This window comes from [Phormidium] sp. LEGE 05292 (assembly GCF_015207735.1).
Taxonomy (GTDB): Bacteria; Cyanobacteriota; Cyanobacteriia; order Cyanobacteriales; family Aerosakkonemataceae; genus Floridanema.
Window position 1 is genome coordinate 1 of sequence record NZ_JADEWG010000052.1, and the last position, 41,388, is coordinate 41,388.

Annotated in this window: 40 protein-coding genes; 15 read left to right on the top strand and 25 right to left on the bottom strand. The window is 39.7% G+C overall.

Annotated features, from left to right (window positions below; genetic code table 11):
- Positions 1-200 precede the first annotated feature (200 nt).
- Positions 201-569 carry a response regulator transcription factor gene (locus IQ264_RS15880; RefSeq protein WP_193981771.1) on the top strand — a complete coding sequence of 123 codons (369 nt, stop codon included), beginning with the start codon at positions 201-203 and terminating at the stop codon, positions 567-569.
- Between the two features lie 28 nt (positions 570-597).
- Here IQ264_RS15880 and mnmE read toward each other — a convergent pair whose 3' ends face one another.
- Entirely contained in the window at positions 598-1,992 is a 1,395-nt protein-coding gene (mnmE, locus tag IQ264_RS15885; RefSeq protein WP_193981772.1) for a tRNA uridine-5-carboxymethylaminomethyl(34) synthesis GTPase MnmE, read from the bottom strand.
- A complete protein-coding gene (locus tag IQ264_RS15890; protein WP_193981773.1) occupies positions 1,992-2,342 on the bottom strand; it encodes a helix-turn-helix domain-containing protein in 351 nt (116 codons plus the stop codon). The genes mnmE and IQ264_RS15890 overlap by 1 nt, the downstream gene beginning before the upstream one ends.
- 141 nt (positions 2,343-2,483) lie before the next feature.
- Between IQ264_RS15890 and IQ264_RS15895 the strand changes: the two genes are divergently transcribed.
- Positions 2,484-2,918, top strand: a complete 435-nt coding sequence (locus tag IQ264_RS15895) for a hypothetical protein (protein ID WP_193981774.1) — start codon at positions 2,484-2,486, stop codon at positions 2,916-2,918.
- 22 nt (positions 2,919-2,940) lie between these two features.
- On the opposite strand, the gene IQ264_RS15900 is transcribed toward IQ264_RS15895, so the two are convergent.
- Both IQ264_RS15900 and IQ264_RS15905 read right to left on the bottom strand, forming a co-directional pair.
- On the bottom strand, positions 2,941-4,332 hold the full coding sequence (locus IQ264_RS15900; RefSeq protein WP_193981775.1) for a serine/threonine-protein kinase: 1,392 nt from the start codon (positions 4,330-4,332) through the stop codon (positions 2,941-2,943).
- Positions 4,333-4,406: 74 nt separating this feature from the next.
- Positions 4,407-4,820 (bottom strand): globin family protein, encoded by a 414-nt coding sequence (locus IQ264_RS15905; protein ID WP_193981776.1) that lies wholly within the window; start codon positions 4,818-4,820, stop codon positions 4,407-4,409.
- A 227-nt stretch (positions 4,821-5,047) separates the two neighbouring features.
- On the opposite strand from IQ264_RS15905, the gene IQ264_RS15910 reads away from it, so the two are divergent.
- On the top strand, positions 5,048-5,254 hold the full coding sequence (locus tag IQ264_RS15910) for a hypothetical protein (RefSeq protein ID WP_193981777.1): 207 nt from the start codon (positions 5,048-5,050) through the stop codon (positions 5,252-5,254).
- A gap of 218 nt (positions 5,255-5,472) precedes the next feature.
- On the opposite strand, the gene IQ264_RS15915 is transcribed toward IQ264_RS15910, so the two are convergent.
- The 3 genes from IQ264_RS15915 to IQ264_RS15925 all read right to left on the bottom strand — a co-directional run bounded on the left by IQ264_RS15915 (position 5,473) and on the right by IQ264_RS15925 (position 6,461).
- Positions 5,473-5,727 (bottom strand): hypothetical protein, encoded by a 255-nt coding sequence (locus IQ264_RS15915; RefSeq protein WP_193981778.1) that lies wholly within the window; start codon positions 5,725-5,727, stop codon positions 5,473-5,475.
- On the bottom strand, positions 5,724-5,924 hold the full coding sequence (locus tag IQ264_RS15920; RefSeq protein ID WP_193981779.1) for a hypothetical protein: 201 nt from the start codon (positions 5,922-5,924) through the stop codon (positions 5,724-5,726). Before IQ264_RS15920 ends, IQ264_RS15915 begins: the two co-directional genes overlap by 4 nt.
- 306 nt (positions 5,925-6,230) lie before the next feature.
- Positions 6,231-6,461: a hypothetical protein gene (locus IQ264_RS15925; protein WP_228061578.1), complete on the bottom strand. Its 231-nt coding sequence runs from the start codon at positions 6,459-6,461 to the stop codon at positions 6,231-6,233.
- Between the two features lie 119 nt (positions 6,462-6,580).
- Here IQ264_RS15925 and ispG point away from each other — a divergent pair, with 119 nt between their 5' ends.
- The 5 genes from ispG to IQ264_RS15950 all read left to right on the top strand — a co-directional run bounded on the left by ispG (position 6,581) and on the right by IQ264_RS15950 (position 13,403).
- Positions 6,581-7,795: a (E)-4-hydroxy-3-methylbut-2-enyl-diphosphate synthase gene (gene ispG, locus IQ264_RS15930; protein WP_193981780.1), complete on the top strand. Its 1,215-nt coding sequence runs from the start codon at positions 6,581-6,583 to the stop codon at positions 7,793-7,795.
- A 129-nt stretch (positions 7,796-7,924) separates the two neighbouring features.
- On the top strand, positions 7,925-9,223 hold the full coding sequence (gene ctpC, locus IQ264_RS15935) for a carboxyl-terminal processing protease CtpC (RefSeq protein ID WP_193981781.1): 1,299 nt from the start codon (positions 7,925-7,927) through the stop codon (positions 9,221-9,223).
- Positions 9,224-9,581: 358 nt separating this feature from the next.
- Positions 9,582-11,630: an elongation factor G gene (locus IQ264_RS15940; RefSeq protein WP_193981782.1), complete on the top strand. Its 2,049-nt coding sequence runs from the start codon at positions 9,582-9,584 to the stop codon at positions 11,628-11,630.
- A 235-nt stretch (positions 11,631-11,865) separates the two neighbouring features.
- On the top strand, positions 11,866-13,251 hold the full coding sequence (locus tag IQ264_RS15945) for a DNA cytosine methyltransferase (RefSeq protein ID WP_193981783.1): 1,386 nt from the start codon (positions 11,866-11,868) through the stop codon (positions 13,249-13,251).
- The gene (locus IQ264_RS15950) at positions 13,248-13,403 is read left to right on the top strand and encodes a hypothetical protein (RefSeq protein WP_193981784.1); all 156 of its coding nucleotides are present in this window, start codon (positions 13,248-13,250) and stop codon (positions 13,401-13,403) included. Before IQ264_RS15945 ends, IQ264_RS15950 begins: the two co-directional genes overlap by 4 nt.
- Before the next feature lie 129 nt (positions 13,404-13,532).
- Here IQ264_RS15950 and IQ264_RS15955 read toward each other — a convergent pair whose 3' ends face one another.
- Positions 13,533-15,122, bottom strand: coding sequence for a mucoidy inhibitor MuiA family protein (locus tag IQ264_RS15955; RefSeq protein WP_193981785.1), 1,590 nt, complete (start codon positions 15,120-15,122; stop codon positions 13,533-13,535).
- Positions 15,123-15,217: 95 nt separating this feature from the next.
- Positions 15,218-16,186, bottom strand: coding sequence for a M48 family metallopeptidase (locus tag IQ264_RS15960; RefSeq protein WP_193981786.1), 969 nt, complete (start codon positions 16,184-16,186; stop codon positions 15,218-15,220).
- Positions 16,187-16,380: 194 nt separating this feature from the next.
- On the opposite strand from IQ264_RS15960, the gene IQ264_RS15965 reads away from it, so the two are divergent.
- Positions 16,381-16,671: a hypothetical protein gene (locus tag IQ264_RS15965; protein WP_193981787.1), complete on the top strand. Its 291-nt coding sequence runs from the start codon at positions 16,381-16,383 to the stop codon at positions 16,669-16,671.
- Positions 16,668-17,087 carry a type II toxin-antitoxin system VapC family toxin gene (locus IQ264_RS15970; RefSeq protein WP_193981788.1) on the top strand — a complete coding sequence of 140 codons (420 nt, stop codon included), beginning with the start codon at positions 16,668-16,670 and terminating at the stop codon, positions 17,085-17,087. Before IQ264_RS15965 ends, IQ264_RS15970 begins: the two co-directional genes overlap by 4 nt.
- Before the next feature lie 28 nt (positions 17,088-17,115).
- Here the strand turns inward: IQ264_RS15970 and IQ264_RS15975 are convergent, their stop codons facing one another.
- Complete coding sequence (locus tag IQ264_RS15975; RefSeq protein ID WP_193981789.1) at positions 17,116-18,228, bottom strand: hypothetical protein; 1,113 nt, start codon at positions 18,226-18,228, stop codon at positions 17,116-17,118.
- Here IQ264_RS15975 and IQ264_RS15980 point away from each other — a divergent pair.
- On the top strand, positions 18,227-19,438 hold the full coding sequence (locus tag IQ264_RS15980; protein ID WP_193981790.1) for a hypothetical protein: 1,212 nt from the start codon (positions 18,227-18,229) through the stop codon (positions 19,436-19,438). The two genes, IQ264_RS15975 and IQ264_RS15980, sit on opposite strands and share 2 nt — an antisense overlap.
- 219 nt (positions 19,439-19,657) lie before the next feature.
- Here the strand turns inward: IQ264_RS15980 and IQ264_RS15985 are convergent, their stop codons facing one another.
- From IQ264_RS15985 to IQ264_RS16020, 8 genes are all read right to left on the bottom strand, one after another.
- Positions 19,658-20,236, bottom strand: a complete 579-nt coding sequence (locus tag IQ264_RS15985; RefSeq protein WP_193981791.1) for a Uma2 family endonuclease — start codon at positions 20,234-20,236, stop codon at positions 19,658-19,660.
- A gap of 82 nt (positions 20,237-20,318) precedes the next feature.
- Complete coding sequence (locus tag IQ264_RS15990; RefSeq protein ID WP_193981792.1) at positions 20,319-21,248, bottom strand: LysR family transcriptional regulator; 930 nt, start codon at positions 21,246-21,248, stop codon at positions 20,319-20,321.
- Positions 21,249-21,513: 265 nt separating this feature from the next.
- Positions 21,514-22,260 carry a carbon dioxide-concentrating mechanism protein gene (locus IQ264_RS15995; RefSeq protein ID WP_228061579.1) on the bottom strand — a complete coding sequence of 249 codons (747 nt, stop codon included), beginning with the start codon at positions 22,258-22,260 and terminating at the stop codon, positions 21,514-21,516.
- A gap of 76 nt (positions 22,261-22,336) precedes the next feature.
- Entirely contained in the window at positions 22,337-23,029 is a 693-nt protein-coding gene (locus tag IQ264_RS16000; RefSeq protein ID WP_193981793.1) for a hypothetical protein, read from the bottom strand.
- A gap of 257 nt (positions 23,030-23,286) precedes the next feature.
- Positions 23,287-24,927 carry a ribulose bisphosphate carboxylase small subunit gene (locus IQ264_RS16005; RefSeq protein ID WP_193981794.1) on the bottom strand — a complete coding sequence of 547 codons (1,641 nt, stop codon included), beginning with the start codon at positions 24,925-24,927 and terminating at the stop codon, positions 23,287-23,289.
- Positions 24,928-25,058: 131 nt separating this feature from the next.
- Positions 25,059-25,361: a EutN/CcmL family microcompartment protein gene (locus IQ264_RS16010; RefSeq protein WP_193981795.1), complete on the bottom strand. Its 303-nt coding sequence runs from the start codon at positions 25,359-25,361 to the stop codon at positions 25,059-25,061.
- 3 nt (positions 25,362-25,364) lie between these two features.
- Positions 25,365-25,706 (bottom strand): carbon dioxide-concentrating mechanism protein CcmK, encoded by a 342-nt coding sequence (locus IQ264_RS16015; protein ID WP_073591590.1) that lies wholly within the window; start codon positions 25,704-25,706, stop codon positions 25,365-25,367.
- A gap of 207 nt (positions 25,707-25,913) precedes the next feature.
- Positions 25,914-26,222, bottom strand: coding sequence for a carbon dioxide-concentrating mechanism protein CcmK (locus IQ264_RS16020; protein WP_073591589.1), 309 nt, complete (start codon positions 26,220-26,222; stop codon positions 25,914-25,916).
- 468 nt (positions 26,223-26,690) lie between these two features.
- Between IQ264_RS16020 and IQ264_RS16025 the strand changes: the two genes are divergently transcribed.
- From IQ264_RS16025 to IQ264_RS16035, 3 genes are all read left to right on the top strand, one after another.
- Positions 26,691-28,577 carry an NAD(P)H-quinone oxidoreductase subunit F gene (locus tag IQ264_RS16025; protein ID WP_193981796.1) on the top strand — a complete coding sequence of 629 codons (1,887 nt, stop codon included), beginning with the start codon at positions 26,691-26,693 and terminating at the stop codon, positions 28,575-28,577.
- A 68-nt stretch (positions 28,578-28,645) separates the two neighbouring features.
- Positions 28,646-30,157 carry an NADH-quinone oxidoreductase subunit M gene (locus tag IQ264_RS16030; protein ID WP_193981797.1) on the top strand — a complete coding sequence of 504 codons (1,512 nt, stop codon included), beginning with the start codon at positions 28,646-28,648 and terminating at the stop codon, positions 30,155-30,157.
- Positions 30,158-30,253: 96 nt separating this feature from the next.
- Positions 30,254-31,426 (top strand): CO2 hydration protein, encoded by a 1,173-nt coding sequence (locus IQ264_RS16035; RefSeq protein ID WP_193981798.1) that lies wholly within the window; start codon positions 30,254-30,256, stop codon positions 31,424-31,426.
- A 45-nt stretch (positions 31,427-31,471) separates the two neighbouring features.
- Here IQ264_RS16035 and nagB read toward each other — a convergent pair whose 3' ends face one another.
- The 7 genes from nagB to iscB form a co-directional block, all read right to left on the bottom strand.
- Positions 31,472-32,272, bottom strand: a complete 801-nt coding sequence (gene nagB, locus IQ264_RS16040) for a glucosamine-6-phosphate deaminase (protein ID WP_193981799.1) — start codon at positions 32,270-32,272, stop codon at positions 31,472-31,474.
- Positions 32,273-32,325: 53 nt separating this feature from the next.
- Positions 32,326-33,705: an N-acetylglucosamine-specific PTS transporter subunit IIBC gene (gene nagE / locus IQ264_RS16045; protein WP_193981800.1), complete on the bottom strand. Its 1,380-nt coding sequence runs from the start codon at positions 33,703-33,705 to the stop codon at positions 32,326-32,328.
- 202 nt (positions 33,706-33,907) lie between these two features.
- Complete coding sequence (locus IQ264_RS16050; protein ID WP_193981801.1) at positions 33,908-34,891, bottom strand: hypothetical protein; 984 nt, start codon at positions 34,889-34,891, stop codon at positions 33,908-33,910.
- A gap of 35 nt (positions 34,892-34,926) precedes the next feature.
- Positions 34,927-36,534, bottom strand: coding sequence for a GldG family protein (locus tag IQ264_RS16055; protein ID WP_193981802.1), 1,608 nt, complete (start codon positions 36,532-36,534; stop codon positions 34,927-34,929).
- A gap of 46 nt (positions 36,535-36,580) precedes the next feature.
- Positions 36,581-37,390 (bottom strand): ABC transporter permease, encoded by an 810-nt coding sequence (locus tag IQ264_RS16060; protein ID WP_193981803.1) that lies wholly within the window; start codon positions 37,388-37,390, stop codon positions 36,581-36,583.
- On the bottom strand, positions 37,391-38,692 hold the full coding sequence (locus IQ264_RS16065; protein WP_193981804.1) for an ABC transporter ATP-binding protein: 1,302 nt from the start codon (positions 38,690-38,692) through the stop codon (positions 37,391-37,393).
- Between the two features lie 77 nt (positions 38,693-38,769).
- A complete protein-coding gene (gene iscB / locus IQ264_RS16070) occupies positions 38,770-40,056 on the bottom strand; it encodes an RNA-guided endonuclease IscB (RefSeq protein WP_193981805.1) in 1,287 nt (428 codons plus the stop codon).
- Positions 40,057-40,617: 561 nt separating this feature from the next.
- Here iscB and IQ264_RS16075 point away from each other — a divergent pair.
- The gene (locus IQ264_RS16075; RefSeq protein WP_193981806.1) at positions 40,618-41,358 is read left to right on the top strand and encodes a hypothetical protein; all 741 of its coding nucleotides are present in this window, start codon (positions 40,618-40,620) and stop codon (positions 41,356-41,358) included.
- The last annotated feature ends 30 nt before the right edge of the window (positions 41,359-41,388 follow it).

Consider the following 41,388-nt stretch of genomic DNA (forward strand, 5'->3'; position numbering starts at 1 on the left):
CATCTCCCCATCCCCCCATCTCTCTATCGAACTATCGAACTATCAGCTATCTGTCAACTGGAAATTTGCTTAGTTTGGTTGAAGTGTGATAATAGAGGTATCAGGAGTGGTTGATTTTTTATTAAAAGAGTAATGTTACGCTAGATACACAACCCTCTTATCTTGTACGTGCCTGAACTAAACAATTTAGGTAACAATCTATGGCTACAGTTCTAGTTGTGGAAGACAATAAAGCTCAACGGGAAATGATCTCTGACTTACTTATCGGGATGGGGCTAAAAGTTAGAGTGGCTAGTGATGGAGTCGAAGCGCTGGAACAAATCGATGGAAATCCACCTGATTTAGTAGTTTTGGACATCATTATGCCGAACATGAATGGTTACGAAGTTTGCCGTCGGCTCAAAAGTAATACGAAAACGCAGAATTTAGTGGTGGTGATGTGTTCGGCAAAGAAGGAGGAATTCGATCGCTATTGGGGAATGAAGCAAGGCGCAGATGCCTACATCGCTAAACCTTTCCATCCGCAAGAGTTGGTAGGAACGGTGAAACAATTATTACGACCTTCTTAATTTGGTAGTTTGTAATGGGATGAAATTACTATTTACCAATACAAAAGCGGCTGAAAATGCGATCGAGTACTGATTCTGTTACTTCCTCGCCTGTAATTTCTCCTAATGCTTGGATTGCTCCGCGCAAGTCAATTGTCCAAAAATCTAAGGGTAATTGTTCAGCAATAGTGGTTAATACTTGTTCTAAGGAAGTTTTTGTTTTTGTCAGGGCTGCTGCTTGTCTTTGGTTAACTGCTAAATCTAGATCGGCGGCTTGTACTTTACCTCCATGAATCACTGCTAAAATAGCTGTTTCTAATTCTTCAATTCCTTGGTTATGTGCTGCGGCAGTGTAAACTTGAAATTCAAACTGGGGAATTTTAGCTAAGAGATTTTGCTTTTGATTTTCTGTTATTAAATCGATTTTATTAATGACTAAAATTACTGGACGAGTTTTGACTTGTTGGTAAATTTCTGCTTCTTCTACTGTCCAACTACTTTGAGCATCTATAGTTAGTAAAATTAAATCAGCGGCTTCGGCTGCACGGCGCGATCGCTCTACACCAATTTTCTCTACAATATCGCTAGTTTCTCGAATTCCTGCTGTGTCTAAAACTTGTACAGGAATACCACCAACAACTAATTGAGATTCGACAACATCTCTGGTAGTTCCTGGTAGTTCGGTGACAATGGCGCGATCGCTTCTACTCCAAGCATTCAACAAACTAGATTTTCCCACATTGGGACGACCAACAATTGCTACTTTAATCCCAGTTCGCAACAATTCTCCGCGATCGGCAGTTGCTAAAATTTGTTGCACTTTGGCCGTAACTTCGGCAATTTGTGCTGCAATATTTTCCTCATTTAATGGTGGTAAATCTTCCTCAAAATCGATTCTGGCTTCAATTTCTGCCAAAATATCTAAACAAGTAATTCGTAATTGCTGAATTGGTTCTCTTAACTTTCCTTGTAACCCAGCTAAAGCCGTTTGTGCAGCTTGCGGCGATTTTGCACCCACTAAATCTGCAATACTTTCTGCTTGGGTTAAATCAATTCTGCCATTTAAAAAAGCTCGTAGAGTAAATTCTCCCGGTTGCGCTAATCTAGCACCTTGTTCAATACACAATTGTAATACTTGTTGTACTGCCATAATTCCCCCGTGACAGTGGAATTCGACAACATCTTCTCGCGTGAAAGAACGAGGCGCTTGCATAATTAAAAGCAACGCTTCATCAATTAATTGTTGTGTTTGGGGATGGCGAATATAACCATAAAGGATACGATGAGTTTCCCATTTTTGCTTACCGGGTGCATGAAAAAGATGTTGCGCGATCGCGATCGCTTCCGTTCCCGAAACTCGCACAATTCCCACGCTACCTTGTTGAGGAACAATAGCTGTCGCAATGGCTGCGATCGTACCACTCGTTGCTAATGTCTGTGACATCAGTTTTGTTTTTTTCCTTTCGCACTACCAGAAATTTCTTCCCTCACCAGCATTAACTCATACAACTCGCCAAGAGTATAAGTCTTTCCCGTAGTAGGATTTTCCGGTTCTAAAGCTACCCGTAACGTTTCTAGGGTATCAGCTTGAATTTTTGTGACAAATCCATTTTCAATGCCATTAGCTGTGCTAGCTGGTAAGCCGCAAAAAGCCTGTAAATCTTGCAAACTCCAGCCTTTTGCTTCTCTAGCACTGCGAAGGATTTCCCCCACACGCACCACTCCTTCAGAGTTGAATCGATATCTACCTAAAGTTTGCGCCACTCGACTTTTGCCCACAGTTAATCGCTGCAAAATTACATTATTAATTGCAATTGTAAATCACTGTTATTCTTGATTTTATACGGTATGTCGTATACTATAAAAAATATGGAGAATTTACCTTACTACGAATTAGTCGAATATTTTTGGTGAAAAAACCAGGGGGAAGGCATCATGTTTCATTACCGTAGTCACCATAGTAAACAATACAATCTAAAAGGTCAAAGTTTAATTGTTGCGGGTAAAATCAACCCACTGAAATGGTTAATTTCCAAAACAGAAGCGGAGAAAGCGTTAAAAGAGTTTGGTGTTCCGATTCAAGAAGTGAAAAAAATTCGTTGTCTCCGGCATCAAATATGTATATCTTATTGGAATATAAACGGAAAAATTTGCTGTTCATTTTTCAGTTATCGGATATTTCAACGTTGGTTAAACGCAGTAGAAAACCTGATACATGACTGTAAAAACCTTGCAGAGTGGGAGACTGTAGGCGATCGCATCGAATACGAACTGAGCAAATTTTTCTATCCTCGAACAATGGCAAATCAAATTTGGCACAGTTTAAGGACTCATTGGTATCAATTGCAATCTACTTTAAGAATTGCCTAATAAATTGTCAAGGTTAGATCAATCAAATAGACTTTTCCCTTTCTAATTTATCTAATAAATCTTCCGCAAGATCGCACCACCGTTGACGATATTTAGCATCCTCTGGTTTTTCAGTTAAAGCGCGTCCTTTTAGTTCTGGATATTTGGTGTAAAATAGGCGATCGACTTGAGTATAAAAATTCCCCACTCCTAAAGCCTTACTGCGCCGCATAATTTCCGTTTGACGGTCTATTTCAGCTTTAGTTAAGCTAGCAGAATTAGGTATATTAGGTAAATTAGGAAAAGATATTTTTGTCGGCAATTTCAATAATCCAGCTTGAGCAAAATTCCAAGCACCAACTCCCACCACTACAACTGTACCAACTTTCAAACTATTGACTAAAAACTTTACTCCAAATAGCTTTTTAACAGGTAATTTAACAAGCGTTTTTCCTACATTAGCAATAACTTGAGTAATATTTGTTCCCCAGCGACGACCAACAAAATTAAGAGTTGGAATCTGAGAAATACTCGGATTACCCGCAGTAACAGGTTGAGGATTAGGATGAACAACAGGCTGAGAATTAGGGTTAGTAACTGTTGGCAAAAGCTGCAAAACTTCTCTAGCTGAATGATAACGATCGCTAGCGCGATAAGCCAAACATTTATCTAAAATAATCCCTAATTCTGGACTTACACTAATGTATTGCCGCCAGCACCAAACAGCTTTAGAATTATCATAAAGTTCCTTTGGTTGTTTCCCAGATAGTAACACCAAAACCGTCACCGCCAAAGCATATAAATCGCTGCTAGGAAAAGCTTTTCCCTGGCGTATTTGTTCTGGTGGTGCATAACCTTCCTTACCCAACAAAGTTACCAAAGGTTGTCCAGTCGCCTTAGAAACAGCAGTTGTTGCCGCTTGTTTCACCCCACCAAAATCAATTAAAACTGGCATTTGATCTGCACTACGCTGCATCAAATTTTCTGGCGAAATATCCCGATGCACCACACCTTGAGAGTGAATGTATTCTAACACTGGCAAAATTTGCCGCAGTAATTCAACTACTTCCGCTTCACTCAAACAACGCTGTTTTAAAAGTTGCGCGTAACTCTCACCTTCGATATAATCTTGAACTAAAAACAGTGATTGTTTGCTGTTTAAGTGCGATCGCAAAAACTCCCGAAAATTCGGAATTTGGGAATGTTGCAATTTATAGAGAACACTTGCTTCTCGTTCAAATAACTCTTCAGCTTTCTTTAACTCATGAGCACCTTGAATTTGGGGAGCGAATTCTTTCAAAACACAAGCTTCTTGGTAACGATTAATATCCCTGGCTAAGTAAGTACGTCCAAAGCCGCCTTGTCCCAACTCGCGGACAATTTCATACCGATTTTCTAGCTTCGAGCCAACAGTCAAAGGTGAAGAGTTAGACATTCTTACGAGTCAAGAAACACAACAGGGAAGTTTAAGAAATTTTAACTCATCAATTGGTAAAAAACACCAATCAGTCAAGCGATTTTCTCTGCACCTTCTAACATTATTTGAGATATCGCGGCAAAAGCTTCTACCCAAGCTTGTTTTACCTCTGCTGTCCAATTTTCTCCCAAGTATAATTCAAAAGTTTTCAATAAAGCAGCACAGAACTCAGGATAATATTCTTTCAACGCACCATATTGTACATGACGCGCACCCAGTTGTGTTAAAGCATCATTTACCGTTTCGGCATCCCGAATATTTTCTATAGTTAACATTAAAGCGCGGACTAAGTGCTTGTGTTGTTCCGTCATATTTGTCCGTGCAAACAAAGGCTGAATCTGAGGATAATCATGAAATAAATTTTCATAGAAACTGATGGCGAACTCATCGGTATTTTCTTTAATCTGTTGGAAAGTTTCTTGTAAAACTTCTACTTGCAAAGCCATCGTTGCTCCTACCTGTCAATTAGCTAAAAAATGGCTGGTACTGCTCAATCATAATCAGCAAGTTTGCCAAATACCAGGTATTAGCCCTGAGTATGTCTGAAGTTTAACCATTTTTTGAGTGTGATGCCAATCATTAAGCTTATGTATTACAATTTGTAAAAGAAATTTTCATTTAATCACAGCCTTGTATCGTGGTTGGTGAAAAATAGAACTCAAGGAAAGAGAACATGGAAGCTACAACAATAAACTGTGAGGAAGCCTGCGTTAATGGCTGTGTTTTGGGTGATAAATGCCCCAAAAAGGAATATGTTACCTCGGCATCCAAGTTTATCAACGAAGTTTCGTTAGATAGAATGCACGAAATTGCCCAAGCTGCTTTAAGAAAAAAAATGTCCCAGCCACCCCAATGGGTAATTCCTGATTTTCCCGAATAAAATTAGTTGACAATTTTTGGCGATCGCATTTTACTATTTTACATTTTGGTGGGGGAGTTTTGGGGAAGATGGTGCGATCGTCAATTCAATTTTAGATTTTAGATTTACCTTAATATTTTCCTGATTGCATTAATTATTTAATCAACTCATTAGTAAACATTGAATCATAGTTAATTTGGCTCATCAGCGAACTCTCAACTTGGCGTAATTTGAAATAGTCACCTCAAAAGTTTGTCATACTCAGCGTGCGATCCGATCCAGAACCAAACAATATCGTTATCATCTTCTAATGCTACTGCTCGATAGTGTAAGCCTACCCGTACTGACCAAAAGCGTCCCACTTTTTTAAAATGTAATGATGGATAATAAGAGTCCTGCTTCAGCAACTCGTAACATTGATCCGCGAGTTCCTGAATATCTGGAGGTAACTGTCGATAGTGATACCAAAAATCGGGAGTTGCACGGTATCTCACAAATCGGTGCAGCTTCCTTCTCGTAAATGTTTTAATGCTTTCTCCGCAAGTGCATCAAGCTTACCTGCTGCTACGTCGGCTTCAAACTGTCGATCCCAGACTTCCGCATCAAATTCCGCAAACCAGTCACGAAAAGCCGCTAGTTCCTCTGGGGAAAGTTGTCTAACAGCCTGTTCAATATCTTCTAGGTTATTCATGTGTCAGAACAACTAAGTCTTTCATTGCATTTATCCATTTTACATTTTTGTCTGGTTCCAAGCGATCGCTTGCCTCAATTTAGCGATCGCTCTTCACTATGTTGCAAAACTTAACACAGTCTCGCTTTCTTTTGTCCGACTACTTAATGTAGTTATTGTTTCTAAGTTTTATTCGCCCTATTTACTTGGAAATCTTCTTTTATCAAAAACTCGCATTTAGTGACACAAAACTACAAGATACTACAACAATCACCCTTCACAAATTTTAAATTTATTTTTTCACAAATTTTACATATCACGCATTCCTTATTCAGCAAATAATTCATCTTCTTCAGCAAATTCGTCATCAAGTGCTGTCAGTTTACTTCCGTTTTTCCCTAAGCCAGTGCGTTGAGAACGGAATTTTAGGAAAGCGATAAAATCTGCAACTTCTATAAGTTGGTTCTCGTTTAATGTTTCTAAATTTTGAGTGATTAATTCTTTAATTTCTGCGTTTTGTAACTCTTCTATATCTGACTCATCCATTGAATTTACCATCTCAAACCATAATGTTTTAGGGTAAAGACTAATCTACTCTAACGCTGATCATTAACAAAATTGTCCCCTTCTGTGGCAACCTGAAGAACAGAGAGGAACAGCAAAGTAAAGAACAGGTTATGCAAACACTGCCCAATCCCGCTACTACCAGTCAACCGGAATTTGATACCGTAATTAAACGGCGCAAAACTCGTCCTGTGAAAGTCGCTAACGTTACTATTGGCGGTGGCTACCCAGTGGTAGTACAGTCGATGATTAACGAAGACACGATGGATATTGATGGCTCAGTTGCCGCAATTCGTCGCTTGCATGAGATTGGCTGCGAAATTGTGCGCGTTACTGTTCCTAGTGTTGGTCATGCTAAAGCAGTTGGCGAAATTAAGCGAAAACTCCAGGAAACTTATCAAGATGTCCCTTTAGTGGCTGACGTTCACCACAATGGGATGAAAATTGCTTTGGAAGTTGCTAAATATGTGGACAAAGTGCGGATTAATCCGGGATTATATGTGTTTGAGAAACCTAGACCGGATAGAACGGAATTTACGCAAGCTGAAATTGATGAAATTGGGGAGAAAATCCGGGAAACTTTAGAACCTTTGGTGGTTTCTTTGCGCGATCAAGGTAAGGCGATGCGAATCGGGGTTAATCATGGTTCGCTGGCGGAAAGAATGCTGTTTACTTACGGTGACACGCCGGAGGGGATGGTAGAATCTGCGATCGAATTTATTCGCATTTGTGAATCCCTGGACTTTCGCAACTTAGTCATTTCTATGAAAGCTTCCCGCGTACCCGTGATGATTGCAGCTTATCGCCTGATGGCAAAGCGGATGGATGAACTAGGAATGGACTATCCTCTACATTTGGGAGTCACGGAAGCCGGGGATGGGGAATACGGCAGAATCAAGTCTACGGCGGGAATTGCTAGCTTATTAGCAGATGGGATTGGTGACACAATTCGGGTTTCCCTTACCGAAGCGCCGGAAAAAGAGATTCCGGTCTGCTATAGTATTCTTCAGGCTTTGGGACTCAGGAAAACGATGGTCGAATATGTCGCCTGTCCTTCCTGTGGTCGTACTTTATTCAACCTGGAAGAAGTGTTGCATAAAGTGCGAGAAGCCACCAAACACCTGACTGGTTTGGACATAGCAGTAATGGGTTGTATTGTCAATGGCCCAGGAGAAATGGCAGATGCCGATTACGGTTATGTTGGAAAACAGCCCGGTTATATTTCTCTGTATCGTGGCAGAGAAGAAATTAAAAAAGTCCCAGAGTCTCAAGGTGTGGAGGAGCTAATTAACTTAATAAAGGCAGACGGTCGTTGGGTTGATCCTTAAATACCGTATGACTTGTCAATATGCCATTAGCAAAATAGTCATAAGCACTGAACTTTTACTTAAAAAGCCTGTGCTAAATTGGGCGTAATTTGCAGAACAGTTTTTTCCCTCCGGCTCAGTAAGAACAGTATGACAATAACTAGAAAAGGTCTCTTTTTAGGTGCGACAGCTGCGGTATTAACGACTGTTGCTGTCACAGGCGCTGGTATTCATCTCTCCAGTCAAGCTTTTTTCAGAGAAAGTCCCAAAGAACTTGTTGATGAAGTTTGGCAGATTGTCGATCGCAATTATGTGGATGGCACTTTTAACCAAGTAGATTGGCAAGCTATTCGCAACGAATACTTGGGCCGGACTTACGCTACACCAGAAGATGCCTACAAAGCAATCCGGGAAATGCTGAAAAAGCTGGACGATCCCTACACCCGGTTTATGGACCCCCAAGAGTTTAAAAGTATGCAAATCGATACTTCTGGGGAATTGACAGGTGTAGGTATCCAGTTAACTCAGGATGAACAAACTAAGAAAATAGTCGTAATTTCTCCCATAGAAGGTACACCAGCTGCGAAAGCTGGGGTGCTTGCCAAAGATGAAATCGTCAAGATTGATGGCAAGAGTACTGCCGGGATGAGCGTTAATGATGTGGTTAACTTGATTCGAGGTCCGGTAGGTTCAGACGTTAATCTGACTATTAAGCGGAAGACTCAAGAACAAACCTTTAAACTCAAACGGGAACGGATCGAAATTCACCCAGTACGTTTCAACGCTCGTAAAGATGTTCCAGGTGGAATCGGTTATATTCGGTTAAACCAGTTTAGCGCCAACTCTGCGCCCGAAATGCGTGCAGCAATTCAGGCTTTAGAAAAACAAGGCGTTGCTGGTTATGTTTTGGATTTACGTTCTAACCCAGGTGGGTTACTCTATTCCAGTATTGATATTGCCCGGATGTGGTTGAAAGAAGGCTCGATCGTCTCAACAGTCGATCGTCAAGGCGAAAGCGAACGCCAAAAAGCTAACCATCGTCAATTAACAGATAAACCATTGGTAATTTTGGTTGATGGTGGATCTGCTAGTGCCAGCGAAATTCTCTCAGGCGCACTGCAAGATAATAATCGCGCCGTTTTGGTAGGGACAAAAACCTTTGGTAAAGGTTTAGTACAATCGGTCAGACCTTTGGGAGATGGTTCGGGACTAGCTGTAACTATTGCCAAGTACTTCACCCCCAGCGGTAGAGACATTAATCACGCGGGAATTGCTCCCAATGTCGTCGTTGAACTTTCCGACGCGCAAAAGCAACAATTGGTGAAGAACCGCGATGAAATAGGCACTCTGCAAGATCCCCAATATGCGAAAGCAGTGGAAATTTTGCAACAACAAATCGCCAAACGTAACGGAGGCGCTCGTCCAACGAACACTTCTTCGCAGCAATAAGTGTTTGCAGAAATTAAAGAAGCCTTGTAGAGACGTTGTATACAACGTCTCTACTTTTTTGCAGAAATTATTGTAAATACAGAGAAAAATTTTCAAATATTCATATTTGTTAAACGTAAATATAAAGCAAAACTAGCTTTTTGTGACAGTGTGTTAAATAGGGGTTAACCTCAGATGAAATCCGAGGTAACTTCACAGATAGGTGATTTAATTTCAGGACAACACAGCAAAAAAAATTTTAGATTTTCTTTGGATTTTAGTTAAAACTAAAACCTAAAACTCAACAGAACAATTGCAAACATTAGTAGACACGACTGCTATAGGGATCGAGTAAAAAGGCAGTCGTAAAGGAGGATTTATGAGCGAAAAAGTTGTTTCTAACTGCCGGAATGTCGCGATCGTAGGCCCTTATTTAAGCGGTAAAACTAGCTTGCTAGAAAGTTTATTATTCGTTACAGGTGCGATTTCGCGCAAAGGCAGTATTAAAGATAAAAACACAGTGGGAGATAGTTCTGCTGAAGCACGCGATCGCCAAATGAGCGTCGAAGTATCAGTAGCAAATACCCAATACGAAGGCATCAATTTCACATTTTTAGATTGTCCGGGTTCCGTAGAATTTGCCCAAGAAACCTGTAACGCCTTAATTGGTGTAGACGCAGCAGTTGTGGTTTGTGAACCAGTAAGCGATCGAGTCCTCACCCTTGCCCCCCTCTTCAAATTCCTCGACGACTGGGAAATTCCCCACCTAGTATTCATTAACAAAATGGATCGGGCGAATAACAACTTCATGGACGTACTGCACGCCCTGAAAGCTGTTTCCAGCCGCCCCTTAGTTCCGCATCAATATCCTATAGGTCAAGGAGAAGACCTGATCGGTTTCATTGACCTCGTAACAGAACAAGCTTATCACTACCATCCTGGTGCCCCAGCTGACCCCGTACCCTTCCCGGAAGAACTCAAAGAACAGGAACACGCTGCCAGGGCAGAAATGCTAGAAGAGTTAGCTAACTTTGACGATCACCTACTTGAAGAACTCCTCGAAGAAATTGAACCGCCCCAAGAAGAAATAGTCGCCGACCTGAAAATGGAATTAGGCGCAGACTTAATTGTGCCAGTATTCTTAGGTGTTGCCGAAAAAGACTTTGGTGTGCGACCCTTACTAGAAGCCCTGTTGCGCGAAGCCCCAGAACCAGACACCATCAAAGAACGGCGCGGTATTTCCCTCAAAGGCGAAACACCCTTAGCCCAAGTATTGAAAACTTACTTCACTCCCCAAGGTGGCAAACTTTCCTTAGTCAGAGTTTGGCAAGGCACTATTACTGATGGTGCAACCCTCAACGGCGTGCGTGCAGGTGGTTTATATCGCCTCACAGGTCAACAACAAACTAGCGTACAAGAGGCTAAAGCTGGCGAAATTGTTGCTATTGGTAGGTTAGAGGGCATAAAAACTGGCGATACCCTCTCAAGCATCAGCGGACAACCGGAGTCAGAGTTACCCAAAGCGGAACAATTGACTCCGGTTTATGCTTTAGCCGTAACTGCGGAAAAACGCAACGATGAAGTAAAAATCAGCACTGCCTTTGCCAAATTAACTGAAGAAGACCCTTCTTTAGGTTGGGAACAACATGGCGACACTCGCGAAGTCATCCTCTGGGGACAAGGTGATATTCACCTACAAATAGCTTTAGACCGTCTGCGTCGCAAGTATAACTTGCCAATGGCGACACATTTACCGCAAGTTCCCTACAAAGAAACTATCCGCAAACCTGCCTCTTCCGTACATGGACGCTACAAACACCAAAGTGGCGGACATGGACAATTTGGCGATGTTTACTTGAATATTAAACCTTTAAATCGTGGTGAAGGTTTCAACTTTGATGAGAAAATTGTCGGTGGAGTAGTTCCCCGTCAATATATTCCAGGTGTGGAAACAGGTGTGCGCGAATATTTGGCACATGGGCCATTAGGTTTCCCAGTAGTTGATCTAGCGGTGACGCTAATTAATGGTTCTTATCACACTGTAGATAGTTCGGAACAAGCCTTTAAGCAAGCTGCACGTTTAGCAATGCAAGAAGGACTACCTCAATGTCAACCAGTTCTGTTAGAACCTATTACCGCAATTGAAATTTCCACACCCAAAGATTTTACTTCCAAAGCTATGCAATTGCTCACCGGACGACGGGGACAAGTGTTAGGTTATGAAGCAAAAGATGGTTGGAAAGGTTGGGATAAAATTTCTGCTTATTTGCCACAAGCGGAAATGCGTGACTTTATTATTGAGTTACGCAGTCTCACAATGGGCGTAGGTTTCTTTGATTGGAAATACGACCATTTGCAAGAAGTACCAGAAAAACTTGCCGAAAAAGTTGTAGCAAGTAATGCTAATGGTAACGGTAACGGTAAATAATTTCTGGCAAAGTCCGATATTCATCTGCGTTCATCTGCGTTTTTCAAATTAGAAATATCGGGCTTTACCAAAAATTTTCATGATTATACCCCTGGAAACTGCGATCGGTTTTCAGGGGTTTGTTCTCAAAAGCGATCGCTAACCTAATTTTCATTTGTCCAAATTACGGTAATTGACAATTATCAAATTTTTAGTAAAATATATATTAAATTTGTCTAAATTTCTTTAGCTGAAAATGAAAAGTATTACTAAGGAAGTTTGTTATGTTAAACAATTAGAACTGTTTCATCCCTTTAAATACACTTATGAAAAATTTGACTTTACCTTTATAGATTTATTTGCTGGCATAGGAGGTTTTAGAATTGCCTTAGAAGAACTAGGAGGTAAATGTTTAGGCTATTCAGAAGTTGATAAAGAAGCTATAAAAGTTTACGAAAATAATTTTAAGAGTTTGCCAGAAGCAAGTTTAGGAGATATTCGTAACATAAACGAATTGCCCTTTGAAGTTGATATAGTGGTTGGTGGTGTTCCTTGCCAACCTTGGTCTGTAGCAGGTAAACTTAAAGGCTTTGAAGATCCTAGAGGTAAACTTTGGTTTGATACTATCAGAGTTGTGGAAATAAATAAGCCGAAAGTTTTTATCTTTGAAAATGTCAAAGGCTTAATAGAACCAATCAATAGAAAAAGTTTTGAATATATAGTTAATTCCTTAACAAAAATAGGTTATTCTGTTAAATCTCAATTACTAAATTCTTATGACTTTGGAGTTCCACAGAATAGGGAAAGAGTTTTTATAGTAGGAATAAGAAATGATTTAGAAAACCATGAAAACTTTTCTTTTCCAGAAGCTTTAGAAATTAAACCTAAATTATATAGCTTTATTGAAGGAGTAAAGCATTGCAGTAAATTTAGCAAAAGCAAATTAGCCGCAGAAATTTTGTTTGGTGAAAAGATACCGCGTTCCAGAAATCGTTTTCAAAAAAATGATGAACTGAATGATTTTTTTATTTTTTGTGATACAAGAGATGGGCACACTACTATTCATTCATGGGATATCATTAGGACTAGCGAAAGAGAAAAGTTGCTCTGCTATACAATCCTAAAAAATAGAAGAAAAAAGCAATATGGTGCAAAAGATGGAAATCCTTTATCCTTTGAAGTTTTAGCACAATTAATCCCAAAGCTCAAACAAGAAGAACTAAATAAGCTTATAAAAAAAAATATTTTTCGTTATATCGAAAATGAAGGATACGAATTTGTCAATTCTAAAAACTCTACAGGAATCAATGGTGTTTATAGAGTATTTCTACCTCATTCCGATATCATCCCTACTTTGACAGCTACAGGTAATAAAGATTATATAGCCAAGATTTCTATACAAAGATGTGAAAATCCTGAAGAGTATAAAAGTAAATTTATTAAAGAGATTTACAAAAAAAAGAAATTTAAGCCTATTTCTGCTAAAGACGCTGGTAAATTGCAAGGGTTTCCCGACTGGTTTATCATAGCTGAGAATGAAGATATCGCCAAAAAACAATTTGGAAATGCAGTTCCGGTTCCAGTAGTTTATCACTTAATGAAATCATTATTAACCCAAGTTAAATTTGGCCAAAAATTATGATTCCAGAAAATGAACGCATTGACATTTTAGATAAACTTAAAGCTTTTTTTATAGATGAAATTATCAATAATCATAGAAAAAATACTTTAAAGCTCAAAAGTCTTCAAGAATTTAAAATAAATCCTTTTTTATGGTTTTATTTAGCTAAATAGTTGATATGCCATCAATTGTCGAAGAAGTTATAGAAGATTTAAGTAAAGAAATAGAATTAAAAATCAGTGAATACGAATAAGTACACTTTATTTACATAACTGAACACATCATTAAGAAAAATACAATGACTAAATATCTAAATTTTCCACCGTAATTTCAGTAGAATGCTCAATACTAAACTGATAATAAACTTCCAGTTTAAATTGCCGCTTTCCTTTTGCTCTTAAATTAAGTAACCATTCTAATTGTCCCATTTCTCCCAAATGAATTTCTGGATTTGCGCTAATCAACCTAACTTTTACTTTTTCGTCGCGACTAACTGGCAATTGTACAATCAATTTCAGCTTAATTTTTTTTGCTTTTAAATTAAGCACTGTTATTTTATATCCATAAGTAGTGCGACGATAATTACCAATAATCTCGATATTTCGTTCTACTAAATCCTGCTCAATTTTTAAAGTTCGATCGATCCCAAAATTTAATTTAAAGTCTTGTCCTGGTGTAATGTTTTCTAATTCAGTAGTTCCAATCAAAGCATTATCAAAGAAGATATTAGCTTTTCCTGGTAAAAAAGTTAAACCATTTGTGTTGTTAGTAACTGTCGCTTCTAAGAAAGCAAAACTCATTTGTCGAGGTATAGCAACATATTCTATAAAACAAGGTAAATTTTTATTGAAAACAGTAACTTTATGAGGTGTACCATCAGAGAGAATAGTATAATTTTTGTCAAGTTTAAATGTGACTACACCTGCCAATTTAGTTGTTCGATCGACTAGTTTTTGTACCCGCAATAATTCTTGTTGTTTGTCAGTATCATTTTCTTCTGCTAACAAAGCTTCTAACTCAGCAAAATCATCGGTTTGAGCATATTTCTGGGAACAGGCTGAAACTTTAGTACTAGTAATATACCAGGTTTCTAATTTTGGTGTTTGAGTAGCTAAAGTTGGTTTAGCAGTGGAAAGTGTAACATTAACCTCTTTCCAATCTTCTCCCGTTCTTTGCCTAATTTCTGCTAAACAAGTAAGATTTATTCGCTTACTTGTACTAGTATTTCTTAAGTCATAAAATGGTGTCCAATTAACCTGACTGACTAGATAACTAATTTCTAATTCACAATCTCCTGGGAAAGCCGTTTCTAAGGTAATGACAATGCTAACGCTGCTGTGAATTTGTTTAGAAACTGGTTGCTGTAATTGTTTGAGTTGCTGATGTAATGCTTCTAAACGTTTGTCTATTTCTATTATTTGTTTTTCATTTTCACTAATGCTTTGGGCATAATTTTGGTAAGTTTGTCCCAGAAAATTAAGCAATTCTTGAATTTCGCTGAAGTTAAGTGGTTCGGCAGTTAAATTACTAGTGAATCTATCTACAGATTTTTCACTAAAACTTTGAATGAAATCTTGTTGCAATTGTACTGAACTTATTTGATCTTCTAAATGACGTTTTTGGTCGCATAACTGGCGAATTTTTCCTAAAATTTGATGATTTTTTTGCTGCAATGATTCATTAGCAAAAATCCGTTCTGTACGCACTGCTAATAATTGTACTTCTGCGTTACCCAAACATCTGGCAGTTACAGAATCAGTATGAACTGTTAGGGGTAGATTGGCGATCGCAATTTCCTGTTGTCCACCTTCTAACCTAATCTTACCCCGCCGAGTAACTAAAGCTTGGTTATGATAAACAGTTACTTCACAAATTTTACAGTCATTTGTCATAAGTCATTGTCATTTGTTATTAGTTGTAGATAGTTTGTAGATAGTTGGTAATTAGCATTTTTCCAACTACCAACTACCCATTACCTATTACCTAATTATTGTGGTTTCTTTTTAATGCGATCGATCTCTTTCTGCAACTCCTCTATTTGACGGCGCAAAATCTCCTCTTGACTTGGCGGTGTTTCTGCTTTCACATCAACTGCACCTTCGGCGGCAGATTTTTGATAATTACCGTTACGAATTTGGCGATATTGATCGGAACCAGACCATTGTTGTAAGTGACTAATCCGTTCTACTAAAAAAGGATGGCTGAGAAATACACCTTGAGCTAGGTTATTATAAAGCAAGAATTTATAAACCTGATTCAATCCATCTTCATCTAAATTTTGATATCTTTGGGATTGCTGAATAAATTCTGGCAAACTGCATTCATTGCCATATTTGAGACTACCGCCAGCTAATTTCATCATTGACATTAAAACTGGATTAAGTTCATCACTTAATAACAAAGCTGCGCGATCGGCTGACAATTCCGATCGCCTTTTCCACTCATAAAAAGCATAAATCAAACCACCACTAATCAAATTACCCAAACCAAAAGTCATTTCCCCTATAAAAGAAGCTGTGCTAATCGCCCAAAGTGCCATTTGATTTAAGATAGTGTGACCACATTTAATATGTCCTAATTCATGAGCAATTACTGACTTAATTTCAGCGTCACTCATCAAATCTAAAAGTGCGGAATTTAGTACAATTGAAGGATGTTCTTGCCCTAAAGCATAGGCATTAGCTAAAGGATATTGACTAATAAATATAGCGGGTTCCGGGTAAATATCTAAATCTTTTACACATTCCCGAAACATTTGATAAATGGTAGAATATTGCCTTGGCCCCACTTGAATGCTGTTACCCAGATGATAAACAAATTGGGGGCGTTCGTAGAGAAATTCGACAAATTTGCTGGCGATCAGATCGAAACCGGGTAAACTGCGGAGAGTTTGTTCAGCTTCGCGATCGAGCGGATGGCGAAACGCTTCGCTGGAGATTCCTTTATAAGTTGGCATACTAACCTAACAGTTTTGATTTTCTTGGGTAATAGCTATTTATATTATGGTGTGTTTGAACAATTATTGCTGCTTTAGAACTAGAAACAGAGGAAGAAGATGGCTCAAAATTAGGGGATCGTAATATTTGATAAATTAACTTACTCACAAATATTTTTTAAGCTAATCTATTAGTAGAGCGATCGGAGAGTACTATGCAAGCTTACAAACTCAAAGGAAAAGTTGATAATGCAGGTAACTTAACAGTTACGGAATCTCTTAAAATTCCCCCTGGCGATGTGGAAATCATCGTTTTACAAACGGTGGCGAAAATTGATAATGCTACAGAGGCAAAACTCGAAGTGGAAGCTGAATTACCTAAAAAGAAGGTAGAATACAGAACTAAAGCATTCAGAGACTTGCTAGAAAATGCTCCCCCTGTCCCTGCTGATTTTGATCCAGAACAAGCTAAATGGGAATATTTGAAGGAGAAACATAACCTTTGAAACTTTTACTAGATACTAATGTAATTGTGGATATAGCTTTTGAGCGACAGCCTTTCTATGACGACAGCGATCGCATTTTTTCATTCATTGAAGCTGGACAACTAGAAGGCTATGTTTCAGCGTCAACTTTTAGCGACCTTTATTATATTATCCGTAAACAAAGAGGTCGAGCTTGGACACTTTCTTTTTTAGATAGATTGGCTTCCGTTTGTCAAGTTGCTACTGTGGATCGAGATGTAATTTCAATGGCTCTAAGTGCCAATTTTAGAGATTTTGAAGATGCAATTCAATATAGTGTTGCTAGGGTGAATCAACTTGATGCGATCGTAACACGCGATCGCTCAGATTTCCCAGTCACCTCTCCCCAAATTATCACCCCTACAGAGTTGATTCAGGAATTAACAAACTCTCTTTAAACCTCACAAAAACTTATTTCACTGCAAGCTAATTACTAAACGGGTTTAAAATCTCTTCAAGTCCCTGTTTAACTCGCTGAAGTTCTTCTCGTTGTTGCTTAATCCAAACTTTTTCAGTTTCTTTTTGTTCTGGTGTTTCTTGCTGATATCGTTCTTGTTTGGCTAGAAAGTCGCTGTAAAATGCGATCGCCTCATCAATAGCGTGTGTAGCCAACTTAACTTGTTCATCAAAGTATAAACTAATATCATTTTCAATTGTTGACCAAACTTTCTTCTTGAAACCTACTAATTCATTCCAAGGAATGTCTCCCCATTTCTCCCAATTTACTAGATGAGATCTAACGCTATCCTTAAATCCTGGAATAATTTTGTTTGTATTATTTTCTGAATTTCCCAATTTTGCTTCAATTTCACTTACAATTAACTCAAGCTTTTTACTTAAGCTTGTCTGTAATTTCCAATCTAAAAGCTTTAGACATTCCAAAATTAACTCTAATCTTATCAGGTTAATTTCTTGATGAATCGGTATTAAGCTATTCGCAGTTATTGTACTAAGTTCAGGAAGTGGAAAATGGGCATAATGTACTTCAGGTCGAATATCCTTAATAAAACCATCCTTATCACCCCAGCCAATTTTTTCCTTCATTTGGCTGTTCTTGTCAATAAACCATTTTTTCTTCAGTGTTTCAACTTTGTCCTCCCAATATCTTTTCGCTTCTTTAAGCGCTTCTTCTTTGCATTGTCGGCTTAATTTTTGAATTCTGAAATGTCGTCCACTTAATTCTCCAATATGTTCCCATATTTCTGCTTTCGGTGCAGCGGCAATTCTCGGCTTACTATCCCAAACTGCATCAGCATAATCTAACTCTTCAAAACTTTTCTGAAGATAGGATTTAAGTCGAGTAGCTGATTCTTGAAGTTCTTTATAGAACGGTTGCAATGATTTATTAAGCTCTGTTGCAGCTTGTTTAATTTCTAAGGATTTAGAATCATTCGTTAGTAGTTGCGTCGAAGATTGATTAATTTTTTGAAAAGCTTTTAAATACTCGTTCATTTTTCGCCTGACCTTGTATAGTTTTTCATCACTAATTGGGAATCCTAAAATATAGTATAGTTCGCTGCTATCCAAAGAGATAAACATGACTATTTCCCCTGACCACGTATTATTTATGATTAGTGCAGCTAATACTATAGCTGGCTTTACCCCTGCATCTGTGATTCTCTGCCCCATACTCAGCGTTGCAGGACAGATGTACGGAGGCTATATAGGAATGCAAGCTGAAGAAGCCAACTCTCGATGGCAACACAGTGTCGATAATAATTTAATAAGTATTAATAATAACTTGGCGGTTTTAGAATCAACGACAGCCTTGATTGGACTCGGAACTGGAGCAGGTGCAACTATATCAGCCGTGAACCTCTACCAGACAATAAAACTGAGGCAAGAAGTCAAGGAACTAAAGCTGAGAATTCATGCTGGCTTTATTGATTTGAAAAAAGCTCTAAAAGACCAGGGTGAAGAAGTAATGAGACAGATTGATAAAGTTGCTGATGACGTTGAATATATACATCATCTAACAATTTTAGCGCGGGCTTACGGTAAATTTATTCACGCAGTTAATTGGCTTCGAGATACAGTAAAGTTAACTGATGTAAATGCTATAACTGCTGCTTTTGTTGGTATACAGGGAAAACTGGTTGACGCTCTTGCAGATTATACTAATCCTGAAATTTACAAACATAATAGTGTTCCTGGAAGACTGCGTAGAATGGAGTGTGCTTGGGCAATTGAACAAACAATTACAATGGTATTTCAATTGCAAGGTGCGCCTGATGTAGTAAGTCAGCGTCTTTCTAGTCTCCACTCCAAAATTCGCAAAGAACTTGTCCATTTAATTAACCTTTGCGAATCTCAAGAAGAGTTAGATTTTATATTTCCAGAAATCGCCCGAATTCATAATCATGATTTAGCAGCTTTAAAACTTTGGCAAGAGCAAGTTGATTTGATGCGAAGCTTGTCCCCAGAAGATTTAAAAGAATTAGAAAACGCTTGCTCTGAAAAATTACTAACTGGTAACAAACAAAAACAAGAAGTAACAGCTTTAGCAGAACCTCCCGAACAATTACTCTACAATGAATTACGGGAAAAATCGCATTTCTTATCTCTACGCGATCAACTCCGCTTCGTAATTCAACCAGAATCAAGAAAAGAGCATGAATCTTACATTAGCCAACAAGCTAACAACTCTAATTATCCCGGTTTAGCTCCTTCAAATTGGCAGGAAATAACAGATTTAACTGTTGCTAATCTCTACTGGTACTTCAAAAAACCTAAACCATCTTTTACGTAAAAATTTCCCTATTATATTAGGTTTGGTCGATCGCTCATAATATCTTTATTGAAAAACCCTGTAGAGACGTTATATATAACGTCTCTACATTATGGTTAATCTTGCCGGAAATGATACCACTCATCCTAAATCTACAATTCTTTTTCCAATCGGATAAATCCGACTTTAGCTATTAGCCTGTGAATTGATTTCCAGGCGAGTTTTTAACAACTTTCCGTCTCACCCCCAAACAACAGCCAAATTCAACACAAAACCAGGCAAAACATCTTCCCCAGACAAACTAACAGGAATATCCAAAACTTCCTTCTCTCTAACCCTACGATAAATCTCAACTTGTCGTTCTTTCCGATCGATTAACCACCCCAATTTTGTACCATTTTCTATATACTCTTGCATCTTATCTCGCAAAGGTTGTAAAGCATCACTCGGAGAACGTAATTCAACTACAAAATCAGGTGCAAATGGTAAAAATTTCTCCTGTTCTTCGGTTGTTAAACTGTTCCATTTTTCTAAAGTAATCCAGGCAGCATCAGGCGATCGATCTGCCCCATTAGGCAACTTAAACCCCGTTGAAGAATCAAACACTTCACCAAGCTTTGTTTCTTGATTCCAAAACCAAAGTTGAGCATTGATTCCTGAATTACCTTTTCCCGTTCCTCCACCAGTCGGGGGCATAATAATTAAATCTCCGATCGCACTCCGTTCAAACCTAAAATCTCGATTCGCCTGACAAATTTGATAAAATTGTTCATCAGTTAGCTTCGCTACTGGCGGAATATTCAAAATTACAGCATTCATTAGCTAATAATCCTTTAATTGCTAATTGCTAAACTTTATTCATTTTTTTACCTTCTGCCTCGCACCTCACCTCCAAAACCCTCTAAGGAATCTCCTTTAACGCCGAAGTTTCCTCCAAAATCTGCTTACCTTCATTAACTAAATACTCAAAAAATGTCCGTGCCAAAACTGACAATTGTTTTCCCGATGGATACACTACATACCAATGTCTTTCTATGGGAAAACCTTGTACATTTAAAATAGTTAATTGGCTAGTTGCGCCTTCTAAAGCTAAAGTATGACTCGATAAAACCGATATTCCCAAACCACCAGCAATTGCTTGTTTAATCGCCTCATTACTCCCTAGTTCTAACTTAACTTTTAAACCCAAACCTTCCTTTTCAAACATTTTTTGTACAGCTTGGCGCGTACCAGATCCAGGTTCTCGCATAATAAAAGGTTCATTTGCGATCGCCGCCAAAGGAATATCTTTCTGATTAGCTAAATGATGATTACTTGGTGCCAAAACTACCAAAGGATTTTCCAGAAACGGCTGAACATTCATATCCACATTTTCTGGTGTTTGGCTCAGAATATACAAATCATCTTGATTTTGGGAAAACCGATCCATGAGAATTTCATGATTAGTCACCTGAAGTGACACATCAATCCCCGGATAACGTTGACAAAAAGGCCCTAATAGACGTGGTACCACATATTTTGCTGTTGTCACAACTGCCAATCGTAACAGACCTTGTTTTACACCCTTTAAGTCTGCCACCGTCATTTCAAACTGGGCGATGCGATCGAAAATTTCCCGACAAGTTGCCAGTAACTCTCTTCCCGCCTCAGTCAAATACAAACGCTTACCCACCTGTTCAAATAGCGGTAAACCAACTGATTTAGACAGTTGTTTTACCTGCATGGAAACAGTGGGTTGAGTTAAAAACAACTCTTCAGCGGCGCGAGTAAAACTTCCATGACGAGCCGCTGCTTCAAATACTTTTAGCTGATGAAGTGTGGTATGCTTCAACGACCACTCTCCTAAAAAAGGCAAACTATAGATTATAGTCTATCATAATTATCAATAACAATGGCTTTTCATTATGAAAACTTCCAGTTATGATGAGTTCACCGGCAAGAGCGTAAGACATCTTCCACAAGGCGTTGCACAACATGGACATGAAATTTTGCGGGCTGCCTGAACTTATAATCCCAAGTGCTTGGCTAAGACTAAACACTGGTAAGTCTTCCCAAAAGAATCATGCCTTTGAAGTGCAGCGCTTTTATTTCCTGCCTCATTCGACTTCTTCCTGGATAGGAATAGGTAATTTAGCTAAATCAGGTAATTGAACCAACTCTTTCTCTGTCTCTCTTATGGCTACGGGTAACATTACAGCTTGAGGTTGTTCGATCCAGCAGCTGGCTACAGGCAAAGTTTGTTCCAAATCATCCAGAGGTCGCGGAATTACCATCACAGCGTTTAAATCTCCGATGCGTTCCGCCTCGTACATTCCAGCTTCCACAGCCATAGCGACGTTAGCTACTGTACCCCGGATAATTGCCGTACAAAGCCCAGCACCTATTTTCTCATAAGATGCCAGTTGAACGTCAGCAGCTTTCAACATTGCATCACAAGCACCTACCATTGCTGGAAAACCCCTAGTTTCTAGCAATCCAATCGCTTGATTGCTTAAACGGCTGTGACCGTTAGATTGCGATAATTGGGACAAGCGATGACCGATCGGCAAAACCACTTCTAAATTAGGTAAAGGTCGAGGAATCACTAATTTAGAAATTAACTGACCAAACTTTTCCGCAGTCTCAGCCCCAGCTTCTACAGCCAAACGGACATCAGAAATCCTACCTCGGACGATCGCAGTACATTGACCACCACCAATCTTTTCGTAACCTACCAAAGCTACCCCCGCAGATTTGAGCATCATATCCGCGCAGCCCACAATAGCAGGAAAACTGCCAGTTGATACCAGTCCTAAAGCCATATCCCGGAAATCTTCTTGTCCGTTCGCTCCCTGAAATTGCATTTTAACCTCCCTGTAGTTGCTAGTCGTCAGTCGTTAATCGTCAGAATTTCAAAGACTAACACCTAAAAACTAACAACTATTCAGCTTTCCCGTCTTGATCTGGTGGCTTAAATGATTGATTATGGGGAAAAAGTGTCAACAGTAGCCGATTCAGATGAAGTTGTCCGTAAACTTGCACTGAGGCATTCGTTGGGACTTCTACTTCCATCTGAGTTGGTTGAGGTTGAGGCGCAGGTTTAGGTTGAGGTTCACTAGTAACTTCCAAAACCTGAGACTTATCAGTAGTTTTTTCCGCTTCTAAAGGTTGACTATCTACATTCAAGTCATGATTTTCAGGACTAGGCGTAACAAAGGGCTCAGGTTGAGTATCACTTTTAACTTCAGAAGTAACTTCGACAGTTGTCACATCCACAGTTGAGCGACTTTTATCTCCTATCAAAGAGTTGGGAGATATCACTTGATTAGGCTCGATCGAACTATACAAAATAGTTGTACAAGAGCCAACACAAGCATTTGCCCCTATCCTCCCCGCACCTAACACCAACACACCCGCACCTAAAACGGCTCCCGTCTCAACTTCCAAACTGCCCTCTTGAGCATGAATAATCGTCCCCATACCGATACAAACACCAGCGGCAATCACAATGCGGCTATTTGGTTCTGCTGCCAGTAAAACCCCCGGCCCGATGACTGCACTCTCGTCGATCGTTACATCGCCACTAACGTAAGATTGCGGATTACAAAGCGGTTGCAGTGGCGGCGAATACATTAGAAATTTAACCTCTTCAGCTTATACAAGGCAGAGGAACTGGGGGACACAGAAGGAAAGTTTTGAGTTTGTAGGGGCGGGTTTAGTAGACAATACTGTAATCGCAGCAGAAGAATTAACAACAAAACCCGCCCAAGAGAGAGTTTTGAGTTAGAGAGAGTTTGAGGAATTTTAAGTTAATTTATTTCCCCTTGTCCCCTTGTCCCCTTGTCCCCTTGTCTCCTTGTCTCCTTGTCCCCAGTCCCTAGTCCCCAAAATTAAGGCTTTTGGATAACTTGTTCCAACACACGCCGCTTCGCCTTGGAATCAATACCAATCAAGCGCACGTATTCGCCTTGATGCTCGCTGAGGCAAGCTTCTATTGCTGCGATTACATCCCGTTCGCTACTTGATTGAATGGGAGCGCAACTTTGCCAAGAACTAGTGCGGAAACGCCGCTGATCGGCATATTCCATACCCACACGATGTCCTTGTGCCAGCACATTTCTCACTTGTTCAACAACATCCCGACTTAAGCTAGAACTTGCCGCACTACTAGCTTTAGCAGTTCCACCACCGTTAGAGTAGTTGCTGCTAGTAGCTACCGCTTTAGCTGTTTGAGCAGGTGCTTTGCCATTGGGACGTTGAATAATCATTTCCAATACGCGCCGCTTGGCTTTCGGATCGATGCCGATTAAGCGGACATATTCCCCAGCGTGACTTTCGATACAACCTTGTAATGCTGAGACTACTTCAGCTTCTCTGTTGCTGTCGATCGGAGAACAGCTATGCCAAGAACTAGTGCGGAAGCGGCGTTCGTCTGCGTGTTCAGTACCAATCCGGTAGCCTTGAGCTAACAAATTACGGACGCGATCGACCACTTCATTACCCAGCCCAGAACTAGAAGCTGCTGAGTAGCTACTACTAGAAGCTGCTGATTTAAACGAAGTAGACTTAGTTACTTGGGGCGCTTTGCCATTAGGACGTTGAATAATTGTTTCTACTACCCGCCGCTTCGCTTTCGGATCGATCCCAATTAAGCGAACATATTCCCCAGCATACTCATCTAAACTTGATTCTAAAGCGGAAATTACTTCCGATTCCCGCTTCGCTTGAATTGCCGCACCGCTAGTCCAAGAACTGGTGCGGAAACGCCGTTCATCAGCGTGTTCTGTGCTAATGCGATAGCCTTGAGCTAGCATTTGGCGCACTTGTTCGTGGATATCTGAACTTAAACGCATACTTTTCACCTGACCGTTGCCGTTACTAGATCCTTTACTTGCTTGTGAGTCAGCTTGTTCATCCCGCAGATTGGTCATACAAGCTATATCCGCAGCGCAGCGATATCCCGTCCGCAAAGCTTCGTTGATTCCGACTACGTGATGAGCAAATTCCATATCTGATGCCTGCACGTCTGGCAAGCGATCGGCCTGTTGTTGATTGGTAATCACCGATCCAGAAGGGATATACTTCCCAGGCGGAACTTCCACATCCTGAATCAAAGCGTGCATCATCACAATGCAGCCATGACCCACCCTCGCGTTAAAAATAGTGGAGCGAAAGCCAATAAAACAATCATCTCCCACATAAGCAGGGCCGTGAATCAAAGCCATGTGAGCGATCGAACAGTTCTTCCCGATCCACACCGAGTAGCTTTTTTGGTCATCCCCAACCACTCGACCTTGCTCTAAACCATGAATTACAACACCATCTTGAATATTGGTACTATCTCCAATGTAAAAAGGAGTACCTTCATCTGCCCGGATCGAAGTGTGAGGCGCAATCAAGACATTCGCACCAATGTATACATCCCCAATGATGTTAGAAAAGGAATGTACATAAGCAGTTTCATCTATTTTTGGCTGGGCCAAGCTTCGCGACCAAGGGGTTGGCGGGGCAGCAATGCTGCGGACTACCATACGGGAATACCTCTGAACTGAAGAACGAACACCATTTGTTAGTCGTTAGTTGTTAGTTATTTTCTTAACTAACCCCTAACCACTAACCAATGACAAATTATTGAAAGAGAAATACATGACCAACAACCCTACTAACGGTCTTGGTCTTTTTTGCTGTAAATCTGGCGATTATCGATATTTATCGTGTCAATAATCGCCACTACCAAAGCATCAAGCGGGCGAGTCTCATTGCCAGAAGCAATACGGGCAGCACTACCTCGGCTTACAAGTACCCACTCATCCAGCCCAGCCCCCACAATATCTGCTGCTACCTCGTAGCCCGGAAGTAGCTTTCCTTCCTCATCCACAAATTGCAATAAAAGTAACTTTGCTCCCCGTAGAGAAGGATCTTTTTGGGTACTGACAACTGTGCCACGAACTTTGGCTATTTGCATTTTCTATGGTCTGTTATATGGGCGAATGCCGCTCACGCTTTCCCGGAACTGTTCTACTGCTTCGGTGTAACGAATCGGTAATACATATTCTAAGTTTTCATGGGGACGGGCAATGATGTGGGTCGATAAAACTTGACCACCATTTACCCGCTTCACAGAATCTACACCCGCAGAAACAGAAGCTTGTACTTCCGAAACATCGCCTCTAACGATAACTGTTACTCGACCACTACCGATCTTTTCATAACCAACTAGAGTCACACGCGCAGCTTTAACCATTGCGTCTGCTGCTTCTACAACGGCGGGAAAACCGAGGGTTTCAATCATTCCTACTGCAATTGCCATTGGTTTTATTCCTTAAGTTAAATAATCTTTCTTGCAAACAATCTGAAGTGAAAACTGAAATCTGCTAGTGCAGGTTGGCGGAAATAACTATCGAGTTAAACAGATTTGGAAATAAAGTACAGATTGGGAAAAAAGTTAAGTAGCATTACATAAGCTTGCTTGCCTTCTGCCTTCTGCCTTTTGCCTTCTGCCTTCTGCCTTCTAAAACTAAGTTCGGAATTGCTCAACCGCCTCGGTGTAACGAATCGGTAAGACGTATTCCAAGTTTTCGTGAGGACGAGCAATGATGTGAGTGGAAACTACTTCACCTCCATTCACCCGCTTTGCTGCTTCTATGCCAGCAGAAACGGAGGCTTGCACTTCCGAAACGTCACCACGCACGATTACTGTCACTCTGGCGCTACCGATTTTTTCATAACCCACTAATGTAACACGGGCAGCTTTAACCATAGCATCCGCTGCTTCCACGACAGCCGGAAAGCCTTTAGTTTCAATCATTCCCACAGCAATTGGCATTTCTATCTCCTACCGGGTAAGCGTAAGTACTCCTGCTTGGGCAGTACTGAGTAATTTTTTGACGGGAGTTGCTATTTTTTCACCGCTAAAGCAAATATTTTCTTTAGCTTTTCCAATATTAAGAATAGAGAAGTATGGTACCCTTGACAATATTAATTAAAATGATAATTATTAATCAGTTATATTAAAAATTCTTAACAGTTGTCTGGGAGAAGAAATCTGCGAAACATCAATTCAGTGCATTTATGCCTTTTCATCAACAGCAGCGAAGACTAGTTGTGTCAATAATAACTGTATTAGCGGTTTGATTTTATTTAAATAAGTTTTTACAATACGACAGATAGATACTATTTTTACTGCTAAGGTTAATGGCTTTGGTAGATTTCAGCCTGAGTAAAACTTCTTTCGGGCTGGTGAGAGCCATAACTTTAATGGATAATATTAAAAAAATTTAAAGGATTGTTTCAGATGACTCAGTTTCTCTTAGAAACAAGTTGGTGGGTGCCGATATATGGACTGATCGGGTCTGTATTGACTATACCTTGGTCAGCTGGGATCGTCCGACGCACAGGCCCTCGACCAGCTGCTTACTTTAATCTATTGATGACCGTGCTGGCTTTTTTGCATGGCTCGGTGATCTTTAGGCTAACTTGGAACCAGGAGCCAGTGGAGATAGTATTTCATTGGTTTCAAGCCGCAGGTTTAGATTTATCCTTCGCTTTAGACATTTCTCCGGTGACAGTTGGGGCGATGGAGTTAATCACAGGGATGAGTTTGCTAGCCCAGATGTTTGCCTTGGGATACCTGGAGAAAGACTGGGCAATGGCGCGTTTCTTTACGCTGATGGGCTTTTTTGAAGCGGCAATGAGTGGGTTAGCAATTAGTAATTCGCTGTTTCTCAGTTATGCTTTCTTGGAAATGCTGACTCTTTCTACCTATTTGCTGGTTGGTTTTTGGTATGCCCAACCTTTGGTGGTGACAGCAGCCAGAGATGCTTTTTTAACTAAGCGGGTAGGAGATGTGCTGCTGCTAATGGGCTTGGTGGCATTGGCAACGATGGCAGGTAGTTTAAATTTTCCCGATTTGTATGATTGGGCGGAGACTGCAAATTTAAATCCTGTGGTTGCTACTTTACTAGGTTTAGCTTTAATTGCTGGGCCTACGGGTAAATGTGCTCAGTTCCCGTTGCATTTGTGGTTGGATGAGGCTATGGAAGGGCCAAATCCGGCTTCGATTTTGCGAAATTCTGTGGTGGTGGCTTGTGGGGCTTATATTCTGATTAAGCTTCAGCCTGTTTTGAATATTTCGCCTGTAGCTTTAAATGCTTTGATTGTAATTGGGGCGGTGACGGCTGTGGGTGCGTCTTTGGTGGCAATGGCGCAAATTGATATTAAGCGGGCTTTGTCTCATTCGACTAGTGCTTATTTGGGTGTGGTGTTTATTGCGGTGGGGACGCAGTGGACTGGTTTTGCTTTGATGTTGTTGTTTGCTCATGCGATCGCCAAAGCTTTATTATTCATGAGCATTGGTTCAATTATTGTCACTACAAATAATCAAAATCTCCTAGAAATGGGAGGTTTAGGGCCGAAAATGCCAGCAACTACTACTGCTTTTGTTGTGGGTACTGCGGGTTTAGTGGGATTATTGCCTTTAGGTGGTTTTTGGGCTTTGCGTTTAGGAATGGACGATCTATGGACAGAAAGACCATTTTTAGTAGTAGTTTTGTTGTTAGTTAATTGCTTAAGTGCGGTTAATTTAACCCGTGTTTTTCGTTTAGCATTTTTGGGGAAAACTCAACCAAAAACTCGCCGTGCCCCGGAGGTTCCTTGGCAAATGTCAGTGCCAATGGTTTCTTTGAGTATTGTTACTTTGTTAGTTCCGGTGATGATGCAGCGGTTGTCTCTGCTACCTGGTTGGGCTTATGTGAATCAAACTGCTCTTTTACTTTTGTGTTTTTCGGGGTTAATTGGTGTAGTTTTGGGAGTAATTATTGAGCTACCTAGAAATTGGTCTAGATCGACTAAATCTCCTTTACGATTTGTCCAAGATTTGTTGGCTTACGACTTTTACATAGATCGACTTTATCGCGTGAGTGTAGTGTTTGTTGTTAGCCAAATTTCGCGGTTGAGTAATGCGATCGATCGCTATGTAATTGATGGCTTGGTTAACTTAGTTGGTTTAGCTACAATTTTTAGCGGAGAAAGTCTGAAATACAGCATTTCTGGTAAATCTCAATTTTATTTGCTGACTATCCTAGTCGGAGTTAGCTTTCTCGGTTTCTTGATGATTTGGCTGTTCGATCAGGCAACATTTAGAGAAATTATAGAAAAAGTAGTGTTGGCGTTGAATGGCTAACAGTCAGCGATCGAGAGATTAACAAATAACAAATGAGAAATAACCAACCAAGGAGAAAAACAGGATAAATGCTTAGTGCCTTAATTTGGTTGCCGATAATAGGTGCCGCGATCGTAGCTTTTTTGCCAGGAAATATATCAGCGAAAATTACACGCCAAATTAGTTTTGCAATTATTTTTGCTGCTTTTATTTGGTCGTTAGTAATAGCAATTCAGTTTAAACCAGAAAGTAGTACTCAGCAGTTTATCGAATCTTTACCTTGGATTGATAGCTTGGGACTTACCTATAGTTTGGGTGTTGATGGTTTGTCTTTGCCGTTACTGGTTCTGAATGGTTTATTGACTTGTATTGCTATTTACAGTACAGATGAGAAAATTATTAGACCAAGATTTTATTACTCTCTGGTACTGTTGTTAAATGCTGGTGTGAGTGGGGCTTTTTTAGCTCAAGATCTGCTGCTATTTTTCTTGTTCTATGAAATAGAACTTGTTCCCCTTTATTTCTTAATTGCAATTTGGGGAGGTGCGCGAAAAAACTATGCAGCAATTAAATTTTTGCTTTATACAACCGTTTCAGGAATTTTACTACTAGCGGCGTTTTTGGGTGTGGTTTGGTTTAGTGGTTCTACGAGTTTTGCTTATGAACCTTTACGCACTCATAACTTACCTTTAGGAACTCAACTGTTACTTTTGGGAGCTATTTTAGTAGCATTTGGAATTAAAATTCCCTTGGTACCTTTGCACACTTGGCTACCTGATGCCCACGTAGAAGCTTCCACTCCAATTTCTGTGTTATTGGCGGGTGTGTTGTTGAAATTGGGAACTTATGGTTTACTGAGGTTTGGGTTAGGTTTGTTCCCAGAAGCTTGGCAAAATTTAGCGCCGAGTTTAGCTATTTGGGCGGTGGTAAGTGTACTTTATGGGGCGTTTACGGCGATCGCGCAAACGGATATGAAAAAGATGGTAGCTTATAGTTCGATCGCACACATGGGCTACATTCTTTTAGCTAGCGCCGCCGCTACACCTTTAAGTTTGTTGGGTTGTTTATACCAAATGATCAGTCACGGTTTAATCTCGGCTTTGCTATTTCTTGTCGTAGGTGTAGTTTACAAGAAAGCGGGGACTCGTGATATTAATTTGCTTTGCGGTTTGTTGAACCCAGAAAGAGGTTTACCGATTATTGGTAGTCTAATGATTGCTGGGGTAATGGCGAGTGCTGGTATTCCGGGAATGATCGGTTTTATTTCGGAATTTTTGATTTTCCGAGGTAGTTTTGAAGCTTTTCCTGTGGAAACTTTGCTTTGTATGATTGGGACAGGTTTAACTTCGGTTTATTTCTTACTGTTGGTGAACCGAGTATTTTTTGGTCGCCTTTCCGAAAAGGTTGTAGACTTACCTCAAGTACAATGGTCTGAAAGAATACCTGCTGCTATTTTGGCAGGGATTATTATTCTTTTCGGAGTTGTACCGAGTTGGTTAGGTCGTTGGACAGAAGCAAGTACAACAGCGATGATTAACCCGCAACCTGCGATCGCAAAAGTTATTCCTGCGGTAAGTTTTTCGGAGGCCAAACTTCCCTAAAATGTAAATATTGGGTAGAGGAGTTAAATGATTGTCACTTTTCTACTCAATAGCAAATCATAAATAAAAATATCTTTAAATAATCAGGAGTTAAACATGAAGACAACCAGCTTAAAAACTAGAATCCATCCTTTAAAACCTTACATCGATCAATTGAAATCTGGTAATGCTTTATTGGTAGATACACCGGATAATGTGATGGAAGTTGTAGGAATTCTTAAGAGTTATGGTGTAGTATTAGATGCTTACCAAAAAAATCTTATTTATATTGCAGAACATCAATTTTTAGAACTTTTTCCCTTTTTTAAATACTTTGATGGTGACATTAATTTAAATAAATTATTGCGTCATTGGTGGCACGATCGAATAAATTTTGAATACGCCGAATATTGCATGAAAACGATGATGTGGCATGGTGGCGGCGGTTTAGATCAATATTTAGATACTCCAGAATTTAAAGAAAGGACAAGAAAGGCAATTGAAGCAAAAATTAAAACTAACTTGCCGATTAGATTAGTCGATCGCTTATTCCCCGAATTTTTGTTAGAACAAGTGCGTCAACAAGCTTATTACAGCGCCTTGGGACAATTTTGGTATGTAATGGCGGAAATTTTTCTCACCATGTCAGATCTTTACGATCGAGGCAAAATCACCACCATTCCAGAAGTTGTAGATCACATTTTAAAAGGTCTAGTCGCGGCGGCGAATAAACCAATTACTTACGCGGTTACTATTGATAAACAAGTCTATGAAATTATCCCACAATCTGTTGGCTTAACGTTTTTGATGGATACCGCTGTTCCTTATGTGGAAGCTGTTTTCTTCCGAGGAACTCCTTTTCCCGGAACAGTTTCTTATAATGCCCAAGCTTATCAAATTTCCCCGGATCAAAGTAGGTTTCAATATGGGGCTTTATATGCCGATCCTTTACCCATTGGAGGTGCGGGAATACCACCGACTTTGTTGATGCAAGATATGCGGCATTTTCTTCCAGATTACTTGCATAACTATTACCAAACTACAAAGCGCAAGGAAGACGATCTGCGAGTGCAAATCTGTATCACCTTCCAAAAGTCAATGTTTTGTGTAACCACAGCAGCAATTTTAGGTTTAGCACCTTATCCGATGAATACAACAGATCCGACAGAACAAAAAGCTAACCAAAAGTATTTAGAAGGTTGGATGGATCGATTTTTAACTTCTCAGTTGATGGTTGCCAATAGCGATCCAAATGCCTCTTTGTACAGTAACAAAACCGAGAATTCATAAGGGAAATAATCTAAGAATTAGTCTGTTGTAAACACTTTAGTGTTACTAATTGAAAGTAGGATTATCCCTTGCCAATTCTTGAAAATATTTAACTGTTTTCACCTTCAATTCCAATGTTGCATCTTCATCACAAACAATGATGCTTCTGGGATGTAATTGCAATGCGGAAACAGTCCAAAAATGATTTACCCCTTGTTCGATCGCGTGGTGTAGGGCGATCGCTTTATGATAACCTTGAACTAAAATCATTACTTCAAAAGCGTCTAAAATCGTACCTACACCTACCGTTAAAGCATATTTCGGTACTTGGTTAATATCTTGATCAAAAAACCTGGCATTCGCTAACAAAGTGCTGTAAGTCAAAGTTTTTAACCGAGTCCGAGATTCTAAAGAAGAACCTGGTTCATTAAAAGCAATATGTCCATCTTCACCCATGCCGCCAATAAATAATTCTATTCCGCCGAAAGACTTAATTTTATCCTCATAATTTTGACATTCTGCTGCCACATCTTCAGCATTGCCATTAAGAATATGAATATTTTCTCTAGGAATATCAATGTGATTAAAAAAGTTTTGGTACATATAATAATGATAACTTTGGGGATGATCTTCAGGTAAGCCTACATATTCATCCATATTAAAAGTCACCACATTTTGAAAACTTAACTCCCCTTGACGGTGAAATTCAATTAACTTTTGGTACATTTTTAAAGGTGTACTTCCTGTAGGTAAACCCAGCACAAAGGGTTTATCAACAGTAGGTTTAAATTTGTTAATCCGTTGTTTCACATAATTGGCTGACCAATCAGCAACAGCTTCTGGAGATTCACAAATAATTAGCAACATAGTTTCTTCCTCAGAGTGTGAATAAATGTTATTATAATTAGCAACTTAAGTCATTAACTAATATTTTTCATCTCTTCAGCAATTGACTCAGCCATAGGGCCAATTACTACTTGTAAACCTTCACTTCCGGGGCGAATTGTACCTTTAGCACCTAAACTTTTTAATTGTTCATCTGAAACTAAGTCTCGATTCACCAATGTTAATCGCAACCGAGTGATACAAGCATCAATAGTTTTAATGTTATCTCTGCCTCCTAATATTGCTAAATATTGTTTAGCTAAACTAGTAGTTTCCATTTCTTTAATAAGTGAAATGTTATCTGCGAAATCTTCAGCTTCTCTACCCGGAGTTTTTAAATCAAGTAATCTGATAAAAAACCGAAACAACAAATAGTAAACCAACCCATAAACTAATCCCAAGGGTACTATTAACCAACCTTTTGTAGATAACCCCAAGTTCAACAGATAGTCGATCGCACCTGCGGAAAAAGTAAATCCATGTTTGATACCCAATAAATCCGTTAAAGCTAATGATAATCCAGTGAGAAAAGCGTGAATTACATACAAACTTGGGGCGAGAAACATGAAGGTAAATTCTACAGGTTCAGTAATGCCAGTCAAGAAAGAAGTTAAAGCCATTCCTAACATTACACCCGCAATAATTCGGCGTTTTTCTGGACGGGCAGAAAGTGCCATTGCTACGCAAGCTGCGGGCAATCCAAACATAAATATAGGATAGAATCCTGCCATAAAAATTCCGGCTGTAGGATCGCCTGCAAAGTAACGGTTTAAATCTCCCGTAACTGCGCCTTTTGCCCCATTAAATGTACCAAAAACAAACCATACCAAACTATTTAAAATGTGATGTAATCCAAAAGGAATCAACAGGCGATTTAAAAAGCCAAAAACCAAAGCCCCTAAAGAACCAGATTGCACAATCCAGTTCCCTATTAATTGTATTAAACTCTGTATAGGAGGCCAAATATAGCCAAACAAAACTGCTAGGAAAAAGCAAACTCCACCTGTGATAATTGGTACGAATCGCTTCCCGCCAAAAAAACCTAAATAATCAGGTAATTTAATTTGATAAAAGCGGTTATAAAGTAATCCGGCGGTAATACCTGCAATTATCCCCGCCAAGACTCCCATGTTAATATTTGAATTAATTGCTTTCGTCCCTGTAATGATGATGAAATAACCCACTAAGCCCGCCAAACTAGCTGCGCCAGCAGCATCTTTAGCAAAACCAATGGCAATTCCGACAGCGAAAATTGCAGCTAAATTATCAAATAATGCCCCTCCCGCTTTGGTCATTACTGGAATATTTAACACATCTGGTGCGCCTAATCTTAGTAATAAACCCGCCGCAGGTAAGACGGCAATTGGTAACATTAATGATTTTCCTAGTCGCTGCAATTCGCTAAATATAGCCATTTTTTTGTTGTCCTTTTCGTGAATAGAGTTAATTCATTAATACTTTTAGCAAAAGTACTATTTATCTGTGTTCATCTGTGTGCATCTGTGGATATCTGTGGTAAAAAATCTTATTTCCAGTCTTTTACCAAAAGTATATTATAAAAATATCCAAATCCCCGACTTCTTGAATAAGTCAGGGATCTAGATTCAATAATTAATTTTATCTTGTTCTTCTCAAGCGGGGTTTTTCTTTTGTTGGTGGAGGCGATTCTTTTTTTGACTCTTCAGTAACAGGTTTATCAGTTTTTGGTGGAGGAGATTCTTTTTTCGATTCTTCAGTAACAGGTTGTTCGGTTTTTGGTGATGCTTCGGGTGTCGGAGTTGGCTGAATTTCTTGTTGTTTCCATTCGGATAAAGGACGATTTACCGCATTCTGAAAATTGATTGGTACTAACAGGATATCTAAAGGTTTTGTTAATTGTTGGGGTGGATCGGCTACGGCGTACAAAGCTGTATTATTATAGTTAAGATTACCTAAAATTAGTTGATGTTTTTCGCCGTTATTTAAGGTTATTTCTACAGTGGCTAAAGGTTTATCTATGCCATCCTCAATGCGGGGATCTGCAATAATACGATCGCCTTTTCCTGTGGCTAATTCATTGAGTAAATATGCGATGTAAGCCTCATTTGCTGGCATTGCAGTTAATAGTGTTACTTCATCCTTTTGAGTAGAATTAGGCATTAATCCCCAAAAAGCTAAGGCTAAATCTTCAGGAAGTTCTGTTTCCTGGCGAGATTTTCTCCTTTTTCTTGTTGCTGTTTCTGTAGATTCAGGAGTTTTAGTTTCTGTACTTTTGAGTTCTGCTGAAGATTCAGGAGTTTTAGTTTCTCGATCTCTTGTTTCTGTTGAAGATTCAGGAGTTTTAGTTTCCGCAACTTGATACTTTTCTAGTACTTTTACTGTCCATTTAGGTTCTGTAGAAATGCTACTTGCTTGCGGTTTTACGCGGTCAAATTGTAACTTATATTCTTTAGTTTTTAAAACTACATTTTGGACATCTTTCTCTTCAAAAGCAAAGACGCGATTTTCGCGAAGTTTTGCCGCTTCTCTTCTGGGTTTACCTTCTACTTCCCAAATATAAACAACACCACCAAATATCAATGCGATTAAAATCAAAATCAAAGTAGATTTTTGCAATTTCATTCTACATTCTCTCTCCTTATTTTTAAATGCTAGTGTTATCGTCGCCGCCACCACACAAAACCAGCTGTTAACAGCCCTAGAAAAGGTACAATGATTATTGACAACCAAGCTAACAAGTTGGCTTGGAAAAATGTCATGTTAATCCGGCGATTTTTTTGTTCTTTAGGACTAATAGAAAGTAATCGATCGTCCTGTTGACTTAACCAACTAATTGAGTTTAAAAACACATCTCCGTTGATTTGCTGTGAGAACAACCCATTGGTGGCAAAATCAGTATTTCCTAATACTACCATCCTGCTTTCTTGATTAGGTTTATCTGATTTATTTCCTTGATTTGAAGAAATAGGAGATGGTTGAGGGGTTGCAGATTCAATAGGTCGAGATAAAGCAATTCCTAAAATTAGTGGCCCTTGCTGATCGCTGTCTGCATTAAATTCTATTTTATCAAGGTTACTTTCTGCCCAACTTTGTTCGGAAGTGAACAGTAAAGGGGTTGATTTCACATTTTCGATAACTTTGACTATATTAATTGCTCTAGCAGAAGGGTAAAATGAATAACGATTTTGAAATCCTTGGGTAATTGGATGATTACCATAACTACTAACTAAAGCAGCTGTTGGGCCTAAACCTCTTACTTGAAACTCTGAACCATTGACTACTATGCGATCGTCAATTCCGATTCCCCAATCTTGTAAAATTGGTTCCAAGCCAGGAATTTTAGTTTTTTGGTCAACAGTTATCAGTAAATTTCCTCCACGTTTTTGATACTCTTTTAAAGCCGTTACTTCTCCCTCCAAAAGTGCTTGTTGCGGTGCAGCTATTACTATTAAAGCAGCATCTTTAGGAATTTCTTTAGTCTCTGCTAACTTTAGAGATTCAACTTGAAAATTTTTATCTTTTAGACTTTGTACCGCCTCTGATAAACTGCCGTCAATTGTTTCTAAAGACCTTTCTCCATGACCTTGTAAAAAGTAAACTTTCGCCGTGCGATCGCTTTTAATTTGTTGAATAGCATTAGTAACAGTTTGTTCAGAAAGCGGTTCTGCTTCTCTCACTTTTTGCAAATATTTTCGCTTTTCACCAGATTCTACATACACCTCACCTGGATCTTTAACGCCAAACTTTTTCGCTAGTCCTGGGTTAATATTTGGATCGACATATTCAAAACTAAAATTTGCTCCTTGGCGGCGATAATTTTCCAACAATTCTTTATCTTGAGGAGACTGAGTTTGATCGAAAATCCATACCTTTACAGGTTGATTCAAATTTCTGACTAATTGTTGAGTTTCTGGAGATAAAGTATATAAGTTATTTTCAGTTAAATCTAACCGATAATTGTAGCGATTACCCAAAAAGTTAATCAACCCCAAAATTACCACAAATGCAAACATTGCAAATGCCGCATTCGTCCCTGTTTGGGTGGAACGTCTACCCCAAAATGCTTGTGCTGGGGAAGTTAAATCGTTGTTTCCCTGTGATACTAACCAAATGCCAATGGCAACAATTCCGGTAATTATTAATCCTAAACTTATGGGTTCCCAGTTGCCAATTACTGCCATAGCCGACAAACCCATAAATAGCAGGAATAACCCGACCAGCAAAATGTATTTGGTATATTTCTTATTTAATTTGAAGGTTTTCATTTGCTGCTAATTTTGGTAATTTGGACAATTTTTAATTCCCGCATTTTTAGGATCTTTGGAAACGGAAGGTATCTACTGACTGAGCAGTTAAAAATATCCCTAATATGATGTAACTAGCGAATAAAATTAAGCTGCTACTATCAACAATGCCTTGAAGTAAAGTACTAAAATGTGTTAACAAAGATAAGTGAGTTAAAGCCGCACCAACAGGCCCACTGATACTTTTACCAATTAAGTCTAAAATCCACAACGACATAATCAAGACAAAGGTAAAAACCGCAGCTAGTAAAGTACTATCTGTTAGGGAAGAAATAAACATTCCCAAGGATAAAATACTCGCTGCGAGTAAGATTAATGCCAAAAATCCCATCAGTGGCATAATTGGCTGAACTGGGGGAGTAGAACTGCTAAAAGCGATCGCCTGATACAACCATAAAGGCGAAATCATAAAGATAAAAAATGTCAGTGCGCCTAATAATTTTCCCACTGCTACTGACCAATTAGTAATCGGTGAAGTTGCCAACAATTCCAAAGTACCCCGTTTGCGTTCTTCCGCATAAAGACCCATCGAAAGCATCGGTAACACAAATAAAGCCAGGGAACTCATAATGTTACCTAAAAACAACTGTTGAAAAGTGTAAGGTAAATCTATCGGCGGCGCATTTGCGGCTAATTGTTGGTCACGAAAAGCAACTTGAGCAATTAAACCTTGTTGCGGATCGAGGAGAATATAAACAAAGAATAGCCCAGAGATAATCCAGAATACAGAGGCGATCGCATAAGCCAAAGGAGAAGCAAAATAACTTTGCAATTCCCTGCGATAAATAGCCATAATATTCGCCAAAATTACCTGCATTTAAGCTTCTTCCTCCTTTTTTTCTCCATCTTCTCTCACCAATTCAGACTCATAAAATTCTGATTTTTCCGGCTCTAATTCAGCAACTACAGATGACTCATTTACCTGATTTCCTTGGGTTAAATCTGGAATTATTTCCTGATTTTCCGACTCTAATTCAGTAACTACAGATGGCTCATTTACCTGATTTTCTTGAGTTAAATCTGAAACTTTTTCTTGATTTTCTGACGCTAGTTCAGTAACTACAAATGGCGCATTTACCTGATTTTCTTGGGTTAAATCTGGAACTTTCTCCTGATTTTCTGACTCTATACTTTCTGCGGTTTTGCTTAGAGTTTCACGGCTACTGATTTTCTCAATAGTCGTTAATTTCAAGAAGACTTCTTCCAAGCTGGCACGAGTCCGACGCATTTCATACAAACCCAAACCAGATCCAACTAAAGCTGCTGCAATTTCACTGCCAATTTCCGCTCCTGGTTCTGAAACTACTCGATAAACACCGCGATTTTCTGGTAAAAACATTCCGCTACTTACTGGCACAGATTCTACCAAACTTACTCCCGAAAGCAAGCGCAACCTTTCCAAAATTATTTCTTGCTCTCCCTCAATTTCCAACTCGTAACCTGTACCACCAACTAAATTTGCTTCTAAGTTTTCCGGCGTATTAGTGGCGACAATTTTACCGCGATTAATAATTGTGACTCGGCTGCAAGTCATACTCACTTCTGGCAAAATGTGGGTAGAAAGAATGATCGTGTGACTCCCAGCTAAACTCTTAATTAAATTCCGCATTTCGATAATTTGTCGCGGGTCTAAACCGACCGTCGGTTCATCTAAAATTAAAGCAGGTGGGTCATGAACGATCGCTTGAGCAATTCCCACTCTTTGGCGAAAACCCTTAGAAAGCTTGCGAATTAAAACTTTGCGCTTCTCTTCCAGATTGCAACGTTTCAGAGCTGAATTTACTTTATCAGCGCGATCGCCCGCCGGAACACCCTTAATCCGCGACACAAAATAAAGAAACCCCTCCACCGTCATATCAGGATACAGCGGCGGCAATTCCGGCAAATAACCAATCCTTTGTCGCACCGCCATCGAATCCTCATGGACATCATACCCCGCAATCCTCGCCGTCCCACTCGTCGCAGGTAAATATCCCGCCAAAATCCGCATTGTAGTTGTTTTTCCGGCTCCATTTGGCCCCAAAAACCCCACAATTTCTCCTGGTTCTACCTTAAAAGAGACATCCTGGATAGCTGGGGATGAACCATAGATTTTGGTCAAATTCTCCACTTCAATCATTTAAAAACCTCCGGGAGCTGGGAAACCTTGCGTCTTTAGACCAAGGAGGAAAAGCGACACGGTAAATTTATTCACCGTCAAGATAAAAAAGAGTAACCATAGCCATCTTTCTTGTGAACAATTTGACAACATTTGTAACTAATTCCTTGAACTATTTGTGAATTGATGGCGATATTAAAAGAACCACTTGACCTAACAGCAACCCGCCCCACATATCGCCCAACCTTCTTGCCAGAAGTAACTGTCGCCTTGACAATATCTCCTGTTTGAAAACCTTTAACAAATTTGTTTCGGGGAACATATCGAGACGGGAAACCATATTTATCGGTGCGGCACATTTGGCGGGTTCCATGTCCAGTCGCTTTAATCAATAGTGGTTGACCTGTTAATAACTCCAAAGATTCAAAGAGTCCAACACAGGCAGCATCTAGCCAATGAGTTTTAGGCAACCCAAGTCTAACTCGATTAAATTTGGTCAATCCACCAGAGCCAGTGACAACAGTTAATCCAGTTTCTTTGAGAGCATTAAACAATGCCCATCGAGTTGAATTAACCACAGCAGCATCTTTCAATGGTTTCTTGGCTTGAGCTAAAATATTTTCTAAGAGTTCTGGCTTTTTATCTAAGAATTGCTCGATACTTTTGGCTCCTTTCTTTTGATTGCATTTTTCACAAGCAATACAAAGATTGGAGATTCTGTTAGTCCCACCTTTGCCTTGAGGATGGATATGTTCGACTTGCAACGGTACATTTTCCACACCACAATAAGCACATTTTCTGTCCCATTTTTCCAAAAGATATTCCCTGACTTCGTAGCCTTGTAATTCACCTTGCTGATAGGTAATTCCTGAAATTTCTGGATTCTCCATCTTCTGAAGATCGAATCGAACTAATTCTTGGGCGATAGATGCAACTGGAGCAAGTTTAATGAATTTTTTCACCCAAGTCATTGTTGTTTTGACTCGATGCTGTAGTGATGGAGCTAACCATCGATCGTTCTTTTTGCGATTTAAAAATCTAGGCTGACGATAGCGAGTTTTCCTGTTTCTCCTAGAGCGTCGAATTGCTCGACGGGAATCCAGGCTTGCTTTAATTGCTAGTCCTCGATGGGTAAATTCTGCGCCAAACACCACTTTGTTTTCTTGAACTAAGGCAATGCCAGTGGTTTTGGAACCCGGGTCTATTTTGACGGCAATGGGTTTTGGAGTTTCTTCTACTGCCTTTTTCAGGATGATAGTAAAAGGAAATAGTCGGAACACCGCTGCCTTTTTAACTTGAAGCAGTTTTCTTGCTGTTATTGGACGGCAAGGGGATAAAGGCTTTTTCTTGGTATCGAGAACGAAAACGTAGTTTTGTTTAGACATGGTTTTGTCTCTACTGATTGCTCGTAATGTTTGCCTCGCCAAGGTTTAAGGTCGGTAACTATCCAAAAAGCACTGTCTTACCCCTCGTAAAACTGTTAACTTTTCGGTTCTAGAGCAAGGGACTGGCACGCATCCCTTGGTAGGTTCTTTAACTCTTGCCTTAAACGTAGTCAGTTAAGACTTAGGCTGGTCAACTATTCTATTGGTGAGGCTCGAAGCCCCGTCTCTTTAGAGCGGGGTGCTGACTTAACCTTACTCCAGGAAGTTGTCAATCCCGTTTACACTAACTAACGTTTGCACAAATTAAAGTAAAACGGCTTGAGCATTGTACAACGATCGCATATCCTCCTTGACAAACTTTAAGGCGATTCTGTGGCAAGCAAATGGCAGCTATATGTCAATTACTTGACATTGTTGCCAGTGAAACTTACAACAGTTATCACCGTAATCAAAAGAAGGTGTAAGCGAAAAACCTATTCTACAAGATTAGGACTGGACACTTTAGGGTGCAACTTATTCTCAATCCTGATTCATTTCCCAACCAAACCTAACTAATAGCTAATGAGCGAACAAGGCAAAAGCTCTATAGGAATTAATCATGACGCAGCAGCACAAGTGGCAGCTTGGCTGTTGGCTAACTACTATTTTGACTTAAGTGGCTACCAACCCTGTGAGCTAGTCGAAAGCTGGCTTAACCATTACCCAGGTAATTGGTTGCGTCTAGCAGTAATTGAAGCACTATACCAAGGACGCTACAAAGCCGTTTCTGTAGAGCAGATATTAATTATTTGGCACAGGCGCAACCAAGCACTTTATCATTTCAACTATGAGTTTGAAACCTTAATTTGCAGCAAGTTACCCCCGGAAATAACACAGATATTCTCTTGGGGTGTCAGCAATACAACTACTTCCACTGCATCATCTCCTGAACCGCAACCTATCACTTCTGATTCAGAATTAGAAGCAACGGAAAAATCTGCCTCTATTTCCCATCCTTTTGAGGTGTTTGCTCAGTCTTCCCCCCCATCGTCAGCAACACCAAATCTCCCATCAATACAAACCCAAGAAACTGAACCCGACTTACCTTCTACCGCCGATGAACCCGCACAAACAAGCAATTTGGACAATGAGTACCAAGTTATGACTACACAGGAAGAGTATATTTCTAATACTCAAAACTCTACTGATGATTCTAGCGATCGCTCTCCCAACAACTACCCCTTCCCCGACTTATTCGCCAAACTCAGAGCCCTAGCTCTCCAACATCAACAACTAATCAATCAGCAACAGCAGGAAATGTAAAGGCAGAGGGGCAGGGGGGCAGAGGGGCAG

Excerpts from the sequence above, each read along its gene's own strand:
- IQ264_RS15880 (WP_193981771.1), top strand. The coding sequence starts at position 201 with ATGGCTACAGTTCTAGTTGTGGAAGACAATAAAGCTCAACGGGAAATG.
- mnmE (WP_193981772.1), bottom strand. The coding sequence starts at position 1,992 with ATGTCACAGACATTAGCAACGAGTGGTACGATCGCAGCCATTGCGACA.
- IQ264_RS15895 (WP_193981774.1), top strand. The coding sequence starts at position 2,484 with ATGTTTCATTACCGTAGTCACCATAGTAAACAATACAATCTAAAAGGT.
- IQ264_RS15900 (WP_193981775.1), bottom strand. The coding sequence starts at position 4,332 with ATGTCTAACTCTTCACCTTTGACTGTTGGCTCGAAGCTAGAAAATCGG.
- IQ264_RS15905 (WP_193981776.1), bottom strand. The coding sequence starts at position 4,820 with ATGGCTTTGCAAGTAGAAGTTTTACAAGAAACTTTCCAACAGATTAAA.
- IQ264_RS15910 (WP_193981777.1), top strand. The coding sequence starts at position 5,048 with ATGGAAGCTACAACAATAAACTGTGAGGAAGCCTGCGTTAATGGCTGT.
- IQ264_RS15920 (WP_193981779.1), bottom strand. The coding sequence starts at position 5,924 with ATGAATAACCTAGAAGATATTGAACAGGCTGTTAGACAACTTTCCCCA.
- IQ264_RS15925 (WP_228061578.1), bottom strand. The coding sequence starts at position 6,461 with ATGGTAAATTCAATGGATGAGTCAGATATAGAAGAGTTACAAAACGCA.
- ispG (WP_193981780.1), top strand. The coding sequence starts at position 6,581 with ATGCAAACACTGCCCAATCCCGCTACTACCAGTCAACCGGAATTTGAT.
- ctpC (WP_193981781.1), top strand. The coding sequence starts at position 7,925 with ATGACAATAACTAGAAAAGGTCTCTTTTTAGGTGCGACAGCTGCGGTA.
- IQ264_RS15940 (WP_193981782.1), top strand. The coding sequence starts at position 9,582 with ATGAGCGAAAAAGTTGTTTCTAACTGCCGGAATGTCGCGATCGTAGGC.
- IQ264_RS15945 (WP_193981783.1), top strand. The coding sequence starts at position 11,866 with ATGAAAAGTATTACTAAGGAAGTTTGTTATGTTAAACAATTAGAACTG.
- IQ264_RS15950 (WP_193981784.1), top strand. The coding sequence starts at position 13,248 with ATGATTCCAGAAAATGAACGCATTGACATTTTAGATAAACTTAAAGCT.
- IQ264_RS15955 (WP_193981785.1), bottom strand. The coding sequence starts at position 15,122 with ATGACAAATGACTGTAAAATTTGTGAAGTAACTGTTTATCATAACCAA.
- IQ264_RS15960 (WP_193981786.1), bottom strand. The coding sequence starts at position 16,186 with ATGCCAACTTATAAAGGAATCTCCAGCGAAGCGTTTCGCCATCCGCTC.
- IQ264_RS15965 (WP_193981787.1), top strand. The coding sequence starts at position 16,381 with ATGCAAGCTTACAAACTCAAAGGAAAAGTTGATAATGCAGGTAACTTA.
- IQ264_RS15980 (WP_193981790.1), top strand. The coding sequence starts at position 18,227 with ATGACTATTTCCCCTGACCACGTATTATTTATGATTAGTGCAGCTAAT.
- IQ264_RS15975 (WP_193981789.1), bottom strand. The coding sequence starts at position 18,228 with ATGTTTATCTCTTTGGATAGCAGCGAACTATACTATATTTTAGGATTC.
- IQ264_RS15985 (WP_193981791.1), bottom strand. The coding sequence starts at position 20,236 with ATGAATGCTGTAATTTTGAATATTCCGCCAGTAGCGAAGCTAACTGAT.
- IQ264_RS15995 (WP_228061579.1), bottom strand. The coding sequence starts at position 22,260 with ATGCAATTTCAGGGAGCGAACGGACAAGAAGATTTCCGGGATATGGCT.
- IQ264_RS16000 (WP_193981793.1), bottom strand. The coding sequence starts at position 23,029 with ATGTATTCGCCGCCACTGCAACCGCTTTGTAATCCGCAATCTTACGTT.
- IQ264_RS16005 (WP_193981794.1), bottom strand. The coding sequence starts at position 24,927 with ATGGTAGTCCGCAGCATTGCTGCCCCGCCAACCCCTTGGTCGCGAAGC.
- IQ264_RS16010 (WP_193981795.1), bottom strand. The coding sequence starts at position 25,361 with ATGCAAATAGCCAAAGTTCGTGGCACAGTTGTCAGTACCCAAAAAGAT.
- IQ264_RS16015 (WP_073591590.1), bottom strand. The coding sequence starts at position 25,706 with ATGGCAATTGCAGTAGGAATGATTGAAACCCTCGGTTTTCCCGCCGTT.
- IQ264_RS16020 (WP_073591589.1), bottom strand. The coding sequence starts at position 26,222 with ATGCCAATTGCTGTGGGAATGATTGAAACTAAAGGCTTTCCGGCTGTC.
- IQ264_RS16025 (WP_193981796.1), top strand. The coding sequence starts at position 26,691 with ATGACTCAGTTTCTCTTAGAAACAAGTTGGTGGGTGCCGATATATGGA.
- IQ264_RS16030 (WP_193981797.1), top strand. The coding sequence starts at position 28,646 with ATGCTTAGTGCCTTAATTTGGTTGCCGATAATAGGTGCCGCGATCGTA.
- IQ264_RS16035 (WP_193981798.1), top strand. The coding sequence starts at position 30,254 with ATGAAGACAACCAGCTTAAAAACTAGAATCCATCCTTTAAAACCTTAC.
- nagB (WP_193981799.1), bottom strand. The coding sequence starts at position 32,272 with ATGTTGCTAATTATTTGTGAATCTCCAGAAGCTGTTGCTGATTGGTCA.
- nagE (WP_193981800.1), bottom strand. The coding sequence starts at position 33,705 with ATGGCTATATTTAGCGAATTGCAGCGACTAGGAAAATCATTAATGTTA.
- IQ264_RS16050 (WP_193981801.1), bottom strand. The coding sequence starts at position 34,891 with ATGAAATTGCAAAAATCTACTTTGATTTTGATTTTAATCGCATTGATA.
- IQ264_RS16055 (WP_193981802.1), bottom strand. The coding sequence starts at position 36,534 with ATGAAAACCTTCAAATTAAATAAGAAATATACCAAATACATTTTGCTG.
- IQ264_RS16060 (WP_193981803.1), bottom strand. The coding sequence starts at position 37,390 with ATGCAGGTAATTTTGGCGAATATTATGGCTATTTATCGCAGGGAATTG.
- IQ264_RS16065 (WP_193981804.1), bottom strand. The coding sequence starts at position 38,692 with ATGATTGAAGTGGAGAATTTGACCAAAATCTATGGTTCATCCCCAGCT.
- iscB (WP_193981805.1), bottom strand. The coding sequence starts at position 40,056 with ATGTCTAAACAAAACTACGTTTTCGTTCTCGATACCAAGAAAAAGCCT.
- IQ264_RS16075 (WP_193981806.1), top strand. The coding sequence starts at position 40,618 with ATGAGCGAACAAGGCAAAAGCTCTATAGGAATTAATCATGACGCAGCA.